Annotated in this window: 57 protein-coding genes (1 of these 57 running past the window's edge); 29 read left to right on the forward strand and 28 right to left on the reverse strand. The window is 44.3% G+C overall.

The features are described from left to right. Window positions 1-19: 19 nt before the first annotated feature. The 11 genes from trmH to KIO97_RS18680 form a co-directional block, all read right to left on the reverse strand. On the reverse strand, window positions 20-703 hold the full coding sequence (gene trmH, locus KIO97_RS18630) for a tRNA (guanosine(18)-2'-O)-methyltransferase TrmH (protein WP_005430068.1): 684 nt from the start codon (window positions 701-703) through the stop codon (window positions 20-22). Window positions 704-756: 53 nt separating this feature from the next. Then, window positions 757-2877: a bifunctional GTP diphosphokinase/guanosine-3',5'-bis pyrophosphate 3'-pyrophosphohydrolase gene (gene spoT / locus KIO97_RS18635; protein WP_005434453.1), complete on the reverse strand. Its 2121-nt coding sequence runs from the start codon at window positions 2875-2877 to the stop codon at window positions 757-759. A gap of 39 nt (window positions 2878-2916) precedes the next feature. Next, window positions 2917-3189 (reverse strand): DNA-directed RNA polymerase subunit omega, encoded by a 273-nt coding sequence (gene rpoZ, locus KIO97_RS18640; RefSeq protein ID WP_005379346.1) that lies wholly within the window; start codon window positions 3187-3189, stop codon window positions 2917-2919. 163 nt (window positions 3190-3352) lie between these two features. Beyond that, entirely contained in the window at window positions 3353-3976 is a 624-nt protein-coding gene (gene gmk, locus KIO97_RS18645) for a guanylate kinase (protein ID WP_005430186.1), read from the reverse strand. Between the two features lie 364 nt (window positions 3977-4340). Then, window positions 4341-5555: a hypothetical protein gene (locus KIO97_RS18650; RefSeq protein ID WP_285383645.1), complete on the reverse strand. Its 1215-nt coding sequence runs from the start codon at window positions 5553-5555 to the stop codon at window positions 4341-4343. Between the two features lie 11 nt (window positions 5556-5566). Next, a complete protein-coding gene (locus tag KIO97_RS18655; RefSeq protein WP_005430078.1) occupies window positions 5567-6196 on the reverse strand; it encodes an energy transducer TonB in 630 nt (209 codons plus the stop codon). Between the two features lie 4 nt (window positions 6197-6200). Further along, window positions 6201-6608 (reverse strand): biopolymer transporter ExbD, encoded by a 408-nt coding sequence (locus tag KIO97_RS18660; RefSeq protein ID WP_005430119.1) that lies wholly within the window; start codon window positions 6606-6608, stop codon window positions 6201-6203. A 25-nt stretch (window positions 6609-6633) separates the two neighbouring features. Further along, complete coding sequence (locus KIO97_RS18665; protein ID WP_005430146.1) at window positions 6634-7161, reverse strand: MotA/TolQ/ExbB proton channel family protein; 528 nt, start codon at window positions 7159-7161, stop codon at window positions 6634-6636. A gap of 9 nt (window positions 7162-7170) precedes the next feature. Then, window positions 7171-8532, reverse strand: a complete 1362-nt coding sequence (locus KIO97_RS18670; protein WP_050906304.1) for a MotA/TolQ/ExbB proton channel family protein — start codon at window positions 8530-8532, stop codon at window positions 7171-7173. A gap of 3 nt (window positions 8533-8535) precedes the next feature. Next, complete coding sequence (locus KIO97_RS18675) at window positions 8536-9300, reverse strand: DUF3450 domain-containing protein (protein ID WP_012126803.1); 765 nt, start codon at window positions 9298-9300, stop codon at window positions 8536-8538. A gap of 69 nt (window positions 9301-9369) precedes the next feature. Next, window positions 9370-11853 carry a TonB-dependent receptor gene (locus KIO97_RS18680; protein WP_103410333.1) on the reverse strand — a complete coding sequence of 828 codons (2484 nt, stop codon included), beginning with the start codon at window positions 11851-11853 and terminating at the stop codon, window positions 9370-9372. A gap of 821 nt (window positions 11854-12674) precedes the next feature. Here KIO97_RS18680 and KIO97_RS18685 point away from each other — a divergent pair. The 8 genes from KIO97_RS18685 (at window position 12675) to KIO97_RS18720 (ending at window position 20633) form a co-directional block, all read left to right on the forward strand. Beyond that, window positions 12675-13700 (forward strand): ABC transporter permease subunit, encoded by a 1026-nt coding sequence (locus KIO97_RS18685; RefSeq protein WP_005430070.1) that lies wholly within the window; start codon window positions 12675-12677, stop codon window positions 13698-13700. Between the two features lies 1 nt (window position 13701). Further along, window positions 13702-14745 (forward strand): ABC transporter permease, encoded by a 1044-nt coding sequence (locus KIO97_RS18690; RefSeq protein ID WP_005430115.1) that lies wholly within the window; start codon window positions 13702-13704, stop codon window positions 14743-14745. A 38-nt stretch (window positions 14746-14783) separates the two neighbouring features. Continuing rightward, on the forward strand, window positions 14784-16610 hold the full coding sequence (locus KIO97_RS18695) for an extracellular solute-binding protein (protein WP_038890950.1): 1827 nt from the start codon (window positions 14784-14786) through the stop codon (window positions 16608-16610). Between the two features lie 9 nt (window positions 16611-16619). Further along, window positions 16620-17477 carry an ABC transporter ATP-binding protein gene (locus KIO97_RS18700; protein ID WP_005430191.1) on the forward strand — a complete coding sequence of 286 codons (858 nt, stop codon included), beginning with the start codon at window positions 16620-16622 and terminating at the stop codon, window positions 17475-17477. 36 nt (window positions 17478-17513) lie between these two features. Continuing rightward, window positions 17514-18353, forward strand: coding sequence for an ABC transporter ATP-binding protein (locus KIO97_RS18705; protein ID WP_005529144.1), 840 nt, complete (start codon window positions 17514-17516; stop codon window positions 18351-18353). Between the two features lie 163 nt (window positions 18354-18516). Then, window positions 18517-18942, forward strand: coding sequence for a phosphate-starvation-inducible protein PsiE (locus KIO97_RS18710; protein WP_005430195.1), 426 nt, complete (start codon window positions 18517-18519; stop codon window positions 18940-18942). Window positions 18943-19109: 167 nt separating this feature from the next. Next, on the forward strand, window positions 19110-19481 hold the full coding sequence (locus KIO97_RS18715; RefSeq protein WP_285383646.1) for a hypothetical protein: 372 nt from the start codon (window positions 19110-19112) through the stop codon (window positions 19479-19481). A gap of 198 nt (window positions 19482-19679) precedes the next feature. Then, window positions 19680-20633, forward strand: a complete 954-nt coding sequence (locus KIO97_RS18720) for a DMT family transporter (RefSeq protein WP_285383647.1) — start codon at window positions 19680-19682, stop codon at window positions 20631-20633. 66 nt (window positions 20634-20699) lie between these two features. Here the strand turns inward: KIO97_RS18720 and KIO97_RS18725 are convergent, their stop codons facing one another. Beyond that, the gene (locus tag KIO97_RS18725; protein ID WP_038883423.1) at window positions 20700-21566 is read right to left on the reverse strand and encodes a YicC/YloC family endoribonuclease; all 867 of its coding nucleotides are present in this window, start codon (window positions 21564-21566) and stop codon (window positions 20700-20702) included. Between the two features lie 174 nt (window positions 21567-21740). On the opposite strand from KIO97_RS18725, the gene rph reads away from it, so the two are divergent. Both rph and pyrE read left to right on the forward strand, forming a co-directional pair. Then, window positions 21741-22457, forward strand: a complete 717-nt coding sequence (gene rph, locus KIO97_RS18730) for a ribonuclease PH (protein ID WP_005430192.1) — start codon at window positions 21741-21743, stop codon at window positions 22455-22457. Window positions 22458-22561: 104 nt separating this feature from the next. Continuing rightward, window positions 22562-23203, forward strand: coding sequence for an orotate phosphoribosyltransferase (gene pyrE, locus KIO97_RS18735; protein WP_005379384.1), 642 nt, complete (start codon window positions 22562-22564; stop codon window positions 23201-23203). Between the two features lie 70 nt (window positions 23204-23273). Here the strand turns inward: pyrE and KIO97_RS18740 are convergent, their stop codons facing one another. The 3 genes from KIO97_RS18740 to coaBC form a co-directional block, all read right to left on the reverse strand. Continuing rightward, window positions 23274-24224: a Kdo(2)-lipid IV(A) acyltransferase gene (locus KIO97_RS18740; RefSeq protein WP_285383648.1), complete on the reverse strand. Its 951-nt coding sequence runs from the start codon at window positions 24222-24224 to the stop codon at window positions 23274-23276. A gap of 5 nt (window positions 24225-24229) precedes the next feature. Next, the gene (slmA, locus tag KIO97_RS18745) at window positions 24230-24820 is read right to left on the reverse strand and encodes a nucleoid occlusion factor SlmA (RefSeq protein WP_005434407.1); all 591 of its coding nucleotides are present in this window, start codon (window positions 24818-24820) and stop codon (window positions 24230-24232) included. A gap of 160 nt (window positions 24821-24980) precedes the next feature. Beyond that, entirely contained in the window at window positions 24981-26180 is a 1200-nt protein-coding gene (gene coaBC, locus KIO97_RS18750; RefSeq protein ID WP_285383649.1) for a bifunctional phosphopantothenoylcysteine decarboxylase/phosphopantothenate--cysteine ligase CoaBC, read from the reverse strand. A gap of 206 nt (window positions 26181-26386) precedes the next feature. Here coaBC and KIO97_RS18755 point away from each other — a divergent pair, with 206 nt between their 5' ends. The 6 genes from KIO97_RS18755 (at window position 26387) to mutM (ending at window position 31171) form a co-directional block, all read left to right on the forward strand. After that, window positions 26387-28060, forward strand: a complete 1674-nt coding sequence (locus KIO97_RS18755; protein ID WP_285383650.1) for a methyl-accepting chemotaxis protein — start codon at window positions 26387-26389, stop codon at window positions 28058-28060. A 113-nt stretch (window positions 28061-28173) separates the two neighbouring features. Next, a complete protein-coding gene (gene radC / locus KIO97_RS18760) occupies window positions 28174-28848 on the forward strand; it encodes a DNA repair protein RadC (RefSeq protein WP_038893810.1) in 675 nt (224 codons plus the stop codon). 303 nt (window positions 28849-29151) lie between these two features. After that, window positions 29152-29388: a 50S ribosomal protein L28 gene (gene rpmB, locus KIO97_RS18765; protein WP_005384783.1), complete on the forward strand. Its 237-nt coding sequence runs from the start codon at window positions 29152-29154 to the stop codon at window positions 29386-29388. A 13-nt stretch (window positions 29389-29401) separates the two neighbouring features. Further along, window positions 29402-29572 (forward strand): 50S ribosomal protein L33, encoded by a 171-nt coding sequence (gene rpmG / locus KIO97_RS18770; protein WP_004410866.1) that lies wholly within the window; start codon window positions 29402-29404, stop codon window positions 29570-29572. Between the two features lie 177 nt (window positions 29573-29749). Beyond that, complete coding sequence (locus KIO97_RS18775; protein WP_285383651.1) at window positions 29750-30226, forward strand: hypothetical protein; 477 nt, start codon at window positions 29750-29752, stop codon at window positions 30224-30226. Window positions 30227-30361: 135 nt separating this feature from the next. After that, the gene (gene mutM / locus KIO97_RS18780; protein ID WP_050904682.1) at window positions 30362-31171 is read left to right on the forward strand and encodes a bifunctional DNA-formamidopyrimidine glycosylase/DNA-(apurinic or apyrimidinic site) lyase; all 810 of its coding nucleotides are present in this window, start codon (window positions 30362-30364) and stop codon (window positions 31169-31171) included. Window positions 31172-31177: 6 nt separating this feature from the next. Here mutM and KIO97_RS18785 read toward each other — a convergent pair whose 3' ends face one another. The 3 genes from KIO97_RS18785 to coaD are packed head-to-tail and all read right to left on the reverse strand — an operon-like array spanning window position 31178 to window position 33471. Beyond that, window positions 31178-31942, reverse strand: a complete 765-nt coding sequence (locus KIO97_RS18785) for a glycosyltransferase family 25 protein (RefSeq protein WP_050919794.1) — start codon at window positions 31940-31942, stop codon at window positions 31178-31180. 20 nt (window positions 31943-31962) lie between these two features. Continuing rightward, entirely contained in the window at window positions 31963-32943 is a 981-nt protein-coding gene (locus KIO97_RS18790) for a glycosyltransferase (RefSeq protein ID WP_050904680.1), read from the reverse strand. A gap of 27 nt (window positions 32944-32970) precedes the next feature. After that, entirely contained in the window at window positions 32971-33471 is a 501-nt protein-coding gene (gene coaD, locus KIO97_RS18795) for a pantetheine-phosphate adenylyltransferase (RefSeq protein WP_045368180.1), read from the reverse strand. A gap of 122 nt (window positions 33472-33593) precedes the next feature. On the opposite strand from coaD, the gene KIO97_RS18800 reads away from it, so the two are divergent. The 5 genes from KIO97_RS18800 (at window position 33594) to neuC (ending at window position 38591) form a co-directional block, all read left to right on the forward strand. After that, window positions 33594-34508 carry a glycosyl transferase family 90 gene (locus KIO97_RS18800; protein ID WP_285383652.1) on the forward strand — a complete coding sequence of 305 codons (915 nt, stop codon included), beginning with the start codon at window positions 33594-33596 and terminating at the stop codon, window positions 34506-34508. A gap of 28 nt (window positions 34509-34536) precedes the next feature. Then, the gene (locus tag KIO97_RS18805; protein ID WP_285383653.1) at window positions 34537-35592 is read left to right on the forward strand and encodes a glycosyltransferase family 9 protein; all 1056 of its coding nucleotides are present in this window, start codon (window positions 34537-34539) and stop codon (window positions 35590-35592) included. A gap of 139 nt (window positions 35593-35731) precedes the next feature. Further along, entirely contained in the window at window positions 35732-36427 is a 696-nt protein-coding gene (locus tag KIO97_RS18810) for a cytidylyltransferase domain-containing protein (RefSeq protein ID WP_050904677.1), read from the forward strand. Beyond that, window positions 36424-37467, forward strand: coding sequence for an N-acetylneuraminate synthase family protein (locus KIO97_RS18815; RefSeq protein ID WP_285383654.1), 1044 nt, complete (start codon window positions 36424-36426; stop codon window positions 37465-37467). The genes KIO97_RS18810 and KIO97_RS18815 overlap by 4 nt, the downstream gene beginning before the upstream one ends. A 2-nt stretch (window positions 37468-37469) precedes the next feature. After that, window positions 37470-38591: a UDP-N-acetylglucosamine 2-epimerase gene (neuC, locus tag KIO97_RS18820; protein ID WP_050904675.1), complete on the forward strand. Its 1122-nt coding sequence runs from the start codon at window positions 37470-37472 to the stop codon at window positions 38589-38591. Between the two features lie 121 nt (window positions 38592-38712). On the opposite strand, the gene KIO97_RS18825 is transcribed toward neuC, so the two are convergent. Continuing rightward, the gene (locus KIO97_RS18825) at window positions 38713-39828 is read right to left on the reverse strand and encodes a glycosyltransferase family 4 protein (RefSeq protein ID WP_285383655.1); all 1116 of its coding nucleotides are present in this window, start codon (window positions 39826-39828) and stop codon (window positions 38713-38715) included. Between the two features lie 177 nt (window positions 39829-40005). Between KIO97_RS18825 and KIO97_RS18830 the strand changes: the two genes are divergently transcribed. Genes KIO97_RS18830 through KIO97_RS18840 form a run of 3 tightly spaced genes read left to right on the forward strand, consistent with a single transcriptional unit; the run spans window position 40006 to window position 41613 of the window. Then, on the forward strand, window positions 40006-40401 hold the full coding sequence (locus tag KIO97_RS18830) for a diacylglycerol kinase (RefSeq protein WP_285383656.1): 396 nt from the start codon (window positions 40006-40008) through the stop codon (window positions 40399-40401). Window positions 40402-40409: 8 nt separating this feature from the next. Next, complete coding sequence (locus KIO97_RS18835; RefSeq protein ID WP_102388615.1) at window positions 40410-41117, forward strand: 3-deoxy-D-manno-octulosonic acid kinase; 708 nt, start codon at window positions 40410-40412, stop codon at window positions 41115-41117. Between the two features lie 16 nt (window positions 41118-41133). After that, complete coding sequence (locus KIO97_RS18840) at window positions 41134-41613, forward strand: DapH/DapD/GlmU-related protein (RefSeq protein ID WP_050904671.1); 480 nt, start codon at window positions 41134-41136, stop codon at window positions 41611-41613. 54 nt (window positions 41614-41667) lie between these two features. Here KIO97_RS18840 and KIO97_RS18845 read toward each other — a convergent pair whose 3' ends face one another. From KIO97_RS18845 to KIO97_RS18885, 9 genes are all read right to left on the reverse strand, one after another. Continuing rightward, window positions 41668-42687, reverse strand: a complete 1020-nt coding sequence (locus KIO97_RS18845) for a polysialyltransferase family glycosyltransferase (RefSeq protein WP_285383657.1) — start codon at window positions 42685-42687, stop codon at window positions 41668-41670. Continuing rightward, on the reverse strand, window positions 42684-43934 hold the full coding sequence (waaA, locus tag KIO97_RS18850) for a lipid IV(A) 3-deoxy-D-manno-octulosonic acid transferase (RefSeq protein ID WP_285383658.1): 1251 nt from the start codon (window positions 43932-43934) through the stop codon (window positions 42684-42686). The genes KIO97_RS18845 and waaA overlap by 4 nt, the downstream gene beginning before the upstream one ends. After that, window positions 43928-44986, reverse strand: coding sequence for a lipopolysaccharide heptosyltransferase II (waaF, locus tag KIO97_RS18855; protein WP_285383659.1), 1059 nt, complete (start codon window positions 44984-44986; stop codon window positions 43928-43930). The genes waaA and waaF overlap by 7 nt, the downstream gene beginning before the upstream one ends. Continuing rightward, a complete protein-coding gene (lpxM, locus tag KIO97_RS18860; protein WP_045368150.1) occupies window positions 44983-45972 on the reverse strand; it encodes a lauroyl-Kdo(2)-lipid IV(A) myristoyltransferase in 990 nt (329 codons plus the stop codon). Before lpxM ends, waaF begins: the two co-directional genes overlap by 4 nt. Before the next feature lie 112 nt (window positions 45973-46084). After that, a complete protein-coding gene (gene rfaD, locus KIO97_RS18865; RefSeq protein ID WP_050906562.1) occupies window positions 46085-47026 on the reverse strand; it encodes an ADP-glyceromanno-heptose 6-epimerase in 942 nt (313 codons plus the stop codon). 147 nt (window positions 47027-47173) lie between these two features. Beyond that, window positions 47174-49372 carry a YjbH domain-containing protein gene (locus KIO97_RS18870; RefSeq protein WP_285383660.1) on the reverse strand — a complete coding sequence of 733 codons (2199 nt, stop codon included), beginning with the start codon at window positions 49370-49372 and terminating at the stop codon, window positions 47174-47176. Window positions 49373-49374: 2 nt separating this feature from the next. After that, window positions 49375-50133, reverse strand: coding sequence for a capsule biosynthesis GfcC family protein (locus KIO97_RS18875; RefSeq protein WP_285383661.1), 759 nt, complete (start codon window positions 50131-50133; stop codon window positions 49375-49377). After that, entirely contained in the window at window positions 50130-50804 is a 675-nt protein-coding gene (locus KIO97_RS18880; protein ID WP_285383662.1) for a YjbF family lipoprotein, read from the reverse strand. The genes KIO97_RS18875 and KIO97_RS18880 overlap by 4 nt, the downstream gene beginning before the upstream one ends. Before the next feature lie 69 nt (window positions 50805-50873). Then, on the reverse strand, window positions 50874-51095 hold the full coding sequence (locus KIO97_RS18885; RefSeq protein WP_005535462.1) for a hypothetical protein: 222 nt from the start codon (window positions 51093-51095) through the stop codon (window positions 50874-50876). Between the two features lie 657 nt (window positions 51096-51752). Between KIO97_RS18885 and KIO97_RS18890 the strand changes: the two genes are divergently transcribed. From KIO97_RS18890 to rfbA, 5 genes are all read left to right on the forward strand, one after another. Continuing rightward, entirely contained in the window at window positions 51753-52268 is a 516-nt protein-coding gene (locus KIO97_RS18890; RefSeq protein WP_285383681.1) for a porin family protein, read from the forward strand. 68 nt (window positions 52269-52336) lie between these two features. Beyond that, window positions 52337-55030 carry an SLBB domain-containing protein gene (locus KIO97_RS18895; protein WP_285383663.1) on the forward strand — a complete coding sequence of 898 codons (2694 nt, stop codon included), beginning with the start codon at window positions 52337-52339 and terminating at the stop codon, window positions 55028-55030. A 107-nt stretch (window positions 55031-55137) separates the two neighbouring features. Beyond that, window positions 55138-56115, forward strand: a complete 978-nt coding sequence (locus KIO97_RS18900) for a Wzz/FepE/Etk N-terminal domain-containing protein (RefSeq protein WP_285383664.1) — start codon at window positions 55138-55140, stop codon at window positions 56113-56115. 17 nt (window positions 56116-56132) lie between these two features. Continuing rightward, window positions 56133-57194, forward strand: coding sequence for a dTDP-glucose 4,6-dehydratase (gene rfbB / locus KIO97_RS18905; RefSeq protein WP_285383665.1), 1062 nt, complete (start codon window positions 56133-56135; stop codon window positions 57192-57194). Window positions 57195-57279: 85 nt separating this feature from the next. Further along, window positions 57280-57671, forward strand: the start of a protein-coding gene (gene rfbA / locus KIO97_RS18910; protein WP_285383666.1) for a glucose-1-phosphate thymidylyltransferase RfbA. The gene runs 475 nt beyond the window's last position; 392 of the gene's 867 nt are visible here — the first part of the coding sequence; its start codon is at window positions 57280-57282; the stop codon falls past the right edge of the window.

Below are 57671 nucleotides of genomic sequence, written 5' to 3' on the forward strand. Positions count from 1 at the left end.
CGAATCCCGAATCCCGAATTTATTTCTTCTGCATCTCTTTCCACCATGATTCGTCAGCCACAATTTGGCCTTCGTCATCAAGTTGTGGATATTCTAGCCCTTTGCGTTTCGCTACCTTTGCTAAGACTGGATGGCCACGCTCAAACAGAATGCGGTTGATGGTCTCTTTTGGTAGGGCGCTCTCTTCACGTTCGTACATACCAGCGGCTTCACGCTGACGCTGCGCTTCATAAAGAATCACGGCACTGGCGACTGAGACATTCAAAGACTGCACCATACCGATCATTGGGATAATGATGTCTTGGTCCGCAAGTTTCTTCGCTTGCTCTGAAGCGCCAATTTTTTCGCTACCCAGAATGATTGCCGTTGGCTTGGTGTAGTCGATTTCACGAAAGTCGACCGCGGTGTCTGAAAGGTTGGTTACCAGAACTTGCATGCCTTGCGCTTTGAGCTCGGTAATCGCAGTTTCAATCGAATCGTGAGTATCCACTTCTACCCAGTTGCGTGCCCCGGCTGAGGTGTGGGTAAGTGTGCGCATTTTGTCTGGCCAAATTGCATGAACTTTGTGTAAGCCTGTTGCGTCTGCTGTGCGTATCACGGCGGAAACGTTGTTCGGCTTATGGACTTCTTCAAGGCACAGAGTGAGGTCGGTTTGGCGTGCTTTTAGCACCTGATGAATGCGGTTGTAACGTTCTAAATTCATAATAAATAGGGATATAAAAAAATCGCCACCCAGAGTGTGGGTGGCGATAGAGTTTAGTTCTTTCTTCGTCTGACTCGAGTCGCCTGTGGCATGGTCTTAATCTTACGCATGATGCCAGCAAGGTGAACACGATCTTTGGTGGTTAGCAGAACGGTAACGGTGTACAAGCGACCGTCACGTTCTTCGGTTGAAAGACCGTGAATGTTCGAGCCTGTTTTCGAAATCACATTGGTCAATTCCGCTAACGCACCTTGGTTATTGAGCATATCGACTTTCAGTTCCGCGATGAACTCTTTATCGTACTCTTCAGACCAAGCGACTGCCATGTATTTGTCCGGCTCTTTCTGGTATCCGCGTACGTTTGGACACGTTTCACGGTGAACCACAAGACCACGACCTGGCGATACGTGAGCAATGATGTGGTCATCCGGGATAGGGTGACAACAATTTGCGAAAGTCAGTAGCAGACCTTCTGCCCCACGGATTGGCAGTTTCTTGTTAGATTCGTTTGGAATTGAGCTTGTGGTGGTCAATTCATCAGTATCACCCAATAAGCGACGTGCGATGACGATACTCATCAACTCACCCAAACCAATGGCTGCTAGCAGATCATCGACGCTTTCTAGGCGTAGATCAGTCAGCACTTCTTGGATGTTTTCTGGGTAGATTGAATCAATCGAATGACGACCTAAAGCGTGATTCAGTAGACGACGACCCAAGGTAATCGACTCTTCACGACGCATGGTCTTCAATACTTGACGAATCTTAGTGCGAGCGCGAGAAGTCACGACATAGTTTAACCAAGCCGCGTTTGGACGCGCACCTGGTGCACTGATGATTTCTACTGTCTGACCGTTCTTTAGTGCCTTACTTAGTGGGTAAGGGTTACGGTCAACGCGAGCACCAACACAAGAGTTACCGACATCAGTATGTACGGCATAAGCAAAGTCGACAGCCGTTGCACCTAATGGCAGTTCAACGATACGACCTTTTGGTGTGAAGACGTAAATCTCATCTGGGAAAAGATCCGATTTTACGTTTTCAATGAATTCGAATGAGTTACCAGCGCTTTGTTGTAGCTCAAGCAGGCTTTGCATCCAACGCTGAGCTTTCACTTGCGCTGTTGTGCCAGACTTGTCGCCCTTGTCTTTGTATGACCAGTGCGCAGCGACACCTTTGTCCGCCATTTGATCCATATCTTCGGTACGGATCTGAACTTCAACTGGCACGCCATGTGGGCCAACCATAGAAGTATGTAGCGATTGGTAGCCGTTCGCTTTTGGTACCGCAATGTAATCTTTCATGCGACCAGGACGCGGCTTATACAAGCTGTGTACTTGGCCTAGAACGCGATAACAAGTATCGGCAGTATCAACAACCACTCGGAAAGCGTAGATATCCATGATGGTGTGGAAACGCTGTTCTTTGGTTTTCATCTTGTTATAGATGGAGAACAGGTTCTTTTCACGACCTAACACGCGCGCATTCAAGCCAACATCTTCGAGTCGACCTTCAATTTCGCTGTGAATACGTTGGATCATCTCTTTACGATTACCACGTGCCGCTCTTACCACTTCTTTTAGAACGCGGTAGCGGTTCGGGTAAAGCGCTTCGAAGCCAAGCTCCTCAAGCTCCGTTTTGATATTGTGAATACCAAGACGGTGAGCCAGTGGCGCGTAGATTTCCAGTGTTTCGCGAGCAATACGGCGTTTTTTGTCGGGGCGCAGGGCACCTAACGTGCGCATATTGTGCGTACGGTCAGCCAGTTTGATCAGGATAACGCGGATGTCTTGCACCATCGCCAGAACCATCTTACGGAAGTTCTCGGCTTGAGCCTCTTTCCTATCGCGGAATTTGAGTTTGTCCAGTTTAGATACACCATCAACCAGCTCAGCGACGGTATTGCCGAATTTCTCTTCGAGATCTTCTTTTGTAACGTCACAGTCTTCGATGACGTCATGCAGCAAAGCAGCTTGGAGGGTTTCGATATCGAGGCGCATTTCGGCCAAGATTCGAGCCACAGCGACTGGGTGGATGATGTATGGTTCACCGCTTGAGCGGGTTTGCCCTTCATGGGCATCTCTTGCTACCACATAAGATTGACGCAGAGCCTCAATTTGAGGCTCTGTTAGGTATTCTTGGGCAACGTCTTTGAGGCTATCGAATAGATACAAATTATAGGCCCGGGAGGTTGTTGAATTCTAAAGTCAGAATTAACGGTTGTGAGCGATGCTGCTTACTGCCGCTAGCTCTGCCGCTTCTTGCTCTTGCTGTTCTTGACGTTCACGAGCGTCTAGAACTTCTTTAGTAATTAAACCTTCTTCGATTTCGCGTAGAGCGATAACCGTTGGCTTATCGTTCTCTTCTGGCACTAGTGCATCTTTACCGCCAGTTTGCATTTGACGAGCGCGGCGAGCCGCAATCAGTACTAGGTCGAAACGGTTGCCAACTTTTTCAACAGCGTCTTGAACAGTTACGCGTGCCATGAGGACTCCAAATAGTTAACTAAATTTTGAATGACGAGAAAGTATACAGTCTCAGCGTAATATTTACTAGCGATAAGACGTGCAACAACAATGACTTTCTATATAAGCAATATAAGCTTCCTTACCGTAATAAAGAAGCGAAAATTTGTGTTTCAGTGCAGAATTACTCTGCTAGAAGCGCGTCAAGCATACCTTTATATTTAGCAGCTTGCTTTTCTTCCTTCAATCTTTCCGCACGTAGAATGGCTTTAAAGTCCATTAATGCAGTATCGAAATCGTCGTTTACGATTACGTAATCGTACTCGTTGTAGTGTGAGATTTCAGATTTTGCTTCTGCCATGCGTTTTGCGATCACTTCTTCGCTGTCTTGACCACGAGTGTTTAGACGGCGTTCTAGCTCACCATTTGATGGTGGCAGGATAAAGATGCTTTTCGCTTCTGACATTTGCTCACGGATTTGACGTGCGCCTTGCCAGTCGATGTCTAGGAAAACGTCGATGCCTTTGTTTAGCGTTTCTTCAATCCATACGCGTGATGTACCGTAGTAGTTACCAAACACTTCTGCGTATTCTAGGAAGTCGCCTTGTGCAATCAGAGCTTCAAACTCTTCTTTTGCAACGAAATGGTAGTGGATACCGTTTTCTTCGCCAGGGCGCATGCCACGAGTAGTATGAGACACAGACACTTTCATTGCATATGTTGGGTTACGCTCCAACATTGCTGAGATCAAGCTAGATTTACCTGCGCCGCTAGGTGCAGATACGATATAGAGAGTACCTTTGCCCATTGTACTGTTCCACTTTTGGTTGGATTGAGTGAATGCCGAAAGAAGTCTCGACCTTGTTGTCATGCCAATGACGTTTATTCACGAGATTGGTATAACGATAGCACTGGCGTTGATGATTTCCTCATCAAACTGCTTGAGATTGGTGATAAACCCGCCAGAAAAATGGAGGCGAAGAGTATCATGATCTCCCTGAGGTTGCTAGCCGATCTTTTGGATCTTTGAGGTGTGGTATGAATTCGCCTTCTTTATACAGAAACGAAAAAAGGGGAAGCTTTCACTTCCCCAGGCGTGCGACTGACTCACACTTAATTTTCGGAGCAACCACAACCACTTTGGTTACTACTTTTCAGATGACGAGTGCCTATTAGCCTTGCGACTCTAGGTAGTTGATCCATGGACTCACTACTTGTCTCATCGAATCCGATTTTGCTGCTTTCTTCATTGATTTAAGCGCTTGAGTTGGCTGATTCAATTCAAAGAAAGCCATGCCGCGGATGTATTGCAATTCTGCGGCTTGCGAGCGCGATGCATCAGAGGCAGGCGTCGCAGCAAACTTAGAAGCGGCTTGGTATTGCTTCGCTTGAATCATCAAACGGGCAATTTTTAGCTGGCTTTTTGTCTTCGGGGCCAGTTGATAAGCGGTTTGATAGGTATCAATCGCATTATCCAGCTCTTTAGACTGCTGCCAAAATGACGCTAAACGCTCTAAGTTTTCTTGGTTTGTTTCGATATTACCGTTTGCCATTTCATCTTTTAGAATCTTTGCCGCGCGGTAAGGGATCTCTTGATAAGCAAGGAAGTTTACTAGACGTAAGTACTCTTTCTCTTCTTCAAACAAACCCAGTTTATAAGCCATTTCCAAAGCAGAAAGTGCATTCTTGTCTTGGTTCAGCTCCATATAAGTACCAGAAAGTTGCATCCAGTAGCGCTTTTTCTGTGGGTACTTAGTGGTTAGGATCTTAAGAACACTTGCAACGCTCTTCATTTGACCTAGCTCGTAATGAGAAGCCATCAGAAGCATGTACCACGATTCACTTGGATTCTTCGTCATTGCAATTGCTTTTTTAGTTGGTGCGATTGCTTTACGGTAGTCTTCCATCTGAACGTAAGCACTTGCTAGCGTGATGTAAGCGTGTGCTTGTGGTTTTTCTTTCGTTGTTTCAGCTACGGCGAACCACTTTTCCATGGTTTTAACCGATTTCTTAAACTGTTCTTCAGCAAGATATAGCTGAGCAAGGCTGTAACGAACTTGCTGTGCAACGGGTACTGGAAGAGCATCCAGAGAAAGCGCTTCTGCAAAGTATTTAGATGCCTTTACATAGTCGTCTCTCATTGAGTACAAGAAGCCCATCTGTTGCAGCAGTACTGCACGGTCATACTTCTTCGAAGTTTTGCCGAGTGCCTTGTTCAATCTTTCGATTGCATCAGAGTATTTCTCAGTCGCAATCAGTTCTTGAACTTTGTTAACGACTTTAAATGTTTTATCAGAAAGCTGTGGCGAATCTTTGGCAACAACAGGTGTGCTAAGCACACCCATTGTTAACGCAACAGAAGCCAGCAATGTCTTGAGTAATTTCATATTGTGACTCCCTAGTTGGTGGTGAACTCAATTTCTTGAGCCATGCGCGAGGCCACCGGTTGTCCATCAACCATCTTAGGTTTGAAAGTCCATTTTGATACGGTCTTTCTTGCTGCTTTACCCAAACCAAGTCGACGAGGTGTCTCTTTTACTACTTTGATGTCTTCAACCGCGCCGCGAGCGTTAACGGTGAATTCAATCAATACCACGCCTTTCTCTAGACCTGACTTCGCCGCTTTACGAGGCATTTGAGGTTGGAAAGTCGCCAATGGTACTGGACCACCCGATCCCGCTACTGAACCACCGCCCTGAGAGTAGTGACCAAGTACTGAACCACCCGTAACATTAACTGGTAGGTCAAGTTTCGGCATGTCCATTGGGATTTGATCCATCACCGGTTTGACCGTAGACGTCACCTTCATTTCAGGTGGCGGTGGCGGACGTTTCGGTGGTGGTGGTTTTGGTAGTTCGCGCTTTTTCTCCTGTATTTTTTCGTCCGGTTTAATGCGAATGAATTCAACCATACGGAGATCATCATTCGACACTAGCTCGTGGCGCTCTTTGTTTACTAGCTTGTCCATCCCCCAGAACAATCCGAGGGAGACAATGAGCGCCAGTGCAATTGAGGCCAGATACCGCATAGGCTTAATCCTTATTGGTTGCGGCAATGGAGATGCTTTCTACACCTGCCATCTTAATCTGGTCCATAACCTTCACGACTACACCAGCGTTAGCTTCAGTATCCGCTTGGATAACAACCGCACCGTCTGGGCTTTCTGCACGTAGACGTTCGATGTTGGCACGTACTGCATCTACTTCGATGCGACGTTTATCAACCCAAACATCACCCGCAGCGCCGATGGCAACCATGATGTTACCTTTCTTCACGGTTTGCGCTGAGCTTGCCGTAGGGCGATTTACTTCTAGACCGGCTTCTTTAACGAACGATGTTGTTACGATAAAGAAGATCAACATGATGAAGACGATGTCGAGCATCGGTGTCATATCGATAGCAGCTTCATCACTGCTGTCATTGCTATAGCGTCTCTTCATGACCTATACCTCTAATTCCGTTTACTCAGGCAATATGCTTTAGCTTGTCTTCAAGCTTCTGCGTGGTGACTTTGGCTAAATGATCAAGACGAGTACTAAAGAACAGTCCTGATAGAGAAGCCACCATTCCCGCTAATGTTGGGATTGTTGCCTTTGAGATCCCCGAGGCCATTGCTCGAGGGCTTCCTGTACCTGTAACCGCTAAGATATCGAATACTTGAATCATGCCGACAACGGTGCCGAGTAGACCAAGTAGGGGACAAAGTGCAATCAGTACTTTAACGATTGGTAGTCCCTTTTTATTCTCAATATCCTGACGAGAAACGATTTCTTGTCGGATCATCTTAGCGTTCCAGCTTTTATGTTCTGAGCGCTCTTCCCAAAAGCTAACGGCTTTTTTCATTGCTTTTGGAGCGACGGCAGCGAAGTAAAACCAACGTTCTAGCAATACTGCCCACAACATGAAGCTGAGGATAAAGATGACGACAAGCACGTCGCCACCCATTCCCAAGAAGCGCCTAATTGATTCAAGTTCTCCAACTAACCACCACATAACGCCTCCTTAGCTTTCGGCTTTATGCAGTTTTTCCTGATAGCGAGCGATGAAGCCTGCACTCTGTTCTTCAAGAGTTTGAACCAAACGACGACCTTTACTGTGTACGATGGTGTACAGGAACAGTAGAGGAATTGCGACAACCAGACCAAGCATCGTAGTAACAAGTGCTTCTGAGATACCGCCAGCCATTAGCTTCGGATCACCTGTACCAAATAGTGTGATGGCTTGGAACGTACCGATCATACCCATAACTGTACCTAGTAGACCTAGAAGTGGTGCTACAGAAGCGAACAGTTTGATTGAGCTGATAAAGCGTTCAATGCTCGGTGCGTTACGTAGGATGATTTCGTCCAGTTTCGCTTCAAGATCTTCAAGGTTGTCACCTTTATGTTCTTGGTAAGCTTGGATAACTTCACCTAGAGGGTTGCCAGGAATAACAGTGTCGGATTTCGCTTGCTTACGCATCTTGCCACCGATAACCAATAGGCGTAGGTAACAAGCGAGTGCGATCAGTGCACCAACTGCACCCATAGCTAGGATTACGTAGCCAACAATACCACCTTGGTCAATACGTTCCTGAACCGTAGGGCTTTGTACAAGTAGAGACAGAATCACACCACGAGATGGGTCGATAAACAGTGGTTCGTATGTGCCGTCTGCTGATTCAAAACCGCCAACTAGGCGAGTGATGTTTTTGCTTGGTTGACGTGATAGCTCTTCGAACTTACCAGTTTGAGGTACGTAAGTTACGTATTTGCCATCTGCGATTGCGTTAAACTCACCCACTAGGGTTACGTCACGTACCGCTTCTTTACCTTCACCGTATACAACGGTTGCTTCAGCTGTCGTTGTATCACCTGATGCAACTACCTGTTGTAGGATGGTGTGCCAAAACGCTTCAAGTTCTTGCGTTGATGGCAGTTCTTTACTTTCTGCTAGTTTAGACAGCAGAGCATCACGCTCAGGGAAAAGAACGGCGTTTTGCGAAGCGGCAAATAGACCTTTAAACTCACCAGCATACTGGCGAACCACACCAAACATCTCACCTAAAGTACCTGAACGAACGCGCAGTGTTTCAGTCAGTTCAGTTAGCTGCTTGTCGTTTTCATCAAACGTGGCTTTTAGCTCATCACCAAGTGCTTGTTGCGCTGCAAGTTCTGCACGAGCTTTTTCAAGAAGTGCAGCTTGTTGGTCACGGTTGTTTTTGAACTCAGCTTCACGAGCTTTGTTCTCTTTTGATTCAACGATACTTTCTGATTTTACGTTTTTCAGTAGCTCAGATAGGTTCTGTGGCGCTTCAGCTTGAGCACCAGAAATCATAAATAAGCTCGCTAGCAAACCAGCGGCTAGAGTTTTGAATCCTTTCATTTCTTATTCCTCCCCAGCAAATACAGGCAGTTTGATCAGCGCTGGTGGCGCTTGTTTCTTAGCGATACGTAGGCCTTGCTGTACAGCGATACGGTAGTTTTCAGGTAGTGACTCCCATTGACGGGTTTGTTGATTCCACATACCTGTTTCACCGCCATCCGGAGATTGGAATAGAAGCGCAGTACGACCAATACGTAGGAAGTCGTAAGTCACGGTCTCGCCGTTGCGCTCTAGGCTAGCTTTGTAAGATTCAATCGAGCGAGAGAAGCCTTCTTCGATTTGATATGCTTCCATCACTTTACGGAATTTTTCTGAAGTCGTTACGTCTGCACGGTCCATTAGGTCGCGCAGTTCATTGACACGCTTGGTGCGCTCTTCTTTTTGGAAAGGAAGGTCAAGCACGACGAATTCATCAAGTGCATCGATCATTTTCAGCGTTAAAGGCACAACCTCAGTCGCTGTTTGGTCGATTTGAGCAATCTGGTTGTTTAATGAATCCAATTCGCCTTGTTGCGATTGAACCATACGATTGATTTGCTCGTTGTAGACTTTCATGCTGTCGATTTGGCGAAGCAAGCCTTTGTATTCAGCTAGCATGCTTTCCGCGCTTTCAGCATATCCGTCGATTTTTTGTTGAGAAACTTGTGCAGAGGTGTTGGTTTTTGCTTGAGTAGAAATTACCGAACCTGAATCTGCCGCTATAGAACTAGCACTTACAGACAGCAGTGCAGTGGTAATAGCACTCACGCCAAATCTCTTTAACGTCATAGTAGCATCCTTGTCAGTGTATAAAGTCAGTCGATAAGGGCGCGGGAAAGTCCCGCGCCAAAAAGGGTTTTAGAAGCCGTATTCAAGTTGTAGGTAGTAGAAACGGCCTGTGTTGTCGTGGAATGCGAAGTGGTAGCCTTCTGCTTCATTGTAGAATGGCGCCAATTCGTTAGTTACGTTACGGATACCAACAGCAACTGTTGCGTTTTCGATACCTGTGTACGCAAGCTGCGTGTCCCAAGTTGTAAGGGCATCAACTTCTGAGTGCTCTGCGGTTTCGTAACGAGTGTCGTAAGAGTGTGTGTAGTTCACGATGTTTGTGAACGCAAAATCTTCGTAACCGTAACCAAGCGTTGCTTTACCCTTGAAGCGAGGACCACCGTAGTAAGTACCGATGTAATCTTCTAGGTTGCCATCTGAATCGCTTTGCTTGTACTCGATGTTGTAAGTACCAGCTAGTTTCACTAGGAAGTCACCGTAGCTATCTGTTGATAGGTCGTATTTCACTTCACTATCGATGCCGCTTACTTGTTGCTTAGCAACGTTCACGTACTCATCTAGGATGTAGTCGATATCACCGTTTGCTTTGCGAACAACGTTCGGGCTGTTTTCATCGATAAGCTTCTGTGCACCTAGTGTGTCGATCTTGTCATCATTCACGATGTAGAAGTAATCAACTTTTACAGATAGGTCTTCAAGTGGCTCAATAACAGTACCGATGTTAAATGACTGCGCAGTTTCTGCATCTAGGTCTTTGTTACCTTGGCTGATAACTTTGTATTGACCGCGAGTGTCAGTTTGCGGGTCGTAAAGTGTTTGGTAGCTTGTAGATGCGCCCGCGTTAACTTCAGGTAGAGTTGGCGCTTTAAAGCCGTGGCTGTATGAAGCACGGAATAGAACTTCATCCATTGGTTGGTAACGAACTGCCACTTTCGGGCTGAATGCTGAACCAAAGTCGCTGTAGTGCTCCGCACGACCAGCAAGCTGAACTTCAACTTCTTCGATAACCGGTGCAACAAGCTCTACGTAACCTGCAAATACAGTGCGGTCACCATCTGAACTCGTACCACCACTGCCGATGATTTCACCAGCTTCACCTAGCGGATCTGGTGTGTCTGAACCGCCTTCGTAACGGAACTCACCGCCTACAGCAACATAAGCATCACCACCTGATAGCTCGAATACTGGGAAAGATGCGCCAGCATTGATAAAACCAAGCTTAGATTCACCCTTACGTTTTGTTTCAACGCGAGCACCATCTAGTGAAGATGATGGGTTATTGGTTACGAATGGGTTGTAAGCACCGCTATCGATCGCCGCTTGGTAGCCTGCGATTGTTAGGTAGTTCTTACCTACGTTTTCAGTTTCTGTGTAGTGATAACCAGCATCGGCTGTCCAATCTACATCAGTATCAAACCAGTTTGCGTAACCTTCAGCACCAGCAACAATACGGATTGAGTCTGTTGTGATTTCGTTGATACGGTTACCGGCTTCGATGATACGGTGACGCATAGTTACGTCTTCACCGTACGTGTTATTTGGGTTGTCTTTGGAGATAGTCACGTTTTGGAAGTCAGGTGTCGGTGCCGAGATAGTTTTTGATTCCACTCGGTTAAGACTTAGCTCCGCAAACAAGTTTGTATCTTCGTTTAGCTGGTGGTTAAGGCTAGTTAGGAAGTTGTAACGATCGCTTTCTGGGATCATTGCAATTTCTTCGTTGTAGTTGTAGTTACATTCTGCACTACCACCTGGACATAGTGATTCCCATGTACCATCTTCTTTGTAAACACGGCCTGGTGTACCAGCAGAGCTGCGCCAGTCATAACCACCTTGTGAAGAGTGGTCTGCATTCTTCGTGTTTGGACGATCTTTCATCATGATGTTGCCTTTTTGGACAACGTTTAGAGACGCCATGATGTTTGTTGCGTCATTGAATGTTTTACCGCCAGTTAGTGTAACGTCTAGGTCTTCACCATCGCTGTAAGAGGTTTGGCCGCCATTTAGACGAACATCAAAGCCTTCGTAATCACGCTTAAGGATTACGTTTACTACACCACCGATAGCATCTGAACCATAGATTGCTGATGCGCCATCTTTAAGAACGTCGATACGTTCAACAGCTGAAAGTGGGATTGAGTTTAGGTCAACGAAAGTGTCGTTTAGGTTTTGTGCAAACGCGTAGTTTGCTACACGGCGACCGTTAAGTAGGACTAGAGTACGGCTCGCACCAAGACCACGAAGAGAAACACCAGAAGTACCTGCAGCAAAACTGTTAGTAAATGAGCTGCCGTAGCTGCCTGCACCATTCTGTGTTAGTCCACGTAGGACATCATCCACGCTTACAGCACCCATCTTAGCGATGTCATCTGCTGTATATACGTCTACTGGGTTTGGACCTTCCATGTCCGTAGTGGAGATACGTGAACCTGTTACCTTCATCTTCTGAAGTTGTTCAACTTGCTGCTCTTCTGCCTGTGCTGCTAGAGGTGCCACTGCTGCGGTTCCCAGTGCAAGGCTGATCGCAACAGATAAAGCGGTTGTGTTTTTATACATCCTTGTTGCTCCGATTATTATTATTTCCTATGTGCGGTCATATAAAGACCAATTGTGACGTTAATATTTCGTTAACGTTCTGGACATGTATAACCGAGATGAAAAAAGGAAGTCAAACCAGTGGTAAACAGAGATAAAGAAATGTAAAAAAGATGTAAAGAACCAAAAGTGATATGAATCACAGCACATTTTGCTGTGTAGCGTTTATAAACCGAGATTAAATTTTAATAAAACACCGTATTTTGTGTTTCTTGTAAAGATTAATGACTTATCTTGCCTATAGTTTTTAAGCGGGCGATTAGTACTGAAAGTTGGTGTATATGTAGAGAATTATTCTGTTATGAGGTTTTTATGGAATGCTCTGTATGTTAACTCGATCGCATGGGGTGGTATCAGAATATGATACCCACCGTAATAAAAGGGCTCACTCGTATTTTAGGGTCAAATGGAAGTTAGGTTGTTTTGTCTATTTATTCTTCATATTTGCATGTTTATATAGGGTTTTGGCTCTAGAGTGCCTAGATTGATATTCTGTGTGAATTGGTTTTGTGGTTTTTTATAATTATTTACAAAAACATTTCTATTTTTCGACATCGGAAGAAGTTTGTCATGTTTTGGATTCAAACACTTGAAGCTTACTCAGATTCAAGATAAATATGACGCTGAAATTATTGCAGTAGTGGAAAAAACTGGCTTTTGAAATTCAGGGAGTGTGTTTCAACAGCTTTAGTTACTACAGGATAGAAATGCACCATTTTGGGCCGGATTTTGCCTATCCAACCCCGCCTAATAATGGACAGTAGACAAGGAGCAAGTTGTATATGCTGTCGTACTTTTTACGCCGTTTAGCGCTGGTGATCCCAACGTTTCTCGGAATTACCATTCTTATCTTCGCGATCACTCGATTTGTTCCCGGTGGGCCAGTAGAGCGCATGCTGTCACAAATGCAAGCACAAGGTGATGGCGCCGCTTCAATGACCTCAGCTGGTGGTAACACCGCACTTTCTGATGAGCAAATCGCAGAACTTAATGCGTTTTACGGTTTAGATAAACCAGTCATGGAAGCGTATGTTGAGTGGTTAAGTCGCTTGGTTACGCTTGATTTGGGTGAATCTACCCGATACTACGAACCGGTATCTGACATGATTGCCGAGCGTTTACCAGTATCTCTGTTTTATGGCGGAATGACCTTTTTTATCAGTTACTTTATCTCAATTCCGCTTGGTTACTATAAAGCGTTGAAGCATGGCTCCGTGTTTGACTCCGCTTCTTCCATTCTTATCTTCGTTGGCTACGCCTTACCGGGTTATGTGGTTGGTGTTTTGCTGATTACGCTATTTAGTTATCACCTAGAATGGTTCCCAATGGGGGGCTTTGTTGGCGATGATTTTGATGATTACGAGACCTTCTTTGAGCGCGCCAAAGACATTATGTGGCATGCGGTATTGCCTCTGATCTGTTACTTGATTGGTGACTTTGCAACGCTGACGATGACGATGAAAAACAACCTGATGGAAAACTTATCGTCAGATTACATTCGTACTGCGATTGCTAAAGGTTTACCGTTTAAGAAAGCGGTACGTAAGCACGCTTTGCGCAATAGCTTGATTCCTATCGCTTCTCACTTTGGTAACTCACTTTTGTTCTTTATGACAGGTGCGTTCCTTATCGAAGTAATCTTTAACATTGATGGTATCGGTCTGCTTGGTTATGAATCCATCATGGAGCGTGACTACCCTGTAGTAATGGGCATCGTAGCTATCAACGCGGTATTACTGCTGATTGGTAATATCATTTCAGATATCTGTGTTGCTTTAGTCGACCCACGTGTGAAGTTTGGAGCGTAATATGATTAAAGTTAGCCCATTAACTCAAAAGAAAATCCGTCACTTTAAAGAAATCAAACGTGGCTACTGGTCGTTTTTGATCTTATCCACCATGTTGATCCTTTCTCTGTTTGCAGAGCTGTTGATCAACAGTAAAGCTTTAATGGTGAAGTACGATGGTAGTTACTATTTCCCAGTCGTCAGTGATGTACGTTTAGGTAGCGAGTTTGGCCAAGCTTCTTCGAGTGAAGCCGATTATCGAGAGCTGCAGAAAGTATTTGAAGCTGAAGGCGGCGATAACTTCGTGATTCTACCGATTGTTCCTTGGAACCCATACGAGCAAGACTTCAGTGGTGATTTCCCTCCAACGGCACCCGATGCTGAAAATAAACACTACCTAGGTACGGATGTAATCGGTCGTGATATTTTGGCTCGATTGGTTTACGGCTTCCGCACTGCGATGGGATTTGCGCTACTAACAATGGCAATCTCTTATGCGATTGGTACTGCCGTTGGCTGTGCTATGGGCTTCTGGGGCGGTAAGTTCGACCTGTTTGTGCAACGCTTGATCGAAGTGTGGTCTATGGTGCCGTTCTTGTACGTCATCATGATCTTGGTATCTATTGTGCAACCCACCTTTACCTTGTTCGTCGCCATTAACGTACTGTTTGGTTGGATGGGGATGACTTGGTACATGCGTACCATGACCTATAAAGAATCGGCTCGCGAATATGTGATGGCAGCGCGTGCGCTAGGAGCATCAACAGGTCGTATTCTGTTTAATCATATCCTACCAAACACCATGGTGATGATCGTGACGCTTGCGCCATTTACTATCGCGGCCAATATCACGGCACTGACCGCACTAGATTACCTAGGCCTTGGTCTGATGCCACCAACACCAAGTTGGGGTGAACTGCTGCAGCAAGGTAAGTCAAACCTAGACTCGCCATGGATTGTGTCTTCAGTAGTGACTTCAATTGTACTGGTACTGGTGATGGTGACCTTTATCGGTGAAGCAATCCGAGCAGCTTTCGACCCGAAAAAATTCACACGCTATGTTTAAGCAAGCATTGTGAGCAAAACATAAAAAAGGGAAGTTTTATGAAAAAATTATTTTTAGCGTCCACGCTGAGCGCCCTAAGTTTTGGTGCGATGTCAGCAACGCTACCGACTGACTTAAACTGGCAAACAAACTGGGATGAGCCGCAATATGGCTCGCCTGAAGCGAAACGTGGCGGGACTTATCGTACTTACATGTCGAGCTTTCCGCAGACACTACGTAGCGTCGGCCCGGATGCGAACTCTGGCTTGCGTTCGTTCATCTTGGACGAGACGCCAGGGTTGGTGGTTCGCCACCCAGACACCCTAGAATTTATCCCTGAGCTGGCCAATGAGTGGGCACTAGCTGGTGATAATAAGACGGTTTACTTCAAACTAAACCCAGAAGCGAAATGGTCCGATGGCAAACCAGTCACGGCAGACGATTTTGTTTTCATGCTTAAGTTCTATCGTTCGAAAGACATTCTCGAGCCTTGGTATAACGATTACTACAACAAAACTGTCGCTGATGTGATTAAGTTTGATGATCATACGTTCGCCGTGGAGGCAGCGAAAGAGCTTAATCCTGAAGAGTTACTGTTAAGAATGGGAGCGCTGCGTCCTCGTCCTGCTCATTTCTATGCGAATCCAAAGAAAGATGAGAACGGTGATGGTATTCACGACAACTTTGTCCGTTATTACAACTTCAAGAGCGAGCCTACGACCAGTGCTTACTACTTAGACGATATCAAAAAAGGTAAAAGCGTAACCTTTAAGCACGTCGGTGAGGACTGGTGGGGTTACACCAATAAGTACTACGAGAACCGCTATAACGTAGACAAGATTCGCATCACGGTTATTCGTGATAACGACATCGCCAAGAAGCACTTCGAAAAAGGCAGTTTAGATGCGTTTGGCCTTGTGCTACCAAGTTTATGGCATGACAAGTCCAATACCGCACCTTATCAAAAAGGCTACATCCAGAAGTTTTGGGGTTACAACCAATACCCTGTTGGCGCTGGCGGCGTTTGGATGAACACCGCAATGCCATTATTGGATGATTTAAACATACGTAAGGGTATTACATACGCGATCGATTTTGATGGCATGATCGAAAACATCATGCGCGGTGATTACAGCCGTAAGCCAAACCCAACAGGCTATGGCCACGGTAAATACACACTACCAGATGCGAAAGCACCAAAGTTTGACCCAGAAAAAGCGGCTGAAGCATTTGCAGCCGCTGGTTTCGATAAGATTGGCTCAGACGGTATCCGTGTTAACGACAAAGGCCAGCGTTTGAGCTTTGAGCTGACCTACGCGACACCTGTTCATACACCACGAATTGCCTTTGTGCGTGAGCAAGCCAAGTTGGCTGGTTTGGATATTGAACTTAAATTGATCGATGGCTCATCGATGTTCAAATACGTACGCGAGAAAAAGCACGATTTAGCGTTTTTAGATATGGGTACGTCTGAGATCCCAACCTATTGGGAGTACTTCCACTCAGTGAATGCCAATAAGCCACAAACTAACTCGTTCACAAACTACAGCACACCAGAGCTTGATGAGAAAATCATCGAGTACCGTTTCAATATGGACATGGATAAGAAGATCCAATTGGGTCATGAAATCCAACGCGACATCATTGACGCGCACGTGATTGTTCCGGGTTATATGGTGCCATACGTTCGTTACGGCCACTGGAGCTGGTTGAAACTACCAGAGAAGCCAATGAACCGAATGACAGAAGCGTTGTTCAGTGGTGGCATTATTGGCGATGGTACTTACTGGATTGATAAGGACGCTAAGAAACAAACCCAAAAGGCGATGAAGTCGGGTAAAACCTTTGAACCGGTTGTTGTCGTTGATGACACGTATAAGCTGTAAGGATGTGTTATGGAAAACGATGTAATCCTGAGTGTTAAAGACCTAGAAGTCGAATTCACTACTGATGACGGCCCAGTGAAAGTACTGCATGGCGTGAACTTTGATGTTCGCGCTGGGCGTACGCTTGGCCTTGTAGGCGAATCGGGCAGTGGTAAGAGTGTGACCTCCATGTCTATCATGGGTTTGCTGCCGAAACCTTACGGTAATATTGTCAATGGTGAGGTTGATTACCGCGGGACAAACTTGGTGACACTGCCGGCAGAAGAAATGTATGCCATGCGCGGTGATCGCATTTCAATCATCTTCCAGGATCCAATGACGGCGCTTAACCCAGTGCACTCTATTGGTCGTCAGCTTTGTGAGGTGTTAGAGCTACACCGTCCTGAGTTGGATAAGAAAGAACGTGAAGCTTACGCTATTGAAATGTTGGCGAAAGTGAAAATCCCAATGCCAGAAAAGCGCTTGAATGAGTATCCACACAATCTGTCTGGCGGCATGCGTCAGCGTGTGATGATCGCCATGGCGTTGGCGTGTAAACCCGATATTCTGATCTGTGATGAGCCAACCACTGCACTGGATGTAACGGTTCAGGCGTCTATCCTTGAACTAATGAACGAGCTTCAAGAAGAAACGGGCATGGCGATGATCTTCATTACCCACGATCTAGGTGTAGTTGCCGAAGTGTGTGATGACGTGGCGGTGATGTATGGTGGTCGTATTGTTGAAAAGGCAGAGATTTTCGAGCTATTCGATAATCCGCAACACCCATACACTGAACGTTTGATGGGCTTGATGCCAAGCTTGGATAACGAGCCTAAGCAAATGATCGACATTAAACCGATCGATGCCAGCATGTTTGCTAGCTAACTGGTGCAAAGTGAACAAGTCATAAAAGAGGATGTTATGGCCAAAGAAGTATTAAGAATTGAAAATCTTAAGCAGCACTTTGTATCTGGTAAAGGACTGTTTAAGAAAGGCTACACCATCAAAGCGGTGGATGGTGTGTCGCTATCAGTGGGTGAGGGGGAAACTCTTGGCCTCGTAGGCGAATCAGGCTGTGGTAAAAGTACCTTAGGTCGTACTATTTTGAAATTGTACGAGCCAACGGAAGGTAAGATTTTCTTTGAAGGTAAAGACATCACCAAGTTTTCTGTCAAAGAAATGCGTTCATTGCGTAAAGACATGCAGATTGTCTTTCAAGACCCAATGGAATCACTCAACCAACGTCATACCATTGGCATGATTCTCGAAGAGCCGTACGTGATTCACAATATCGGTACTTCTGCAGAGCGTAAGCAGTGGGTGAAAGAGCTACTGGTTAAAGTTGGCTTGCCAGAAACTGCAGTGAACCGCTATCCGCATGAGTTTTCCGGTGGTCAGCGTCAGCGTATTGGTATCGCACGTGCGATTGCACTTAAGCCTAAGTTGCTGATTTGTGATGAATCGGTGTCGGCACTGGATGTATCGGTTCAGGCGCAAATCCTAAACTTATTGCTTCAACTGCAACAAGAGATGAATTTAGCAATTATCTTTATCTCTCATGATTTGTCTGTCGTGAAGCATGTCTCTGACAAAGTGGCGGTGATGTATTTTGGTAAGGTAGTCGAAGCGGGTAACGCGAAAGAAATCTACGCGAACCCTCAAAATGACTACACCAAGAAGCTCCTCTCTGCGATCCCAATTACTCATCCGAAGTATCGCAAGAAAAAGCGCTTAGCAGAAAAAAAGCAGCAAGTGGCGTAATGCCATCCGCCGAGTAAAATCATCATCGAAAACGCTCCACTTAGTTGGAGCGTTTTTATTATGAGCGTATTTTTATAACTGGAGGGAGAACGCATCTTCAGCTTCTTGAAAAGAGCGTGCTACACTGCAAGCTTATTCCTTTGATTTGTTTGGATAGTTGACTATGCCGTCGCATTTACCTAAATCATTCAGTCGTCCATTTCTGAAGCTGTTTCACCTGCTTGAAGCCGTGCTTTTGGTTGCCATCACGATGGCGACGGTGTGGGCGATGGTTGAAGAGTTTGTCCATATATATGTGCAAAAGCGCGTGTCACTTGATGACATCTTATTGATGTTCATCTATCTGGAAGTGCTGGCCATGGTCGGGCAGTTTGTGATGAACGGTAAAATACCGGTTCGATACCCGATCTACATTGCCATGATGGCGATTGCTCGCTATATCACCTTAGGTATGAAAGAGCTCGATTCAGTAATGATCGTGTGGTTATCTTTAGCGGCATTTATTCTGGCGGCTGCAACCTTGGTTATTCGAGTTGGTCACCATTATTGGCCGTATATCGATAATCAAACCGCCGAAAAAGACGAATGATGTTAAGCCTCGCTCAGTGCGAGGCTTAATTTTTTGTGTGAAGGGGAATCACATCCAAATGGCATTGGGGTAAAAAAGTGTAAAGTCATCTCAAGCCATCTTGTTTCTTGTCTAATTGATGAGTATCTTCACAATAACCTTTTTACCTGTTCTGATGAGATATTGTGATGTTGGCGAAAAGCACATCGACAATTTATTTTCTGTTGAGTGTCTTGATTGCATTTGCGCTTTCAAGCGGTATCGCTCGTGCAGAAATACCATCAACAGTGAGCCACATCACGACGGCTGAGTCTCTGCATATTAGCTACTGTGATTTAACCTTTGGTTCAGCTAAACAGGACGAACCGGGTTGTTGTGAACCTGGCGGAACATGCTTTGAAAAGCAGTGTTGCTCCCATGGCCACGCATCGGGTACGGCTGTTGTTGAAACTCAGCCAAGATCTTATGAGGCTCCATTCCGAGATGAAATGGCGGTAAGTAAAGCCGCGCTCTACACCAGTGCAGACATGCACTCTCACTATCGTCCTCCGATAGCTTAATTCCTATCTCGCAGCGTATCGCTGCCAACAATGTTACTGCACGAATTGCCGTGTGAATTTGTTATGCGTGTGAATAGCTCTCTATTTGCACCATCCTGTGATGGGAATGAAAAATGAAAACTAATCTAATTGCTCGTACCGAGCACCTTGCTGCGCACCTGCCAAACCTTGTTATCAAAAGAAAAGCGGGAGGTTGCCATGACGCATAAGCATTTACCGATCATCTTGTTTGTGTCTGTGTGTTTAATTTGGGGCACCACGTGGTTTGCGATGGAAGTGGCGGTGCAGACTATTCCGCCCATTTTTGCTACCGGACTTCGCTTTTTGATCGCAGCGCCGCTATTAATCATGTTGGCGAAACACCTCAATCAGCCCCTGTTCTTTCCTAAGGGAAAAGTATTTTGGATGTTCGTGGTCGCGATTTTCTATTTCGCGATTCCATTTACCTTGATGATTTTTGGCGAACAGTACATTTCATCAGGTCTTGCTTCGATCATCTTCGCCAATATGCCAATCGCAGTCATGATGACATCGAGCTTGTTCCTTGGGCTTAGGTTGCGGAAATTGCAGATTGCGGGTCTTTTGGTGGCGGTTCTGAGCTTAATTCTGATTCTGGCTAAAGAGATGAGTTTAGGTGGCGAGGATTATCTACTGGGCTTTCTCGCTTTAGGTGGGGCGGTCGCAATTCATTCGGTGATGTATGTGTTTGTCGAAAAGTTCTGCAAGGGCATTCCTGTACTGACTTACAACGCCTTTCCGAGCTTTGTCGCTTCCGTATTGTTGTTTATCACCTCATTGCTTGTTGAACGGCCAGACATTTCTCAGTTCTCAATAGATTCGATTACCGCGGTGATTTACCTTGGTATGTTTGCCAGCGTAGGTGGCATTGTGGCGTACTTTAAACTTGGGCAAGTGTCGACGCCGTTTACCGCTTCGATCTGTTTTCTGTTTTTCCCGTTGGTTGCGCTGAGTCTTTCAACATGGATCGCGGGTAACAGTTTGTCGTTGGTTTCCGTTGCTCTGCTGCTGCCATTACTTGGCGGTATTTTTGTAACGAAAGCCGAGCCTGCTTTCTGGCAGCGCTTTCGCCTTAAATCTGCAGAGTCAAAGCCGGTGCTATGTGAACATTGTATGAAGAATATCAATGCCTAACACAGACTAAAGGTCATTAAAAAAGCCCTGCAATGCAGGGCTTTAGAAGGTAAATCGAAAGGCCTGTTATTCGATGTTCTGGATCTGTTCACGCATTTGCTCAATCAGAACTTTCAGTTCAACACCTGATGCGGTGATGTCTGTGCTGATTGATTTTGACGCTAGCGTGTTCGATTCACGGTTGAACTCTTGCATCATGAAATCTAGACGACGACCGACTGCGCCACCTTTCTTCAGGATGTTTGTGGTCTCTTTCACGTGAGAATCAAGACGGTCTAGCTCTTCTGCTACGTCTGATTTCTGTGCCAGAAGGATAAGCTCTTGTTCAACGCGAGATGGGTCTAGCTCTACTTTTGCATCTTCAAACTTCGAGAACAGACGCTCACGTTGCCACTCTAGGATTTCTGGCATGCGTGCGCGAACCTTCACAACTTCTGATGTGATCGCTTCTAGGCGTTGCTCGATAAGCGCTTTCATGTTGTCGCCTTCACGACCACGCGCTTCGATGAACTCGCTGATTGCTTCGTCAAAAGCAGCAAGCAGTTCTTTGTTAACTTCATCCATGTTTTGCTCTGGTGTTTCCATCACACCAGGCCATTGCATTACTTGGAATGGGTTGATGCGGCTTAGCTCGCCAGTCATGTGCATCACTTGCTCAGCGGCTTTGATCACTTGGTTTGCCAGTGCTTCATTGATGCTTAGCTCCGCTTTTGCTGCTGGGTTCGCTTCAAAACGCAGGCTACACTCTACTTTGCCGCGTGCTAGGCGCTTGCGAAAACGCTCACGCAGTACTGGCTCAAGAGCACGGAACTGTTCTGGCATACGGAAATAAGTTTCTAGGTAGCGTTGGTTTACACTGCGGATTTCCCACACTGCGCTACCCCAATCGCCTTTCACTTCTTTACGCGCGTACGCTGTCATACTGTAAATCATTGAATTTTCCTGTCTTCTAATTTGCTGAAAATTACCCCGCAATAGTAGCACAGCAAGATGGCAGTGGCTTTGCTATTCTGAGTCGAGATTGTCCAGATAGCTTTATTTAATCGATTCCGTTATAATCTGCGCCCAACCAAATCGTCTTCTCCTCATTACTTAAGGTAGATGCCCATGCGCCCAAACGATCGCAAGGCGGATCAAGTTCGCCCAATCAAAATTACTCGTAACTATACAGCTTACGCTGAAGGCTCAGTGTTAGTTGAATTTGGTAACACCAAAGTGTTGTGTAATGCGACCGTTGAAGAATCTGTGCCTCGTTGGCTAAAAGGTCAAGGTAAAGGCTGGGTAACAGCTGAATATGGCATGCTACCTCGTGCGACTCACTCGCGTACTCGTCGTGAAGCAGCGAACGGTAAGCAAGGCGGTCGTACTATGGAAATCCAACGCTTGATCGCACGTAGCCTACGCGCTGTAGTTGATCTACAAGCGATGGGTGAGTTCATGATCACAGTTGACTGTGATGTTATCCAAGCAGACGGCGGCACTCGAACTGCGTCTATCAGCGGCGCAAGCGTTGCAATGGCAGATGCATTCCAACACCTAGTGGATAGCGGCAAGCTAAAAGCAAACCCAATGAAAGGCCACGTAGCGGCAGTTTCAGTTGGTTTGCTAGGTGATGATGTTCTGTGTGACCTTGAGTACGTTGAAGATTCAGCGGCAGACACAGACATGAACGTTGTGATGACAGAAGAAGGCAAGATGATTGAAATTCAGGGCACCGCAGAAGGTGAACCGTTCAGTCATGAGCAGCTGATGGCTCTGTTAGAGTCGGCGAAAGTCGGTATTACGGAAATTGTCGCAGCGCAGAAGGCGGCGTTAGCCAATTGATTTAGATAGCTCCCATTATGGGGGCTATTTTTTTATCTCGACAATAGAGAAATGAATGATTGTCGAGAAGAGACACAAGAAACCAAGGACATAGAGAGAAAATAATGAAAGCATACCAGCGTGAATTTATTGAGTTTGCACTTGAGAAAGAAGTTCTTAAGTTTGGTGAGTTTACTTTGAAATCTGGCCGTAAAAGCCCGTACTTCTTTAACGCTGGTCTTTTCAATACTGGTCGTGACCTAGCGCGTCTTGGTCGTTTTTACGCAGCAGCGTTGGCGGATTCAGGCATTGAGTTTGATGTACTGTTTGGCCCTGCGTACAAAGGTATCCCAATCGCGACGACAACAGCAGTAGCGCTAGCGGATCACCACGACATCGACACGCCTTACTGCTTCAACCGTAAAGAAGCAAAAGACCACGGCGAAGGCGGCAACCTTGTAGGCTCAGCGCTTGAAGGTCGTATCATGCTAGTAGATGACGTAATCACAGCAGGTACCGCGATTCGCGAATCAATGGAAATCATCCAAGCAAACGGTGCGGACCTAGCAGGTGTGCTGGTTGCGATTGACCGTCAAGAAAAAGGCAAAGGTGAGTTGTCTGCGATTCAAGAAGTGGAGCGTGACTTTGGTTGTGCAATCATCTCAATCGTAAGCCTGACTGACCTTGTGACTTTCCTTGAAGAGAAAGGTACAGACAAAGAGCACCTAGAAGCAGTAAAAGCGTACCGCGCGGAATACGGCATTTAATTGTTCTTTCATCATTAAAGAAAAAGGGGCTGGTGGATATCCATCAGCCCCTTTCTTTTGTCTTTATCATTTACTTGTAGCGAATGCCTTTTGGCGCAGTTTCATCAGCCATTGTTTTGTAGCGTTTGTGCAGCCACATCCACTGCTCTGGTGCGCGCAGAATCACTTCTTCCACAAAGGTGTTCATGTAAGCCGCTGCTGCAACTTCGTCTTTTTTCGGATAGTCAGCTTCAATACACTTATCAGCGATGATTTCATATTTGCCATCTTCATTACGGAAGCCAGAACCCGGGATAATCGAACACTTAGACGTGTAAGCCAGAATGCTGGTGCCAGTTGTAGTACAAGCATCTTCAACCGCGAAGAAAGGCACAAATACTGACTTGTTACGACCGTAATCGTGGTCTGGTAAGTAGAACAAACGCTCACCGCTACGTAGAACGCGAATCATATGTTTAACGTCTTTACGATCAATCAGCTTGTTGCCGTTGTGTGTGCGACCCCAGTACTGAATGAAGTTGTACGCAGGGTTGTTGTGCGGACGAAATGCGCCGTAACCCGCCACGCCAAGTACTGCAAAGGCACGCGCCGTGATTTCAAGATTAAGTGCGTGTACGCAGCACAGCAGTACGCCTTTGCCTTCTGCATTTTTCTCATGCAGAGCGCCTAGGTCTTTCTCGACAATCAGAGTTTTGAAACGCCAAGTTGGCCAGAACCAAGTGATGCTGGTTTCGATCAGCGCCATACCGGTATTCTTGAAGTTCTCTTCAACGATGTGTTGGATCTCTTCAGGCGTTTTATCTGGGAAAGCCAACTCAAGGTTACGTGTCGCAACATGGACACGACCTTTGCCGTAACGCATACCAAGGTGACCAAGTGTGCGACCTAACGATAGCAGCATGCGGTATGGAAGGATATTGACCACGATAGCCAAAAAGCCAAAGCCGAGCCAAACGCCCCAGTTACGAGGATGGAGAAGGGAAAGAGAAAACTCCGGCTTAGTGAATTTGTCTTTACTCATAATCTCTACTTAATTTGTGCGCTAAGAAGTGCCCAATACTCATCAAAGTTCGCGGTTGGTTGGTATTTGAAATCACTACGAACAAAGCGGTTCAAGCTGCCTTCAACTTGCCCTAGGATTTGAGCCGCCAAAATGCGCTCTTCCACTGGGAACGATTTGCCTTCACGGATCTTACGTTCACGAAGGATCTGACGAAGCTGTGTTTCGATACGTTCAAACAGTTGGTTGATGCGATCGCGTAGGCGCTCATTTTCAAACATTAGAGCATGGCCAGAAAGAATGCGTGTCAAACCTGGGTTACGTTCTGAGAATGCCAGAATAAGGTGCATTACCATACGAATGCGCTCCAGTGTGTCTTTCTCATCATCCAAAATACGGTTGATGCGTGTCATGAGTGCTTCTTCGATGAACTCAATCAAGCCTTCAAACATGCGAGCTTTACTTGGGAAGTGGCGATAAAGGGCCGCTTCTGAAACACCGACCTGTTTCGCCAATTTTGCCGTAGTAATGCGTGAAGCACCTTCTGTAGATTCAAGCATCTGCGCGAGAGCTTGCAAGATTTCTTCACGACGATTGGATTTTTTACTGCCGGCCATTTAGTTACTTCCTTTCAAAATACAAAGTTGAGCGGAGGGGATTATAAGACGCTCTTTGGCATCAAACTAGACCAGTGAGGAGGTAATGGGAGCTTTAACACCCTCACTTGTCATGTTTGTACCAAATTTGTGCCAGTTTTCTATGAAAAGCGAATGGCAATTACATCAATTCGTGCATTTTTTCCAAAATTCTGAAACTTAGCGCTTCTTTGGGTTCTAGTGCCAACGCCTGCTCGCCTTCTGGCCAGAATAAAGTGATGGCGTTGTCGTTACTGTTAAAACCTTGGCCTTCAACAGAAACATCGTTTGCACAAATCATATCAAGGTTTTTCTTTAGCAGTTTACCGCGAGCGTAGGTTTCTACGTCATTGGTCTCTGCTGCAAAACCAACTGTGAATGGACGTTGCTCAGTCATATTGGCGACGGTCGCTACGATATCAGGATTCTTGACCATGTTGATGGTCATCTGATCGTTGTTTTCGGTCTTTTTCAACTTTTGAGACGCCACGTTTTCTGGACGGTAATCGGCTACGGCGGCGCAGCTAATGAAAGCATCGTGGCTAGGCGCGTGAGCCATTACTGCATCATGCATCTCTTGTGCACTTGCAACATTGATACGCTCAACACCCGCTGGCGTATTCAAGCTGACAGGCCCACTGACTAGCGTGACCTTCGCACCTAGTTGTGCTGCTGCATTTGCTAGTGCAAAGCCCATCTTTCCTGAGCTGTGGTTAGAAATGTAACGCACTGGGTCAATCGCTTCGCGAGTTGGACCTGCGGTGATCAGTACTGATTTTCCTGCCAGCAGTTTCGGTTGGAAGAACTGCTCACACAGATGCACTAATTGCATTGGCTCTAACATTCGACCAGGACCCACATCGCCACATGCTTGCTCACCGGCCGCAGGGCCCCAAATGTGCATACCACGGCGTGCCAGTGTTGCGATGTTTTCTTGAGTTGCGACATTGCGGTACATCTGTTGATTCATTGCTGGAGATACCGCTACTGGTGAATCTGTCGCAAGCACGAGCGTGGTGAGCAAATCATTACCCATGCCTGCCGACATACGCGCAATCAAATCTGCGGTCGCAGGTGCAAGAAGAACCAAATCTGCCCATTTTGCCAGTTCAATGTGACCCATTGACGCTTCTGCTGCTGGGTCTAACAAGCTGTCCGACACCGGACGCCCAGAGACTGCCTGCATGGTTAAGGGAGTAATGAACTCCTTCGCCGCTTTGGTCATCACTACTTGAACTTGCGCGCCTCTTTCTATTAGGCGACGGGTTAGCTCCGCACATTTATATGCGGCAATACCGCCACTGATGCCGAGTAGAATTTTCTTTCCTGCTAGTGTTTGCATGTGAGATCTCCAATTTTTCTGGCGACGAGTTTAGCACAACTGAATCTCTCATCGCCCAAGCAAATCTGATGAGAAGCTAATCCATATCAAACTACAGAATATTAATTGCTGAGCCTTATATAAAACTTTTGCTTACTTCACAGACAATCTTTGCCCGCTCTGCAAGATAGAAGGGAAAAATAACAATAATGAGGTAGTGGAATAAGATGGTGCTGAAAAGTCGAAGTAAATTGCTGCTGGTGACTCTGCTCCCTTTGTTGTTGATCACCACATTGATCTCGGTGGTCTATTACATCAACAGCAGTAATAGCTTAGAAGCTGAATTGGCTCAGGATAGACAAGAGTTAATTGATACACGCAAGAAAGAGCTACAAGCCTACATGATGATGGGGGTGACAGCGATAAAGCCACTTTACGATACGGACGTAAACGGCAATAACAAACAAGCGGCAAAAGAAATTCTCAAAGCGATGCGTTTTGAAAGCGACGGTTATTTCTTCGCTTATGATTCGAAAGGGGTCAACACGCTGCACGCGATTAAGCCGTCTCTAGAAGGTAAAAACCTTATCGGTTTGAAAGATGAAAATGGCATAGCAGTGATTGGCGGGCTGATTGATGCATCTAAGAACGGCGATGGCTTCCTTTATTTCTCTTGGCATAAACCAACCATTGATGCGCAAGCACCAAAATTAGGTTATGCCGAGTACTTGTCTAAATGGGACTGGGTGCTTGGTACGGGCATCTATATTGATGATATTGATCAGCAAGTGGCGATGCAGCGTAAACTGCGCACACAAGAGTTGAATGAACATACGCTCTCTGCGGTAACCATCTCGGTCATTGGCCTTATTATCACTAGCGTGCTTACCAGTATTATCGTGTCGAAAGGTATTCAACCACTGCAACACATTGCGGCGTCCTTACAAGATGTGGCTGCGGGTGGCGGTGACTTGACGGCTCGTCTGAAAATCGAAAGTAAAGATGAAGTCGGTGAGGTGGCCTCGGCATTTAATGAGTTCATGGATAAGCTACATCCGCTTATGCAGGACATCCAGCGTTCTGCCGATACAGTCCAAAGCGTCTCTGGGCAATTGGATCAGCAAACTTCTCAAGCCAGTGCTCAAATGCAAAACCATTGTCTGGAAACCGATAAGGTGGTGACGGCCGTAACGCAAATGAGCATGACGGCAAAAGAAGTCGCGAGTAATACCAATGCCACGGCGCAGGCGATTGATGATGCGAACGGGCAAGTTACCGAAGCACAGCGCGAAGTCGATCAAGCAATTGATGGTATTAGTAAGTTAGTCGATGAAGTGAACAGTACCTCTGAGGCGATTGCCGAATTGAGCCAACAAACCGAGCAAATTACCAAGGTGCTCGATGTGATTGGAGAAATTGCCGAGCAGACCAACTTACTCGCATTGAATGCAGCGATAGAAGCTGCGCGTGCCGGCGAACAAGGTCGTGGTTTTGCCGTGGTGGCTGATGAGGTTCGTTCGCTAGCCAGTCGAACGCAGAACAGTACTCATGAGATTGGCGATATGCTCAAGCAGCTACAAACAGGCGTATCAAGAGCGGTCACTACCATGGCGGCGAGCCAAGAGCGTGGAGCTAAGACCGTTGAAGAGTCCTCTATGATTCAGCAATCGCTGTCTGGCGTGCATCTTTCTATTGGTACAATTCGAGATATGGGTATCCAAACCGCTTCTGCAGCAGAAGAGCAAAGTGCGGTTGCTGAGGACATCAACCAGAATCTAGTGGCGATTCAACAAATCGTGAATCGTATTAATGACACGCTTCAGCACGCGGAAGGCATCAGCACTCAGTTGTCGCAATCAGGATCTGAAATTCACGATCTGGTTGGAAACTTCAAGCTTTGATGGATCGCTCGATTACATAGAAAAGCAGTGGTCAACGAAAAAAGCGAAAGTCAGGTTCGACTTTCGCTTTTTATTTTGTGCAATAGGCGCTCACTTATAGAGAGAACCGCCTAATGACACTGAAAACCTTGCCCAACGAGTCCATGCCCAGAGAGAAATTACTTAAACGCGGACCACAAGCGTTGTCGGATGCCGAATTACTGGCTATTTTTCTGCGCACCGGTACACAAGGTATGAACGTCATCGAACTAGCGGACTTTCTGCTCCAAGACTTTGGATCGCTTCGCCAGTTGTTTTCTGCTTCAGAGAAAGAGTTTTGCCAACATAAAGGGTTAGGGCAAGCGAAATACGTGCAGTTACAAGCCGTTTTGGAAATGACGCAACGCTATTTAGCCGAGACATTAAAGCGTGGTGATGCGTTAACCAGCCCAGAACAAACCAAACTTTATCTTTCTTCTATATTAAGAGACCGACAAAGAGAGGCTTTTTACATTCTTTTCTTAGATAACCAACATCGGGTAATAAAAGATGAGATTTTATTTGAAGGAACACTCGATGCTGCATCGGTTTATCCGAGAGAAGTCGTCAAACGCGCCTTGCACCACAACGCTGCTGCATTGATTTTGGCCCACAACCACCCGTCAGGTGTGGCGGAACCTAGCCAAGCAGATAGAAGGATTACCAGGCGTTTAATCGACGCTTTAGCGCTGGTGGATATTCGAATTTTGGACCATTTCGTTATCGGAGATGGGGAAAGCGTCTCTTTTGCCGAAAGAGGTTGGATATAACTGTGCGTTTTTTAGGTTGTTAGTTGCTAAAAATCTGCTATCATCCTCGCCACTAAATTTTTAACTGAATTCAGCTTGGACTGCTAGAAAAAACCTGCTGTCTAAAAAAAGATCACGAAAACCTGTAAAAAGGATCTGTTCGGGTCTTGAGCAATGCATATCAAGTTAGTATAATGCGCGACCTTTGATAGCCTTGTATGGATTTTCCATAGCGGTTCTTAACCTCTAACTTCTTTCCAAGAAATAGAGAGGTTCGGCCACCAAGGTTGATATCGAGCTGAAACGATTTTGGAGAAGACATTCATGTCACGAGTATGCCAAGTAACTGGTAAGCGTCCAGTAACGGGTAACAACCGTTCACACGCACGAAATGCTACTAAGCGTCGTTTTCTGCCGAACCTACAAACTCATCGTTTCTGGGTAGAGAGCGAAAAACGTTTTGTTAAACTACGCCTATCTGCAAAAGGTATGCGTATCATCGACAAGAAGGGTATTGATACTGTTCTTGCTGATATGCGTGCACGTGGCGAAAACGTTTAAGAGGAAATAGGCAATGGCAAAGAAAGGCGTTCGTGAGAAAATCCGTCTAGTATCTTCAGCAGGTACAGGCCACTTCTACACAACTGATAAGAACAAGCGTAACATGCCAGGCAAATTTGAGATCAAGAAATTTGATCCAGTTGTACGCCAGCACGTTATGTACAAAGAAGCTAAAATCAAATAATTGGTTTTGTCTCTTTGACGATTTGAAAAACCCAACTTTCGAGTTGGGTTTTTTATTACCTAAAATTCCTCCATATCCCCTTCATTTCCATCCTCACCACGTTTGCATACAGATGTTCTAGTCAAGATTGATGAGCTTTGATAGTTTGTCTCTAACTACTTGAGATTAGGAACCACTATGCGTGTAAGTCCGGCTCGCCGCCGTCGTTGGAATAACATTCTTATCCTAGGCATCATCGTATTTATGCTGATCCTCAATGCACCAACATGGATCAAATCTTACCTTATTGAAGAACCAACGGATCCTTATCCAAACTTGCTGCGCTCCGATCATGACGTCAGTGCTATTTACTATGCAGGTTGGGAATTAGATAAGCAGAATGGCCAATGGCAATCGAACATTAAAGCCAATATTCCCGTACAAGAGCTTGTGACTCGTTGGCAGTCATTGGAAGGTACTGAGCTGACACTAGAGCAATATGAACAGTTAAAGCCGCGCTTATCATCACCGGAAAGCATCGAAATTTGGTATCAAGGTTTGGAGGAGCCACAGCGAGTGACCTTTTACCGCCTTGACGATTTCTGGCTGTTTAAAAACTGGCAAGATAAATGGATTGCGATTTCTGTCGATGGCAACTACATCATGCCCAAGTAATTTAATAGCTAACTAAGTTTGATACCAAGTGACGTTATGGGCAATAACCCTTTGCGTCACCAGTATTTGTCTTAGCTTTTTTCGATTATGCTAGCCACCCAGTATCAAAGTTCTTAGCGTTGTAAGGAGAATCAAATGCCTGAATTACCTGAAGTTGAAGTAAGCCGAATGGGCATCAGTCCACATATGATTGGCCAAACGATCAATGCATTTGTATTCAGAACTCCGAAGTTGCGTTGGGATATCCCGCAAGAGCTTAAAAAGCTAGAAGGGCAGGTGATTCGTAATATCAGTCGCCGCGCTAAGTATCTGTTGATAGAAACGGACGAAGGAACTGCGATTGTTCACTTAGGTATGTCGGGTTCACTGCGTGTGTTAGATGCTGATTTTCCCCCAGCAAAGCACGATCATGTGGATCTCAAATTGAGCAATGGCAAAGTGTTGCGCTACAACGATCCACGTCGTTTTGGCGCATGGCTGTGGAGCGCGCCCAATGAGCCACATGCCGTTCTAGGTCATATGGGACCAGAGCCTTTAACCGAAGAGTTCAACGCGGACTACGTAGCAGAGAAAGCCAAAGGTAAGCGTGTTGCGGTTAAGCAGTTCATCATGGACAACAAAATCGTCGTTGGAGTCGGAAACATCTACGCCAACGAATCTTTGTTTAAATCACGCATTCATCCCACTCGCCCCGCAGGTAAGTTAACCAAGAAGGAGTGGCGATTGCTGGTGGAGAACATCAAAGCCACGCTAGAGATTGCTATCCAGCAAGGCGGAACCACACTTAAAGACTTCGCCCAAGCAGATGGCAAACCAGGCTACTTCGCCCAAGAGTTATTAGTTTACGGAAAAGCCGGAGAGCCATGCCCAGAATGCGGCGAAGCTCTCCAAGAACAAAAGGTAGGCCAACGCAATACCTTCTTCTGTGGGGAATGCCAGAAGTAAACTGCATTAGTTATTAAACTTCTTTGGGCCGTATTCTCGGCCCATTTTGATGAGGTGGTAACCATTCATCACTAAATTTAGCGTCATACTTTTTGCTTTATTAAGCAGCTTCATTGTAGCAACTAGGTAATCTTTATCGCCTTGGCGTTTTCTATTACCAATAACTGATGGCTTATTGCCTCCACGTAAGCCAGCCTGCCTGACTCCAAACATTGCTTGCTTGTGCAACCAGGTATTACGCAGGAAGACGTCTACAGGGAATTGGAACGTTTTACTTGCATCAATAAATGCTCGTGCCGCCGAAGGGCTGATAGCATAAGAGGTTGTACACTGTGGTACTTTTAGATACTTAACCAGTCTTTGAGAACCATATTGTTTCACATCGTAGAACATGCCGCGACTACTGGTGTTTTCCGTACGAATATACCCACAGCTTTCGATATTTTCGGCAACGGCCTTCAATGTGTTTAGGAATAATTCGTCTTCAATGCTGAGATCATCTTCAAAAATGATGATAGGTTCGTTTAGCTCAACGCATTTTTTCCAGAGTAGGTAATGGCTCGCATAACATCCCGCCTCACCGATGATACATGGGCGTCCCATGTTGAATTCAAACTGTCGGCTATCTAAGTGACCCAATAAAGGATGAGTGTCTTTACGTGCATCGACGCCGTAGAAAACCTCACAATCTAAACCGATTCTCTTTAGGGTGTTTAATGTTGTCTCTTGCCTGTCTTCACAGCCTTTTAAAGTGATACAAAATGCTTTCATGGTGACTCAAAATTGGTGTTCTATCTAAAGTAAGGTAATTTTTTTATTTGTTTTACTGGCTCAGAAAGAAACTGATTCAGAGCTTCTCCATTGAGTACTTTTTCGTACTTCTCTATGTAAGCCTTGGCCATTGAAATATGATCAAACGTGTCTCGAGCGTATTCGTGACACAGTTTTGGATTGTAGCTTCCATGTTTAATAGCGTCCGCTAGTTCATCTTCAATATTTGATAATGAGCCAAACTCTGGCGCGTTAATTAACTCTGGCAGTGAACCATATGGTGTGGCAAACACGGGTGTACCCATAAACAGGCTTTCTGTAATGGCTAAGCCAAATGGTTCTTCCCAAGTAACAGGAAAGATCAAGCCTTTAGAGCGCTCGAGTACTGCACACTTCTCTGTGTTGTTAACCATGCCGTGAAATTTAACATGGCGATCTAAAGTGAGGCGAAATCCCATTTTAAAATTCAATCGATGTCCACCTAAAACATCCAAAGCGACATTGGCTTTTTTCGTAATATCTATTGCGCCTTGCACGTTTTTTAAACGCCAAGCAGCTTTGCCAAGGAAGTGATAGCGGTTATCTCTTTTATTCAGTTCTAAATTGGGCTGATGATAATCACTCCAATCTAGGCCATTGTATACAAAGGCTTCACAACCATGGTTCAGAGCGTGTTTTTGAGAAACGAAAATTGAATTAGGATCGTTTTTTTGGGCCACGGTGTTGTTACCGTGACGAGTGATGACATAAGGCTTTTTAGTGCAACTGCCACCGACATGGAAGTGAACGACATCAACATCGTCGGGAATTTGTTCATCAATAGATAGGTTTGGTTGCTGGGTAATACATGTCGCCCAATCGCATGTCATAGGTTCAGGGTTAAGAATGTAAACGCTATGACCCAGTTGATGAAGCGCTTTCATTAAGCTCCAAACAACGCGTTCTGTACCACCATAAGTTACAGGGGGTAGCGTGCCTTTACATACAATTAATACGTTCATAGAAATTCTTTTCTTTTGTTCGAGTAATTATTTCTTGGCTTTTTGAGCAAGTGCGAGTTCAACGGGAGCAGGGACAAATCGGCTAATTTCACCACCATGTAAAGCCACCTCTCTCACAATCGTAGAGGATAAGAATGCGTACTCGTCATCTGGGGTAAGGAAAACACTTTCTAGGCCCGGCAATAGCTTTCGATACATACTGGTTAAGCCGAACTCATATTCGAAATCGACGGTGGTTCTTAAGCCTCGAATGAGAATGTTTGCGTTTTGCGCTTTTGCAAAATCGACTAGTAGACCAGTAAAGCCTTCTACATTGACATTTGAAAGGTGGCTAATAGAGCGTTCTACTAGCTGTACACGCTCTTCCAGCGTGAACATCGTTTTTTTAGAAGGACTAGCGGCAACACCAATAGTGATAGAGTCGAACATTTTGGCTGCGCGCTCAATGAGGTTCAGATGGCCGTTTGTAATAGGGTCGAAAGTTCCCGGATAAATGACGTGTGTGGCACTATGACCTTGTTGTTTCATATGCAGCTCGTTGTGTTTGTCAAAAGTGTCAAAAAACGCTTAAAAGTAGTAGTATGATACATCATCGACTCGAGAATAGATAACATCTACAAACATAGGTGTGATAAGGGCATAACGTTTTAATGAAACTTTTTTACTATATAAAAAACCTGCTGTTGACCATTGCTCCACAAGCGTATTTTGCTTACAACAAAAAAAAACTAGAAAAGAAGTTTCAAGGTCAAATGGAGTTAGTCCAAGAGCGAGTGGATTACTATTGTAAAATAAATACTCCGAGCGAGCTGGATTCCAGTAAATCGACCAGTTTGAGTTGTTTCTCACATAAAGGTCAAAGTGCATATACGTATGATCTTAAAGAGTTCCTCCGTTATTTCCCTGATACTAATCCGTTTTGTTATTACTTTGGGGATGAAGTCGCCGTAGAAGATTGCCCAACGCTTTATAAGGCTAGGCCGATTGAGGGTAACAACGACAATTCAGTTCTGTTCAAACTCAACAAGCGTAGACACTTCCAGTTTGTAAACGACGCATTAGGCTTTCACGATAAGAAAGATATGGCGGTTTTCCGTGGTTTTGTGAAACGGGTCCATCGTATTCGATTTATGGAAGCAATGTTTGAGAACCCTATGATGGATGCTGGTCAATCCAACTCTTCTCAAGAGCACCCTGAATGGCAAAAAGAATTTATGTCCATTCAAGATCAATTGAAGTACAAGTTTATCATTTGTCTTGAAGGTAACGATGTTGCAACCAATTTGAAGTGGGCAATGTCTTCGAATTCTGTCGTAGTGACGCCTAAGATGCGTTTTGAAACGTGGTTTATGGAAGGTACGCTACAACCAGGAGTTCATTATGTTGAAGTGAAAGATGATTGGTCTGACTTTGACGAGAAAATTAATTATTACCTTGAAAACCCTGATAAAGCTGAGGCTATGATTGAAAATGCGCATCGACATGTGGCCCAATTTCAGGATGAACAATTGGAAAGCTTAATTTGTATCAAGACGCTCGAGAAATACTTCAAGCTTTGTCAGTAATGCTCTTAAACCAAAAGCCTAAATTATCATGAGTTTATTTACTTCACCTCCGTCTCACTTGTGTGTATTGCGTTTGTCGGCTATTGGCGATGTTTGCCATGCGATCTCAGTAGTTCAAGCTATTCAAAAGCATTGGCCGCAAACCAAGATAACCTGGATTACCGGCAAAATAGAGGCACAACTGATTGGTGATCTGCCCAACATTAACGTGATTGTTTTTGATAAGTCACAAGGCCTTAAAGGAATGAAGGCCGTGTGGAAGCAACTAAAAGGCACTAAGTTTGATGTTTTGCTGCACATGCAGACAGCCTTGAGGTCGAGTGTTTTGTCTTTGGGCATTCAAGCAAAATACAAAGTGGGTTTTAGCAAGAATAGGACTAGAGAAGGGCAGTGGTGGTTCACTAATCGTCACTTACCCAATACAACGGCAATGCACGTGTTAGATAACATGGCTGAATTTGCTAAGTACATTGGTGTTCCATTCAGCCACCCAACGTGGAATATCCCGTTACCCAGTGAATCAGTCGATTACGCGAAAGGCATTACCCAAGGTAGAAAGTGTGTTGTGATTTCTGCTGCAGCAAGCAAGGATTCTCGTAACTGGTTAGTGGAGCGATATGCAGCCATCGCCGATTACGCATCGTCTTTGGGAGTACATGTGATCCTATGTGGCTCGCCAGCGGAAAGAGAAAAGCAATTAGCACATAAAATTGAGTCACTGTGCAAGCAGCCTGTCACTAATATTGTCGGTGACACAAGCTTAAAGCAACTGACAGCTGTATTGTGTGAAGCCACGGTTGTCATTAGCCCTGATTCTGGTCCTGCTCACTTGGCAACGACTCAAATGACACCTGTGATTGGTTTATATGCGCATAGTGATCCGAGACGAACTGGGCCTTATAACGATTTAGAGAACGTCGTAAGTGTCTATCAACAACACGTTGAAGAACAAAAAAGCCAGTCTGTAGAATCACTTGCGTGGGGCACGCGTGCGAAAGGGGATAACTTAATGACTGCAATTACCGTTGAGCAGGTGCAAGAAAAGCTTCACAAGGTATTGCGGGGCCTGAGTGGCTCAGAGTGAACCTCAAATGATACGGTAAATTAGGACAATACCAGATTTAAATCATGTCTACGCGTCCTTCGATTAATCGTGATTATAATGGTAATACGTACAATGCTTAGAGCATGTAAGCAAAATTAGGTTGAAAGTGAAAACGGATATGACAGAAAAAGTTATCGCACTCATAACAGCTCGAGGTGGGTCTAAAGGCTTGCCTCGAAAAAATGTACTCCCAATTAATGGTAAACCTCTGATTGGTTGGACCATAGAAGCTGCACTAAATTGCGAGCAAGTTGAACGTGTATTTGTATCTACTGATGATGATGAAATCGCAGCCATTAGTGAACGCTTTAAAGCCGATATTATTCAACGGCCTGACATTTTGGCGTCCGATACCGCGAGCAGCATTGACGTTGTTTCTCATGCAATTACATGGTTTGAAAAAAAAGGGATTGATTGTGACAGTATTGTATTGTTGCAGCCTACTTCTCCGTTAAGAACGGCAGTTCACCTAGATGAGGCTCTAACACTATACATGTCTAAAAGCGCAAATTTTGTTATAAGTGTTTTCGAACCGTCTCACACACCTGTAAAATCTTACATAGCAAGAGAAGATGGCACAATTGAAGGGCTATGGAGTAATGACGCCCCTTACATGAGAAGACAGGATTTACCCAGAGCATTTCAGCCAAATGGCGCGATTTACGCATTCTCTAAAAACGAATTCAAATTAAACAATCAATTCCCTCGCAATAAAGTTTATCCCTATATCATGTCAGAGGCTGATTCTGCGGACATTGATACCATAAATGACTTGTATTTAGTCGAGGAAAGAATGAAGGAATTAGCAAAATGAACAATCCTGTATTTAAAATTTCTGACCGTGAAATTGGCTTAGATTTCGACCCATTAGTGATTGCAGAAATCGGTATTAACCATGAGGGTTCGCTTAAAGTTGCATACGAAATGGTTGATGCAGCAATTGAGGGGGGAGCGGAAGTCATTAAGCACCAAACTCACGTAGTCGAAGATGAAATGAGTGGGGAGGCAAAAAATGTTATCCCTGGCAATGCTGATGTTTCCATTTATGAAATTATGGATCGTTGTTCATTAAATGAAGAAGATGAGACTAAGCTAAAAGAATACGTTGAATCCAAAGGCGCTATTTTCATTAGTACGCCTTTTTCTCGTGCTGCGGCTGAACGCTTAGAGCGAATGAATGTACCAGCATACAAGATTGGCTCAGGTGAATGTAACAACTATCCACTTCTTGACCTGATAGCAAGCTACGGGAAGCCTATCATTCTGAGTACGGGTATGAATGACATTCCATCAATTCAAAAAGCTGTCGACATTTTTAGAAAGCATGAAACGCCTTTCTGCTTGCTGCACACTACTAACTTATACCCAACACCAGACCATTTAATTCGAATTGGAGCGATGGAGCAGCTACAAGAGGCATTCCCCGACGCAGTTGTAGGGCTTTCTGATCACAGTATTGATAACCTTGCTTGTCTTGGTGCAGTTGCTGCGGGAGCTTCAGTTCTTGAGCGTCACTTCACTGATAGTAAAGATCGCCCTGGTCCTGATATCGTATGTTCAATGGATGCTAAAGAATGTGCTGAACTGATTGCCCAATCCAAGCGCATGGCAAAAATGCGTGGTGGAAAGAAAGAAGCTGCAAAAGAAGAACAAGTCACCATTGATTTTGCTTATGCAAGTGTAGTAACCATTGCAGAAATCAAAGAGGGTGAGGTCTTTACGCGTGATAACCTTTGGGTTAAGCGTCCAGGTACTGGAGATTTCTTAGCGGAAGATTATGAATCGCTTATTGGTAAAGTTGCATCACAAGCAATTACATCAGATGTTCAATTGAAGAAAGAATTCGTTAAATAGCTATGAAGAAAATATTGTTTTTGACAGGTACTCGCGCTGATTTCGGTAAGTTGAAAAGCTTGATCACAAAAGTGGAACAACACTCTGAATTTGAAGCGCATATCTTCATCACTGGAATGCACATGATTGCCAAATATGGCATGACAGCGATTGAAGTTGAAAAAGCAGGCTTCAAATCACTTTACAAGTACATCAATCAAAATGGCCACGATTCGATGGATGTTGTTCTGTCAAAAACAATTCAAGGTCTTTCAGATTACGTTAAAGAGCTCCGACCTGACATGATTGTTGTGCATGGAGATCGTGTTGAGGCAATGGCTGGTGCAATTGTTGGTGCGCTTAATAATATTCTTGTTTCACATATTGAAGGTGGAGAGGTCTCAGGCACTATTGATGAATTGATTCGTCATTCAGTGTCTAAAATGTCCCACCTACATTTTGTTTCCAATGAAGTTGCAAAAAAACGTTTGCTTCAATTAGGTGAGAGTGAAGCGAGTATCTTTGTTATTGGTTCGCCAGATTTAGATATTATGGTTTCTCCAGATCTTCCATCACTGAAAGATGCGAAAAAAAGGTATGACATCCCTTTTGAGAGTTACTCGGTGTTTATGTATCACCCGGTTACAACAGAAGTTGATGAGCTTGCCAATAATATTGCTAATACCGTTGATGCTCTACTGGAAAGTAGTGAAAATTTTGTTGTTATTTATCCTAACAATGACCATGGTTCGGAAATTATCATCAATGAACTAGAGCGATTAAATAACAACAAAAGATTCAGAGTATTTCCTAGTATCCGCTTTGAATACTTTTTGACTCTTCTTAAAAACGCGAACTTAATGATAGGAAACTCCAGTGCTGGAGTTCGAGAAGTGCCATTTTATGGTAAAGCTTCGATAAACCTTGGAACTCGTCAAAATATGCGCTCGAACGCTAAGTCGATCATTAATGTGCCTGAGGTTAAAACTGATATTTTAGATGCTATTTTTCGTGCCAAAGCATCGGTATTTGAGCCAGAACAGGAGTTTGGTTCTGGGCAAAGCGATGAATTATTTATGAAAGCTCTTGCGTCGAGTGACCTCTGGCAAGCGAGTAAACAAAAAGTTTTTATAGATAAAAGATAAAGACCAAGCTTTAAATCCGGTCATATCGGTAACAGATGTAACTTAATTTAAAGCGCGACAAGTGTTGGTTCATAGTTAATGAACCAACACTTGTCAGATAACTAACCCATTGCAACAACAGCTACTGGTTGTTTTTTATTTTGTAAATTTCAAGCAGTTTCTGATAGTTCTTTTCTAATACCGTCTCGACATCCATTGTTAAGGCCAATTCTCTGCATTGTTCACTAACATTGGTTGTACGCTTTTTATCAGCCCAGAACTCCATCGCCTTTGCAAGTTCTTCTGGGTCCACCTCAGCCCCAATGACGCTCGACACTTCTGGTTTGAGAACCTCTTTTGCACCACAGTTTTCAGTGGTAATTGACGGTGTACCACATGCTAGAGATTCGATCACCGTAAAGCCAAAAGGTTCATAGAGAGTTGGTAGGACATAGCAATCAGCCAGCGTAAAGTAAAGCTCTGGTCGTTTGTCTTCTCCCATAAACTTACATTTGTCTTGTATACCAAGGTTTTCCGAAAATTTAATATATTCGCCCTCGTGAGTCTCTCGGCCAACGACCACTAGTTGAGCATCAATGTTCAGTTTGGAAAATGCAGTGAGAGTCTGCTTTAACCCTTTCCTCTCGTAACCAGTACCTAAAAATAAGAAAATCGGCTTGTTTGGATCAAGCTCCATTTGTTGCTTAAGCTCTAAAGCCTCTTTTTCGACTCGTTGTGCATCAAAGCGTTTCGTATCGACAAAGTTATGGATTACTGTGATTTTTTCTTTAGGTACGTGATGAGCCTCTTGGATTTCCTGAGCACTCTTATATGAATTGCTAATGACATGGTAGTAGGCACCTGGGGCCATCGCTTTTTGCTCTATCAGATGCGTCACTCTATCTTTGATTCGCATCGGCTTATTTAACGATCGTGCCATATGAAGGCTTGTGCCTGCTCCAATTCTCAATACATCGTGTGTCCACGCGTGAGCTAGGCCGTACACCAAATCATAGTCAGATTCCTTGACGTGCTTCTCTACCGCTTTCGCAAATTTCCAAAGGCGATGGCTTTTGCCAATACTAAAACCGCACAACTTCACAAACTTGACGTTAGGGTGCGGAGGTGTATCGGCATGAGAGCGGCAGATAATAGTGACCTCTTCCCCTTTCTCTGCCATGTATCTCGCCATTTGATTGAGGTACAGCTCAACTCCGCCAGAGTATGCGTGTCTTAAATGGACCAATGCAATCTTCATAAGTAATCCAGTAATTCGTTTGATATTGGTTGTTATGTTACTTGAAGCCTTCATTTTCCGAAAGAAGCCAATCAAAGAGGTGTCGTGTCATGGAAGAACGGTAAAAGAGGCTTACGAGATTGTTCCTCAAATAGAACAATGTAAAATGACGCTATGATGTGATCACGAGACATTCAAGTGGATAAGGACAAGCAGAAAACAGGAGCCGTTTCAGGAAAGCCTGGAAACACGGGCATTCAACGAATTTTAAAAGCCAGTATCTATTCACTTCAAGGTTTGAAGGCCGCAGTGAAACATGAAGCCGCAGTTCGACAAGAATTAGCTTTGCTGATTGCCGCTGTGTTGATGCTCTCCTGGTTAGACGTTTCGCAAATACAACGTATAGTGATGCTTGGTACTGTTGTTTTGGTGTTGATTGTTGAACTGATTAACTCTGCGATTGAGGCGGTTGTGGATAGGATTGGTGTGGAAAGACATGAGTTAAGCGGTCGAGCAAAAGATATTGGTTCTGCTGCCGTTTTTGTAGCATTACTGTTTGCTGCCTTTACATGGTCTTATATTCTCTTTTTCTGAGGGGCGTGATGAAGCACTATCAAGAAAATAATACGCATGTGTGGTACGACGAAAGCTTGATCACTGAGCCCATTGAGAGTTTGTTTGATATCAACTACTGGCGCAGTTGTAATGCCATCGTTGGTAGTGCTAGTGGACGAGGCACTACGTGGTTTATCAAGCTCCAAAGTACAATTGCTGCACTACGCCATTATCACCGTGGTGGCTTGTTCGGAAAAATTGTCCGCGACCAATATTTGTTCCTAGGCTTAGAGAGAACTCGCAGTTACGCTGAGTTCGTTCTGCTCCAAAAATTACGTAGCGCTGGCGTCAATGTTCCACGCCCTATTGCCGCGAAAGTAGAACAAATAGGTTTGTTGTATCGAGCAGACTTATTGAGTGAAAAAATATCTGAGGCAAGCGATCTCGTTGATAAGTTACAGATAGAACGCTTATCCGGTGATAACTACAAAAAAATTGGTTTAGAAATCCGTAAAATGCACGATGTTGGTGTCAATCATACTGATCTGAATATCCATAACATCTTGCTAGATAGTGAAGGTAAGGTGTGGATTATTGATTTTGATAAGTGTAAGCAGCAGTCAGGTCATAAATGGAAAGAAAGCAATCTGAACAGGCTCCTAAGGTCATTCAATAAAGAGAAACTAAAAAATAATATCCACTGGAATGAAGAAGAATTTACTTCTCTCTTAAGTGGTTATTATGGTTATGAGTAAATCAAGGTAGTGCGATATGGGATTAAAGAGAAAAATCAAAAAATGGCTTTATAAAAAGGCATTAAGAAAAGCAGGAAGTGTCGGAGAGAATGTATTTGTGAATGGAAAGTCTGTATTCACTAAAACTAGTCATATTGGATCTGATTGTCACTTTAATGGAATGATGATTCGAGGGAAGGGTAAAGTTGTGATTGGGGACAACTTTCACTCTGGTGTTGGTTGCCATATTATTTCTGAGATTCATAACTACCACGGAACTAAGCTTCCATACGATGATACCTATATTGAAAAGCCAGTTTCTATAGGGAAAAACGTCTGGCTGGGGATTAATGTCATTGTGCTAGGTGGTGTGACTATTGGTGATGGTGCAATCATTCAGGCAGGAAGTGTTGTTGTAAGTGATATCCCACCAATGGCTATTGCTGGTGGCCATCCTGCAAAGGTTTTCTCATATAGAGATAAAGAACACTATGAGCGAACTGCTGGCAATATATAACTTTTCCGCAGTGAATAGTTGAAGTTGTAAGTCTTCAACTATTCATAAGCTTTACTAAATTTTAATTATATCTATACCACTTTGTTGATAAAACTGATATACAGTCTTAGCCCTCTCGTGAGTCGCCCCTTCTTTTTTCATCTTGCTAAGAATATCGAAAGAAATGACACTTTCCAGCTCATACGCTTTTCCTATGCTGTATATAACAGTGCTCCAACAGGCTGCAATATGACTTGGGATGCTTTTTGCGCTACTAAAGTATGTTTCGGCAGGCACGCCAAGTTCTTTCACTTTAATCCCTAAGTTGCTGATGATAGATAACTTATCTTTGGATTCGTCCCTATGTGGAACGTAAAAGAAATCAATGTTTTTGTGTTGGTAATATTCACTTATTTGGCGTAAAGATTCTATTTCGTCTTCAAGAAGCATTATTCGGGATTCTGAGTACTTAGAGCCGAAGAAGAAGCAAGTGTTGTTGAGTTTTTCTTTGCTGATAAGTGGTTTGGGCTTTCTTAAGTTTTTTTGGCCAAGTCTCAGTAACCCTTCTCCTGCGAAAAACGAATACAAATTAGGGCACTTTAGCTCAGAGTATTTGAAATTGAATGCAAAGTCATAAAAACGTTGGAATAACTTCTGACGTTTACTTCTTAGTTTTGGAGCATAAATCCCTTTTTGTATATAGTCTAGTTGGGTGACAATCGTAGCTGCACCATCGTCCATATAAACGCGCTCTTTGGCTCGATTAGCTAGAAACAAATTACAAGCAACTTTGCTACGGAAGTCACCAATAATAAATCGTTGTGATATCGGCATTCTTCTCATTTTTATCATAAAGAAAAATGAATATATATCGCTGACTAGAGAGTTTCTAAAGTGTTTGTATACTAGCTTTCTATTAGCTGGGATTTTCTCTAAAAGATTGAGCATTTGCTCTTTATTCTTGACTCTTTTTTTGTTGCCAAAGTTAACGATAAAAATAGGTTTTTCATTGTATTCACTACAGTATTCAAGTGCGGATAAGATCTGTAATGGAGATTCAACATATATAATGCTTTGTTCAAAAGATATGGTCATGATGCAAGGAGTCCTATCACTTTTTCTAAACTGCCTTTACTTCGAAAGTTACTTTTTTTATCTTCAGGCTTGGTCGGAGATTTGTAGTACTTCTGAATGTGTTCAGAAAGCTCTATACCGTCATTGACAACTGTGAGTTGAGAGCTGCCAATAAGTTCATGTGCAATCTCCTCGAAGTTAAAGTAGCTCGAACCAGTAATGGTTGGAACACCCAAAGCCGCTGGCTCTAACACATTGTGTCCACCAACTTTATCACCAACTAAGCTACCACCCATAAAGCAGATATCCGCAGCGCCCATCAAGACCAACATCTCCCCCATGGTGTCTCCAAGGTAAACTTGGGTCGATTCCGTTACTTCTGTTCGGCTTGTGCGTCGAGCGGCATCAAAGCCGAGCTTTTGGCACAGCTCAAATACATTATCGAATCGCTCCGGATGGCGAGGAACAAGGATTAGAAGTGCAGTTGGGTGAGATTCCAAGATTTTCTTGTGAGCTTCTAATACCTGCTCATCTTCACCTTTATGAGTACTAGCAGCTATCCAAATTGGCCGCTTTATCCCAAGCTCAGCCCGTAGCGCTTTTCCTTTCTCTTTGACTTCTTCTGATATCTGAATATCAAACTTTATTGAGCCAGTAACAAAAAGTCGGTGCCTATCTACACCTAAGCGCTCGAAGCGTTCTGCATCAGATTCCGTCTGACAAAGTACTTTATCCAAGCAAGGAGTTAATAGGTTAAATAGAGGCTGCACTTTTGCGTAGTTCTTACATGACTTTTCAGAAAGGCGAGCGTTAACAACAGTAATCGGTATTTCAGAGTCATGGACAGCACGAAGAGTGTTCGGCCAAAGCTCAGTTTCGATTATCAACATTTGCTTTGGGCGTGTTGCTTTTAGAAAGCCTTTTACTGCAAAACCGAAATCGATGGGCATATAACGGTGTTCAACTAACCCGCCTAACTTAGCAATTTGTTCCGCACCAGTACTGGTTGTAGTAGTCACCAAAATAGGTTGAGCGGGATCGTGCTTTTTTAGCGCTTTAATCAGAGGTATTGCAGCAATGCTTTCACCTACTGAAACCGCATGAATCCAAATTGGGCGCTCAGTTGCTTCTAGCTTTGGTGTAATACCAAAATGCTCTTTCCATCGTTGACCAAACTTGGGTTTGTTTGCTTTACTTTTATATAAACCAAACAGTAGGAAAGGGGATGCAAGGGCAAGTAACAATGTGTACAAAATGCGAGTTAGCATGAGCTTACCGTTATCGCTTCAAGTTTTTGAATGCTGTCTAGTACCTGCTTTGGGGATAGTTCAGTTAAACACTTGAGGTGTTTAAATTGACATTCACGTTTAAAGCAAGGGCGGCAGTCAATATCGGTGTGAACAATTTCTACCTTTTCCGCAAGCGGTGGTGTGTATTTTGGTGAGGTTGAACCGTAGACTGCAACAACATTACAGCCAACAGCGGCCGCTACATGCATAAGACCAGAGTCATTGGCTACGACAGTTTGGCAGGCTGCCAGCAGATCTACTGCTTCAATCAAGCTGGTTTGCCCAGCGAGAACGTGAATTCTCTGTTGAAGTTCAGCCGGCACGAGCTGCTTAATGTTATTACAGGTATCAAGGTCCTTCTGAGAACCAAACAGCCATACTTGATGGCCGTTAGTCGCCATTTGAGTAGCAACTTCAGCATAATGTGTTTCTGGCCACTTTTTAGCAGGGCCAAACTCGGCACCTGGACACAGACCTATGACTGGGAGCGTTTGGTCGAGAGAAAATTTGTTAAGCGTTCCTTGCTGGGTCTTTTTATCGATAGACAAGCTAGGTCTAGGAAGTGTTTCTAAGCCTCCCAAGGAGGACGAATCCAACATTTCAACCTTAGGGTAGGCTAAAGCGACATAACGCTCTACCATGTATTGAAAAGACTTTTTGTTAGGGCGAAGATCATTGAGTAGCCCATAACGCATTTCTCCTTTCCAGCCTGTACGCTGTGGGATGTTTGCAAACCAAGGTATCAAAGCAGACTTAGCTGAGTTTGGCAGTACGTAAGCATGATCGTATTGCTTTTCACGCAGTGACCTACCAATCTCTCTTCGGCCAAGAAGATTGAACTCACCATGGCCAAGAGGCATCTCAATTGCTTGATGGATTTCAGGCATACGCTCGAGGATCGGTTTACACCAGCCTGGAGCAATCACATCAATTTGGCTTTCTGGATGTTGTTGCTTTAAAACGATGTAAAGTGATTGTGACATCACCATATCGCCAACCCAAGATGGGCCGATAATTAAGATCTTTTTCATTTTTCTACTTGCCAGTCAGTGTCATATCTCGGCTTGAAGATATTGTAATAGTTATTGCCATCTTCTTGAGAGTGTAATAGCTGTAACACCCACATATATTGCTCAGGCTTAGTGGAAACAAAGTACTCAATCGCTTTATTCGAAGTACGTGCGTCTTGCTCTTCGCCTTTGTCTAGCTCAAAGGCTGGCAAAATTTCGATATCGAACGACCCGTCTTCTGTATTCATAGAAGCAAACATAGGGAGTACTTTGGAGCGTGATAGCTTTGCAATTTTTCCAAGACCAGGAAGGGTTGCTTTTCGGGTGGCGAAAAAGTCCACGAACACACTGTGCTCTGGACCGTGGTCTTGGTCTGGTAAGTAGTAACCAATATAGCCATCTCGAATAGACTTTAGGAAAGGCTTTATACCACCAGAGCGTTCATAAACTCGACCGCCATACTGAACTCGTTGTTTGTGCATCAACCAATCGCCGACTTCATTTTTCTGCTTTTTAGCCATGGCAGAAACCGGCATTCCCATAGAGGCTAACAAAATAGCTGGAATGTCGATCGCCCATGAGTGCGGTACCATCAAAATGACTTTTTCATCATTTTCGATGTGCTTCTGCAAAATATCTAAGCCGCGAATTTGGCAGCGTTGCTGTAACCACTTTGGAGAACGTAAGGTAAGTAGGCTAAAGCGGAAAAAGAATAAAGCGGCAGTGTAAAGCGTCTTTTCGATGAGTGCTTCACGCTCTTCAAAGGTTTTGTCTGGGAAACATAGCTCAAAGTTAACCCGAGCTCTGTGGGCTGGACCTTTGCGTGATTTAGCCAGTTTTTTTGCAATTGCTTTGGCTAGCCATTTTTGCACCCCTAATGGAAGAAGCGCCAACGGCATCGATAGTAGGGCGCCGAGCCAAGTTCCCCAGTATTTAGGCGCAAGAAAGTGACGCTCAAATTCAGGGTTATAAGCTTTTGGATCGAAATCATCACGTTGAACAGTCATGAAGTTTTAAGCACCTATTTTCGGAAGAGAGAACTGGAGACGTTTAGAAATGATACTCGTAAATGTATCAGAGTAAAGGTGGTAGAGGCTTCACTACCACCTTTGACAAGTATTAACGATTCTGAATCGCAAGGTATTCAGCAACACCCTCAGCTACCGTCTTGAATTCTACATCGCAGCCAGCAGCACGAAGCTTAGTAAGGTCAGCTTGAGTGAATTCTTGGTAAGCACCTTTTAGGTGTTCAGGGAACGGAATGGTTTGGATCTCCCCTTTGCTGTGATGTTTGATCACTGCTTTTGCCACTTCTTCGAATGATTCCGCATTGCCAGTGCCACAGTTAAAAATGCCTGAAACACCGCTTTCTAAGAACCATAGGTTCACTTTGCTCACGTCACCAACGTAGATAAAGTCACGCTTGAAGGATTCACTACCAGCAAACAATTTAGGGTTTTCGCCATCATTGATTTGGTTATTTAGGTGGAAGGCTACCGATGCCATGCTGCCTTTGTGATCTTCACGTGGGCCATACACATTGAAGTAGCGGAAACCTGTGATTTGAGAAAGCTGCTCGCCATGATCCTCTGCGTCTTTCCACAGACGGCGAACGTAGTTATCAAACTGCTGTTTTGAGTAGCCGTATACGTTAAGTGCCCCTTCGTATTCACGCTCCTCAACGAACGTTTCTGTCTCACCGTATGTCGCAGCTGATGATGCGTATAGGAATGGAATTTCACGATCTAGACAGTAATGAAGCAACTCTTTTGAGTACTCATAGTTGTTTAGCATCATGTACTTGCCGTCCCACTCAGTTGTCGCAGAACAAGCGCCTTCATGGAAGATTGCCTCGATAGGGCCGAAGTCATCACCCGCCATGATTTGCGTAAGGAAGTCATCACGATCCATGTAATCTGTGATATCAAGATCAACTAAGTTTTTAAACTTCTTGCCATTTTTTAGGTTGTCGACAACCAAAATATCGTTAATACCTGCTTCGTTCAGAGCTTTAACAATGTTGCTGCCGATCATGCCAGCACCACCAGTTACGATGATCATAAGACTTCCACCATAGATTAATATTTTCTCAGGAAGTTTAGCAGAGTTAAGGCTTTAGGTGTTAGAGGGAAGGTGTTGGCGTTAGATAAAGAAAAAGGAAGCCGAAGCTTCCTTTGTATAAGTAAGTTAATCTAAATCGTGGTTAGATTACTTTTCATCTGATGTATTCGGGCGTTGATACCACGGATTACGCGCATCTGTCAGCTCAATGAGGCTGTACTTACGACCTAGCTTCTGACCGCCATCGCGAGTCAATGGCTGCCAACTAAAGTTTGCACGGTTGTTACTTGGTTTCACAGTCATAATGTCGAATGGAATCGAAATGTAGAAGCCTTTGGTAAAGCTACCTTCGCCAAACTCTTCAGCAGAGAGGTCGGTAAATGAAGCAAACGCACCAGCGATCACGCCACTCTTGAACTGCTTAGATACATTCAATTGGGTGCCTACATCACCAGCTAAGAACTGACCCACATCAACTTGAATCATCAAGTCTTGTAGGAAGCTCCATTGTGGGTAGTAGTAACCTGATACAAAACCAGTAAAGCCTTTATCAATAACTCGGAATGGACGACCGTACTCTGGAACGTTTTGCCATTCTTCATCGTATACCCCAAAGTAACTTTGCGGGTCGCGCTGAGTAATTAAGTTAACATCTGCACCTATCGCCCAGTTTGCGTCTTTCGGTCGGTACAAGAACTCGGTACCCACACCCGCAAACATACTTTCTAGATAGCCAGCGTAGAATTGTTGGTCCATAGTATCTGAGTACTCTTGGAACCAAGTTAACTGCAGGTTAGACATGGTAACCGCGTGTTCATTCTGATAAGCACGGAACATTGTGCGTACACGAGGAACACTTGTGCCGTCTGGTGGTGTTACATAGTTAAACTTGTCGTAGTTATTGTACCAATCCCAGTACAACGAACCGCCGATTTCTAAATTGTCAGTTAACCAGTAAGATGCACTACCGCTTAATCCAACACTAAACAGGTAGAAATCTTCCGCATTCCCCAAGGTTTGAGCAAGCTTTGGTGCAAACCCCCAATCAAAACGCTCAAACCCATCGTAAGCAGGTTTGCCCTTAGGCTTATTGCTTGATGTAGACGTCGCATCTTCAATATTCGGGTTGATGTAGTTTACTTCAGCAAAGTCACGGTACTTATCTTTTGAGATAACCGTTTGATCGCCGAGCAAACCACGGCTGCGCTCATTGATGGTAAAAGTATCAATGTTGCTTGGCATCTCATTGTACAGAACCGCCGCTGCTTTCTCATGCGCTTCGCTGCGGTCGCGATACTTCTTCTGCTCACCAACAACGGAGACAGTGTTGTCTTCAACATAGAGTTGAGTGTTCTGGTAGCCAGCGATCTTATCAAGTTCTTCAGTGACTCGTTCCCAATCCACGTCGGACAATTGTTCAGGTTGTTTATCTTCCACTTCTGGTGTTGGTGTATCACGCCAGAAAGACGGCATTTCATTGAAGTTAGTATAAAGACTCACGCCAGCAACCAACGTGTCGCCGCGCTCATAACTCAAACGCAGATCTGCCATATTACCTAAACGGTAAAGCAAGCCGACGTTCCAAGGAGTATGTGGTGTCATGTCTGTGCTACCAAGTATTACAGGAAAATCTTTGCTATAGTCGTTACTGTCGTACTCAAGCTTGAAACGCAATGGAGCATGCAGTGTTTGATATTCCACACCACCAAAAAGAGCAGCTGGCCCTTTAAAAAAACGATCTGTATTTGTCGTCCCGCCTGTTGAAAGGTAGTCACTAGGTCGTTCACAAAAACTGTCGGACAGTTTACACGCCGGATTGCTAATATTGTCGCGCGTACCAAGGTAACCCCACCCCATACCCAAGGTAAAATCAAAAGTACCAAGGTTAGGGTTAGAATACCGTTTTGTTGCAGCGATAAACTCACCATCAAACAGCCCAGTGCCCGCAAAGTCACGAACACCAACTGAAAGTTCTGGTAAGTACTCGGACTCTTTCAGCAAGCGAACTTTAAAATCGATGCCTTTGTCGGTGTACTTGGTATCACCTGAGAAGCTCGGATCGCTACTGTATAAAAGATCGCTCACAATGGTGTAACGAATCGTTGTTTCTAGCCAAGGCATCACTTGCAGAGTCACGTTGTAAAATAGGTACTCATCGCTGCCAGTGACCGAAAAGTTAAACTCACCCTCAGATGCCATGCGGCCAGTTGGCATTTGCATTAAGCCTACGCCACCAAAGTCCATTTGCGATGGTTGCAGTGGTGGTGCTTCAAAAGGCATATCTTGAGCCCAAACCAACGCTGGACTCATTAAAGAAAGAGATAAACTGGTTCTTATCAGGTTCATATTTAATTCTTCGATGAGATTGGTTTACGTTGTGATAGCAGTTTGACTATGTCTTGATCCATTGGCGACTGCCCAAAATCGTCAAATGGGATGTAGACCATGGTCAAGGGCGGTAAATAATATTGTTTGGTTAACCAACTGCCATGATGCGGGGTAACAACCTCACCATTTGGATAGATTAAAATAGGCGGCTGAGCCAGTTCGCCAACCTCACTGCTTTTTATGTTATCGACCTGTTCATGTAGTGGGATACCAGCTTGATTTTTGATCGCATAAACCTTGTTCAAATTGCCCACATACAACACTTTTTCTGCTCGCACGGGTGAACTTAACGCGAACTGACCTTTTAAAAGCGGATTATCAAATTTATCCAAACGAACCTGATCAATATCGACGTCGGAAAGAATGCGGGGTGCGAACTCACTTTGCTGGATAAACTTGTAAAATGGATGGCCAACGAGGTTGTACTGAATCATTTGGTTCAACACGGCGTTTTTTAGAGTCAGACTCTCTTGTTGTGCCTGTTTTGAATCATCAAACAAAGTAATCGCGAGTGGATATTGTAAGATAAGGTTCTGCGTTTGTGCGAGTTTCAGGATGTTGTCTAAACGAGTTGGCTGTTCAAATCGTAAGGCTTTTCCCGTACCCGTTAACTCAACTTGTAACGGCGATAAACTTTGGTTTTGGGCTAAAGCAGGTACGGCGGTAATACCGACAACACCCATTAAGCTGCTTAGTAAAGAGAGCAGTCGCTTACTCATGATTTGCTGTATCCTTTCAAAATTGTCAATTCAACAGGCACCATCTTTGGACCTAAGTGCTGACGTGTTTTCACCACTTGCCCCTCACTGTCTACCCAATAGGTGTTCTCTACACTTTCTTCTAAGCTTGGAAAAGTTACGAGCTCGATATAAACGTCGGTTTCTGTCGATGAAATAGGAGTGGTTACCCTCTCTTTGCCTTGACGTGATCGCTCTACCTGCGCTTGAAAGCCGTAACGGTATTGCTCAGACCAATCGTAAGACAGCGCATATTGAATAGATGATTTTGAGTAAGCAGGTACGTCACCGTAGACACCAGCTAGGTTAGTGGTTTGCAATCCAATGGTTTTAACAATATGGCCATTCTCTGTTACCACCATCGCTTTATCGGCACTGACCCATTTGAGTTGGGTTTTTCCCGTTATTGGGTTTGACTCTGCAAAGGCGAGAACAACAAAGACTTGCTTTTGGCTGCCGATTTTTAGATAAGCGCTAGCATAAGGAACGGCTTCAATTTCTTCTGGTGTCAGTTCAACATCGATGTAATTGCCATAAGCTTCCTGAACGGTCGCCGAGACATCATTGAATTTCTGAGTACACCCAAAGGTGAGGCTTAGTACAGGTAAAACAACAAGTAAGCGCATCCATTTTTGCGATAGAAAAGTATTCATTATTCCCTCGTAAAAATAAAATCGCCCTGAAACAGTTCAGGGCGATTTATCTAGATCAACTTAGACGAATTAGTTCGTAGAAGTAGAAGTAGAAGTAGAAGTAGACGTTGAAGTTGAATCGCTGTCTGACGCTGCAACTGCTACTACAGTTACTGCTGCTGCCGCACCTACTGCTACTGCAGTTGTACCAGTTGCAGATGCTGATGCTGCACCAGCAGAACCTGCTTCTTCAGCTGCGAATGCAGTTGATGCGCTTAGAGCCATAAGAATAGCTAGAGCTGTGTTCTTCATTATTAATCCTTGTATTTCAGATTTTAAAACATCGATGTTTGGTCTGTTGTTTAGAACATACCTTTTGTCATTTTAGTTAAAAAACAATCAGCATGTAAATAGTTTCCTATGGAATTTTACCAACTTCTAAAGAATGCGTCTCATTGGAAAGACAATTTATTTGCAGGCGGTTTTAGTGTTTTTAACTAGAGCCCTTTGCAGTAATAAAGAAGCACTCGACAATAACCAACACTAACCCGTCAAGATCGAAGTAAGTAGTGAGTTGGCATTTGAGATAAGTATAACGTTACGCTTTGTGACACATAGACTAATGATGTCCAGAGTACCATTGCTCTCAAAAATAAGAATGCCCATTCTCAAACCTTAGAGTGAGCCCCCTTGCCGTTTTGCGCTAATCCATGCATAATTTGCCAGCTTTTATGCTGTGCTTTTCAAGTATGATTTTTTGATTTTCTTGTCACAAAAGCGATGCTTGAAAAAAAAGCACTTATATCAATAAGCCGAGCAACTCGGTAATCAGCGAACAGTGGCTACGCGTAATGCCGCAGGGCGGTAGCGTGAAAACGCACAAGCAAACAGACTAAAGAGTTAACAGACATTCACTGCGTGCGTCATTCATGTGCAGCGGTCAGTCAATACCCAAGGAACACTTACGTGATGAACAAACGACCATGGCTAGGGGCGTTGAGTGCAATCAGCTTAGGCTTGTGCTCATTTACGGCCTCAGCAGATTTTTATGCAGGTGCGTTAGTGAGCTACTCTAATGCCGAATACCACCACTCTTCTACTTCTTCCGTAACTGAAGGCAACCCTTTCCTTCTTCAAGCGCAAGCAGGCTACTTCTTTAACGATTATGTCGCGTTAGAAGCACGTTACGGCATCTCAGTACAGCGCGAAAGCGGACTTGCAGTAGACAGCTTAACAAGTGGCTTTGTTAAGTTGAACATGCCGGTTTCTGAACGTTTCGCACTTTACGGACTGGCAGGTTACTCCAGTGTTCAAATTGATCAACAGAACGTCGGTTCTAATAAAGATCAAGGTTTTAGCTTTGGTTTAGGTATGCATTATGCCTTAGATAAGCACAATGCGGTTGTTTTCGAGTTTGTTGACAATACATCAGAAGACCAAGTTCGCCTGAACGCCCTAACACTCGGCTTTCAGCACCGATTTTAATTAAAAGACCTAGTGCCTAGTTTTAGTAACTAGGATTTTTTAACTCTCGATTTAAATAGCGAATTATCATGCTTAAAGGATATTTCTCGATTGCCGCTTGTGTATTGGCAAGTGTTTTTGCGCCACTCAGTCATGCGCAAACTCCAACCCCGGAACAAATGCAAATGTTCCAAAGCCTACCTTCTGACCAACAACAAGCATTAGCAAGTAAGTACGGCATTTCTCTCCCTTCTGGCTCTTCTTCTCAGCCTAGTAACTATCAAAACCCTCAAGTGATTGTTCCTCGCCCAGAGGTGAGTAATGCCAATCAAACGGATACAATGGATTTAGCGAAAGAAGACGAAGAGTTAAAACGCTTCGGCTTGGATCTATTTGCGGGTTCACCAACAACATTTGCCCCAGTGAGCGATGTTCCTGTTCCAGCTGATTACACAGTCGGCGCCGGCGATGAAATTGTTATCCAGCTGTTTGGTAAAGAGAATACGACACACCGTTTGCGAGTAAATCGTGCGGGTACTATCAACTTTCCATCACTCGGTCCAGTTCAAGTGGCAGGCATGAGCTTTTCTGACGTTCGTGATTCACTAAACCAACGTGTAAAAGAGCAAATGATTGGCGTACGTAGTGATATTTCACTGGGTGAGATGCGCACCATGCAAGTGTTTGTTATGGGGGATGCTTACAAACCAGGTGCTTACACTGTCAGTGCGCTAACCACCATTTCTCAAGCTATTTATTACAGTGGAGGTTTTGGTGAGAGTGGTGCATTGCGTAACGTGCAGTTAAAGCGCAATGGTCAGGTGATTCGCAAGCTTGATATGTATGACCTATTGCTGAAAGGCGACGCGCACAACGATGTTCGACTGTTACCTGGCGATGTGGTCTTTATTGGTGCTGTTGGCAATACCATCGCTATTGATGGTGAGGTAAACCGCCCTGCAATCTATGAAGTGAAACCAGGTGAAACCTACAAACAAGCGATTCAAATGGCGGGTGGTTTTACTGCCAACGCTTACAGTGACCAAATTGAAGTCAAACGTTATGCAGCGAAGGGAGCTCGCGATGCGTTAACCCTGAACTTCAGCCAGTCAAACGATCAACAGATTAAAGTGAAAGATGGTGATGCCGTTAATGTACTGAAGAAGAGTGAAGAACTAACTCGTTACGTGCAAATTGAAGGTGATGTTCGCCATCCTGGCTTTATTGAATGGAATAGCGGCCTGCGTGTCGCTGATTTGTTCCAATCAGTAGATACGTCATTCAACTCCACTGCCGATGTTAACTATGCTGTTGTTGTTCGTGAGATTAATCCACAACGTGACATTGAGGTTTATCAAGTTAACCTCGCCAACGCGATTCTTTCTCCAAGCAGCGAAGATAACTTAAAGCTAAACTCACGCGACCGAGTGCTAGTGTTTAACCGATTCAACAATGAAGATCTGGATACGCTTGCAGATCAAGATACGGTGACGAAAGCGAAGACGCTTGAGCAAGCACAGTTTAAGGCCGAACTGGATCAACAAAAAGAGCAACAAGTTATGAGCTCTTCTGTTGCAATATCTTCAGCAACAGACAATATGTCTATGAGCCAATCTTCAACTGAAGAGTCAGAACAGCCGAAAATCATATTCCGTGGCAAAGAAATCACGAAAGAAGATTTTGATGCGTTGAAGCAAAACACTCGTCGAACTTTACTTGCTCCGGTACTTTTGCAGCTCCAGCAGCAATCTCGCTTAGGCTTAGCACCGCAAATCGCTGAAGTATTTGGTGAGGTCAAACACCCTGGTCGCTACCCACTTACGCCACGTATGTCGGTATCTACACTAATCGAAGCGGCGGGTGGCCTAACGTACAATGCATTTACCATTAATGCAGAGTTGGCTCGTACTGTGATTAGCAGCAAAGATGAACGTGCATCTATCGATGTAGAACGCATTGACTTACGTAAAGCGATTCAGGGAAGCACAGCAGATGATGCAATCCTTGTTGGCCGTGACCGTCTAAATATTCTTGAAAAACCGAATGTTAAACTACAAAGCACAGTAACTCTGCAAGGCGAAGTTCGTTTCCCTGGCACGTACACGGTTCGTCAAGGGGAGACCTTAGGCGAGTTACTTGAGCGTGCTGGTGGCTTGACGGAATTTGCTCACCCTCAAGGTGCGATCTTCACTCGTGAAGCGCTTCGTCTACAAGAGCAGAAGTTATTAAATCAATACGCTGCGGATATGCGCGCCGAAACCGCTAAGAAGACCTTCCGTGCAGACAGTAATTTAGGCTCGGTTATTTCTGACCCAGAAAAAACTTTGGCGTTTGTAGAAGAAGCAAGTAAGAGCAAAGCGCTTGGTCGCATGGTTGTGCAGCTTAATCGCATCTTGAAAGATGAGCGCTCAGCTGACTTTATGTTAGAAGACGGCGACTTCTTATTTGTGCCGACATACCGTAATACGGTTTCAATCATGGGCGAAGTTCAGGTGCCAATTACGTATTTGTTGGATAACAAGCTAGACGTAAATGACTACCTAAACAAAGCCGGTGGCGCTAAGAAGCAAGCGGATGAAGACCGTATATTCGTTGTACGCGCAGACGGTTCGGTGTACAAACCAACGTCAGGCTACTGGTTCGGTAACAATAATGAAGAGCTAAAAGCGGGCGATACCATTGTTGTACCAATTGATACTGACTACCGTGACGCACTAAGTACGTGGACAGCTGCAACACAGATTCTATACCAAACTGGTGTAGCGATTAATGCGCTGAAGTAAGGTAAATATAAAAGTCATAACGGATGCTTACAGTATACGTTGTGACTATTTATGTTGGTAATGCACAGAGTCGTTAGTATTTATCGTAAATAAATAAGTGAATCAGAATGCCATCAAAAACAGATAACTCACATTTTCCAACGTTTCAATACCCAATGATCGAGAATGAAATTGATTTAAGTGAAGTATTGTCAGCTATTTGGAGAGGTAAGTGGATTGTTGTTATAACAACCATTTTATTTGCCATATTGTCAGTGTTGTATGCTATCAATAAACCAAACATCTACCGTGCAGATGTGCTTTTGGCTCCTGCAGATAGCTCCGGAGGCAATGCAATTTCAAAAATGGCAGGACAGTTAGGAGGGTTGGCTTCAATTGCTGGTGTTAATCTCGGTGGTACCGAAGCTAATCAAACAGAATTAGCGGTTCAAGTTCTTCAGTCTCGCCTTTTTATTGATAAGTTTATAACTAATCATGACCTGTTGGTTCCGATTATGGGATCGACTGGTTGGAATATGGCAACAAATGAGCTACTAATTGATGAGAGTGTTTTTGACTCTTCAGAAAATGCTTGGGTTCGAGAACCTCAGGGGTTGAGAGGCAAGGAGCCAAGCTCACAAGAAGCATATGAAGTCTTTATGGAGGAGAACCTATCTTTGCATCAAGATAAAGATACTGGCTTTTATCGTTTATCCATAATGCATTATTCTCCTTTCCTTGCACAAGAATGGGCCAACTTACTTGTTACGGAACTCAATGATGAAATGCGTTTACGCGCTATTTCTGATGCTAATAAAAATCTAAAGTACTTAAAAGAACAACTCCAAAATACTTCTGTGTCGGAAATGCAATCTACTTTTTACTCTTTAATAGAAGAGCAAACAAAAAGTTTAATGTTAGCAAAAACACAAGATGAATTTTCTTTTAAGGTTATAGATCCTGCAGTCGCTCCAGAAATTAAAGCTCAGCCTAAACGTGCGTTAATATGCATTCTTGGAACCATACTGGGTACGATTTTAGGTATAACTATAGTGTTAATCATGTTTGCCTATAAAAAGAATGAGAAATCAGATTCAAACGAATAATATTTTAAGGAAAGACAGTGAAAATAATGGTTACTGGAGGGGCGGGCTTTATTGGCTCAGCTGTGGTTCGTCATATCATTGCCAATACTACAGATAGCGTGGTGAACGTTGATAAACTCACCTATGCTGGCAACCTAGAATCTCTTAATGAAATAAAAAATGATGAACGCTATGCATTCGAGCAAGTCGATATTTGCAATCGCTCTGAGCTTGAGCGCGTATTTGTACAGCACCAACCTGATGCCGTGATGCATCTGGCTGCAGAGTCTCATGTTGATCGTTCTATTGATGGACCTGCTGCATTCATTGAAACTAACATAGTTGGTACCTATGTATTGCTTGAAGCAACGCGAGCGTACTGGAACACTCTCGATCGTGATGCAAAAAAGACATTTCGTTTCCATCACATTTCTACAGATGAAGTGTATGGTGATTTAGAAGATACAGACGATCTATTCACAGAAGAGACGTGTTATGAGCCTTCAAGCCCTTACTCTGCATCCAAAGCGTCTAGCGATCATCTGGTACGAGCGTGGCTACGCACATATGGTTTACCAGCTATTGTGACTAACTGCTCAAACAACTATGGACCTTATCACTTCCCTGAAAAGCTCATTCCGCTGATGATATTAAATGCTCTAGAAGGGAAAGCGTTGCCTGTTTATGGTGATGGCATGCAAATCCGTGATTGGTTGTTTGTAGAAGATCACGCCCGTGCACTCTACAAGGTGGTAACCGAAGGCGCGGTAGGTGAGACTTATAACATTGGAGGCCATAACGAAAAAGCCAACATTGAAGTGGTGAAAACCATTTGTGACTTGTTAGAAGAATTGGTGCCAAATAAACCACAAGGTGTTGAGCAATATCTTGGTCTCATTACTTATGTGACGGATCGCCCTGGTCACGATGTTCGCTATGCGATTGATGCGTCAAAAATTGAGCGTGAACTTGGGTGGAAGCCAGAGGAAACGTTTGAATCAGGTATTCGTAAAACCGTGGAATGGTATTTGAACAATCAAGAATGGTGGTCTCGAGTCCTTGACGGTTCCTATTCTCGTGAACGTCTTGGTGCAAAGTAAGTACCATAGCCTTTATCCATTGTTTTGGTTCTTAGCTCTAGGTTTCCAGAGAGCTTAGGACCTACTAACCTAGGACCTAGAATACATGAAAGGTATTATTCTCGCTGGTGGTTCAGGCACTCGCCTTTACCCTATAACTCGAGGTGTATCAAAACAGTTACTTCCAGTTTACGATAAGCCAATGATTTACTATCCACTTTCAGTGCTTATGCTTGCGGGTATTCGAGAAATTCTGATCATCACCACACCTGAAGACCAAGACAGTTTTAAGCGTTTACTCGGAGATGGAGGGGATTTTGGAATAGAGTTGCACTACGCGATTCAGCCTAGCCCTAATGGTTTAGCAGAAGCGTTTATCATTGGTGAAGAATTTATCGGTGATGACTCAGTATGTTTAGTGCTTGGTGACAACATCTTTTATGGGCAAGGTTTTACGCCTATTTTGCAACGCGCCGCGAAAAGAGATTTGGGGGCAAC

Origin of the sequence: Vibrio sp. B181a (genome assembly GCF_030248375.1) — a bacterium.
GTDB lineage: Bacteria > Pseudomonadota > Gammaproteobacteria > Enterobacterales > Vibrionaceae > Vibrio > Vibrio campbellii.

Bases quoted from the DNA above. Each gene is read 5' to 3' on its own strand.
- KIO97_RS18815 (WP_285383654.1), top strand. From the start codon at position 36,424: ATGAACAATCCTGTATTTAAAATTTCTGACCGTGAAATTGGCTTAGAT.
- KIO97_RS18775 (WP_285383651.1), top strand. From the start codon at position 29,750: ATGCGTGTAAGTCCGGCTCGCCGCCGTCGTTGGAATAACATTCTTATC.
- KIO97_RS18900 (WP_285383664.1), top strand. From the start codon at position 55,138: ATGCCATCAAAAACAGATAACTCACATTTTCCAACGTTTCAATACCCA.
- waaF (WP_285383659.1), bottom strand. From the start codon at position 44,986: ATGAAAAAGATCTTAATTATCGGCCCATCTTGGGTTGGCGATATGGTG.
- lpxM (WP_045368150.1), bottom strand. From the start codon at position 45,972: ATGACTGTTCAACGTGATGATTTCGATCCAAAAGCTTATAACCCTGAA.
- KIO97_RS18880 (WP_285383662.1), bottom strand. From the start codon at position 50,804: ATGAATACTTTTCTATCGCAAAAATGGATGCGCTTACTTGTTGTTTTA.
- KIO97_RS18690 (WP_005430115.1), top strand. From the start codon at position 13,702: ATGATTAAAGTTAGCCCATTAACTCAAAAGAAAATCCGTCACTTTAAA.
- rfaD (WP_050906562.1), bottom strand. From the start codon at position 47,026: ATGATCATCGTAACTGGTGGTGCTGGCATGATCGGCAGCAACATTGTT.
- KIO97_RS18720 (WP_285383647.1), top strand. From the start codon at position 19,680: ATGACGCATAAGCATTTACCGATCATCTTGTTTGTGTCTGTGTGTTTA.
- KIO97_RS18840 (WP_050904671.1), top strand. From the start codon at position 41,134: ATGGGATTAAAGAGAAAAATCAAAAAATGGCTTTATAAAAAGGCATTA.
- KIO97_RS18875 (WP_285383661.1), bottom strand. From the start codon at position 50,133: ATGAGTAAGCGACTGCTCTCTTTACTAAGCAGCTTAATGGGTGTTGTC.
- KIO97_RS18755 (WP_285383650.1), top strand. From the start codon at position 26,387: ATGGTGCTGAAAAGTCGAAGTAAATTGCTGCTGGTGACTCTGCTCCCT.
- slmA (WP_005434407.1), bottom strand. From the start codon at position 24,820: ATGGCCGGCAGTAAAAAATCCAATCGTCGTGAAGAAATCTTGCAAGCT.
- KIO97_RS18670 (WP_050906304.1), bottom strand. From the start codon at position 8,532: ATGAAAGGATTCAAAACTCTAGCCGCTGGTTTGCTAGCGAGCTTATTT.
- KIO97_RS18785 (WP_050919794.1), bottom strand. From the start codon at position 31,942: ATGAAAGCATTTTGTATCACTTTAAAAGGCTGTGAAGACAGGCAAGAG.
- KIO97_RS18885 (WP_005535462.1), bottom strand. From the start codon at position 51,095: ATGAAGAACACAGCTCTAGCTATTCTTATGGCTCTAAGCGCATCAACT.
- radC (WP_038893810.1), top strand. From the start codon at position 28,174: ATGACACTGAAAACCTTGCCCAACGAGTCCATGCCCAGAGAGAAATTA.
- trmH (WP_005430068.1), bottom strand. From the start codon at position 703: ATGAATTTAGAACGTTACAACCGCATTCATCAGGTGCTAAAAGCACGC.
- KIO97_RS18715 (WP_285383646.1), top strand. From the start codon at position 19,110: ATGTTGGCGAAAAGCACATCGACAATTTATTTTCTGTTGAGTGTCTTG.
- KIO97_RS18660 (WP_005430119.1), bottom strand. From the start codon at position 6,608: ATGAAGAGACGCTATAGCAATGACAGCAGTGATGAAGCTGCTATCGAT.
- KIO97_RS18655 (WP_005430078.1), bottom strand. From the start codon at position 6,196: ATGCGGTATCTGGCCTCAATTGCACTGGCGCTCATTGTCTCCCTCGGA.
- coaBC (WP_285383649.1), bottom strand. From the start codon at position 26,180: ATGCAAACACTAGCAGGAAAGAAAATTCTACTCGGCATCAGTGGCGGT.
- coaD (WP_045368180.1), bottom strand. From the start codon at position 33,471: ATGAAACAACAAGGTCATAGTGCCACACACGTCATTTATCCGGGAACT.
- KIO97_RS18680 (WP_103410333.1), bottom strand. From the start codon at position 11,853: ATGTATAAAAACACAACCGCTTTATCTGTTGCGATCAGCCTTGCACTG.
- pyrE (WP_005379384.1), top strand. From the start codon at position 22,562: ATGAAAGCATACCAGCGTGAATTTATTGAGTTTGCACTTGAGAAAGAA.
- KIO97_RS18665 (WP_005430146.1), bottom strand. From the start codon at position 7,161: ATGTGGTGGTTAGTTGGAGAACTTGAATCAATTAGGCGCTTCTTGGGA.
- KIO97_RS18845 (WP_285383657.1), bottom strand. From the start codon at position 42,687: ATGACCATATCTTTTGAACAAAGCATTATATATGTTGAATCTCCATTA.
- KIO97_RS18740 (WP_285383648.1), bottom strand. From the start codon at position 24,224: ATGAGTAAAGACAAATTCACTAAGCCGGAGTTTTCTCTTTCCCTTCTC.
- KIO97_RS18710 (WP_005430195.1), top strand. From the start codon at position 18,517: ATGCCGTCGCATTTACCTAAATCATTCAGTCGTCCATTTCTGAAGCTG.
- KIO97_RS18685 (WP_005430070.1), top strand. From the start codon at position 12,675: ATGCTGTCGTACTTTTTACGCCGTTTAGCGCTGGTGATCCCAACGTTT.
- neuC (WP_050904675.1), top strand. From the start codon at position 37,470: ATGAAGAAAATATTGTTTTTGACAGGTACTCGCGCTGATTTCGGTAAG.
- KIO97_RS18825 (WP_285383655.1), bottom strand. From the start codon at position 39,828: ATGAAGATTGCATTGGTCCATTTAAGACACGCATACTCTGGCGGAGTT.
- KIO97_RS18890 (WP_285383681.1), top strand. From the start codon at position 51,753: ATGAACAAACGACCATGGCTAGGGGCGTTGAGTGCAATCAGCTTAGGC.
- rph (WP_005430192.1), top strand. From the start codon at position 21,741: ATGCGCCCAAACGATCGCAAGGCGGATCAAGTTCGCCCAATCAAAATT.
- waaA (WP_285383658.1), bottom strand. From the start codon at position 43,934: ATGCTAACTCGCATTTTGTACACATTGTTACTTGCCCTTGCATCCCCT.
- KIO97_RS18650 (WP_285383645.1), bottom strand. From the start codon at position 5,555: ATGAAATTACTCAAGACATTGCTGGCTTCTGTTGCGTTAACAATGGGT.
- rpmB (WP_005384783.1), top strand. From the start codon at position 29,152: ATGTCACGAGTATGCCAAGTAACTGGTAAGCGTCCAGTAACGGGTAAC.
- KIO97_RS18700 (WP_005430191.1), top strand. From the start codon at position 16,620: ATGGAAAACGATGTAATCCTGAGTGTTAAAGACCTAGAAGTCGAATTC.
- KIO97_RS18695 (WP_038890950.1), top strand. From the start codon at position 14,784: ATGAAAAAATTATTTTTAGCGTCCACGCTGAGCGCCCTAAGTTTTGGT.
- KIO97_RS18705 (WP_005529144.1), top strand. From the start codon at position 17,514: ATGGCCAAAGAAGTATTAAGAATTGAAAATCTTAAGCAGCACTTTGTA.
- KIO97_RS18675 (WP_012126803.1), bottom strand. From the start codon at position 9,300: ATGACGTTAAAGAGATTTGGCGTGAGTGCTATTACCACTGCACTGCTG.
- KIO97_RS18895 (WP_285383663.1), top strand. From the start codon at position 52,337: ATGCTTAAAGGATATTTCTCGATTGCCGCTTGTGTATTGGCAAGTGTT.
- rpmG (WP_004410866.1), top strand. From the start codon at position 29,402: ATGGCAAAGAAAGGCGTTCGTGAGAAAATCCGTCTAGTATCTTCAGCA.
- KIO97_RS18870 (WP_285383660.1), bottom strand. From the start codon at position 49,372: ATGAACCTGATAAGAACCAGTTTATCTCTTTCTTTAATGAGTCCAGCG.
- rpoZ (WP_005379346.1), bottom strand. From the start codon at position 3,189: ATGGCACGCGTAACTGTTCAAGACGCTGTTGAAAAAGTTGGCAACCGT.
- KIO97_RS18835 (WP_102388615.1), top strand. From the start codon at position 40,410: ATGAAGCACTATCAAGAAAATAATACGCATGTGTGGTACGACGAAAGC.
- KIO97_RS18790 (WP_050904680.1), bottom strand. From the start codon at position 32,943: ATGAACGTATTAATTGTATGTAAAGGCACGCTACCCCCTGTAACTTAT.
- KIO97_RS18800 (WP_285383652.1), top strand. From the start codon at position 33,594: ATGAAACTTTTTTACTATATAAAAAACCTGCTGTTGACCATTGCTCCA.
- gmk (WP_005430186.1), bottom strand. From the start codon at position 3,976: ATGGGCAAAGGTACTCTCTATATCGTATCTGCACCTAGCGGCGCAGGT.
- KIO97_RS18805 (WP_285383653.1), top strand. From the start codon at position 34,537: ATGAGTTTATTTACTTCACCTCCGTCTCACTTGTGTGTATTGCGTTTG.
- KIO97_RS18725 (WP_038883423.1), bottom strand. From the start codon at position 21,566: ATGATTTACAGTATGACAGCGTACGCGCGTAAAGAAGTGAAAGGCGAT.
- KIO97_RS18810 (WP_050904677.1), top strand. From the start codon at position 35,732: ATGACAGAAAAAGTTATCGCACTCATAACAGCTCGAGGTGGGTCTAAA.
- mutM (WP_050904682.1), top strand. From the start codon at position 30,362: ATGCCTGAATTACCTGAAGTTGAAGTAAGCCGAATGGGCATCAGTCCA.